The organism is Superficieibacter electus, from assembly GCF_002915575.1.
GTDB classification, from domain to species: Bacteria; Pseudomonadota; Gammaproteobacteria; order Enterobacterales; family Enterobacteriaceae; genus Superficieibacter; species Superficieibacter electus.
In genome coordinates this window covers 1-55,367 of sequence record NZ_PQGD01000029.1, presented here as the reverse complement: position 1 = coordinate 55,367, position 55,367 = coordinate 1, and the positions used below count along the sequence as shown (strand labels likewise).

The window sequence follows — 55,367 nt, the reverse complement described above, 5'->3', positions numbered from 1 at the left end:
TGAAGAAGAAAAGAAAGGGCTTTGGGTGTACATGACTGAAATTTTCAGTGGGAACCCCCATCTATTCAAAGGGAAGCAACTCGATTATCCAACCGTTAACTATACCCTCTACAGTCCTCCACACATTTTTATCACCGATATCACCAGGCTTGCTGAACTTAGTGTGATGGCCCTTAGTGTCAATCTTTTCACCTGGGAGGAAGGAAACGATGAATATTGTGTTAATGCGCCTCATCACGAAGCTTATGTGTCACAACTCTTGTCCCCCTTATGCGAGAAAACGGTGTTGCTTGAAATCGATCTTGGTAGTGGTACTGACGATGAAATAGCCGAATCGATAAAAGCGGCCCTGCCACAATGGAGATCGGTCAAAGGAGTGGAAGTTAATGAAACCGGTATCGTTCGTTTCGGCTATGGAACCATTAAAAAAATCATAAATTATAGGTTGATTGCGATGCTGGACATCTTACTTTGGGCAAAAAGGAAAGAACTAAGAATCTCAGATGATCGCCTCTCCCGGCTTCTTTATACTGATGAAGATGAAGAAACAACTATCCGTTTAGGGTATCACATTAAAGACTCAGATCGTCCACTTGCGATGAAAGCTGCAACGATAGACTTCATTAGGCAGTTCAATTTTTTCATGAACCGAAATCCCCACCTGAAAAACATGAGAGTTTCAGATGTGATGAAACTCTCTGATTCTAACTGATCCCAAATTCCCGAAGTCTACTACTGCAGGGCAGACCATGACCCTGCAGTTAGGAAGCTCGCTCCTTTCTTTTCCCAACTGTTCGTATAGTGACCCCATTACAACGACAAAGGGAAAACAAAATGAACAATAAAAATATACGCCTGCTCCGACTTCCTGAAGTTATGAATAAAACCGGCTATGGTAAAGCCTGGATTTATCGTCTAATCAACGAAGGTTTATTTCCACAACCAATAAAAATTGGTTCGCGTGCAATTGCATTTGTTGAAAGTGAAATTGATGAATGGATCGCATCTGCAATTGAACGTTCACGTAATAATGCAGCCTGATTACGGGGTTAACGATGAATATATTAAATTTAGTATGTAAAAACAAATGGCGATATTCAGCAGTGAGCAGAGGGCCACCTGATATGTCATAAGTAGTATTAGGTCAGGCTTTCGTATTAGGAAGTAATAAAAATAGTTATGGGGGAATATTATTATGATAGTTCGCCGTGACACTATATATTAATAAGAATAGGGGATTTAAAATGAATGATTCTATCAGAGTGCCGGAAGATAAAGATTTTGTATGTGCATTTGTAGCTTCACCGAATAGCTTGTATGAAGCTATTGAGGCCTATTGTGATTATGTAGATCCAGTCGAAGAGATAGCGTTTGAGCACGTGCTTCTTTATGTGTTGTGTTCTATACTCGTCGAGGGTGGTACAGATATTACCATTAATGATGAGTTACGAATGTGTATTGAGCAAATTGTCAATGAAAAAAATAGTGCCATAAATAATAATGTGGATAAAAAGATGTAAGGTCTGTAGTAAATTATCATGGGTACAGACAGCACAAGTCTGTACCCTATCATTTAAATTCAACTGGTTATAATATATGAAAATTATGTTCTTTTGATCGTGGTCATCTGGTTTTGCTATAGTAAATATTATAGGGGTAATAATATCCTGGGCTTTTATTTCCTGCTGTTTGTTTTTTTAGAAAACTGAAAAATACAGGGTTTAAACGATACTGATATTTTAATTCAGTAGGCATAATAACCTTAACATCAATCAATTTATCGATGGTTTTATAAAATGGGCAGGTGTGTTTTGTAACCCTTCTTGCTGTGCAATGGATGTAGCGCGATGAAAACTCAGGTAAACTATGCTCTTATCTGGTGTATACGACGCGATTAATGTAAGCAACCAGAATACATAGTGAATAGTATTATACAGATTATGACTTTCAGCTGATGATTTATTCTTTTGAAGATAAGTGGAGAGTCTTTGTTGCATATAGATATCCTTTGTTTTGTTAAAGTTTTCACTCGCGTGTAGAAAATTACCACGCTGTAATGTTTTTTAAAATGGAATGCCGTCTGCAGGATATCGTCTTCTGGAGTTTTTAACTGGCTTGGTTTTGTTCCCTGCACGATAAAAATTAAACGAATTGGCAAAGTCTTCTGTCTCCAGTCTGGACTTTCTGAATTTATCCATCAGATCCTCATTGAAACGACGAGGAATTCCTTTAACACACAAATTTGAATTCAGGTATACTTGATTATCTATGGTGTCACGAATAAGTATTTTCCTCCCAAATAACTCTTTGAATGCACGTGAAACATTTGATTTATTCAGCCCAAGCTCTTTGGCAGTACGTGACTGTGAAAAATCAGGAATAATATTTCCATAATCAATGGCTGAGAAGAGATAAAGCACAATTCTAAATGCTGTGGGCGTCAAATCCATTCTGGCGAGTGTAGCCATATTACCTTTGAAGATCATTGAAAAATCGTCTCTGAATGACGTTTTTTTATAGCTGTTTGCTTTAATTTTTATTTCTTCCAGATCTTCGGGCATAACCTCTAATGCTTCTGCAATAATGGATTTTTGTTCTTTAGTTAATACAACACTTGTGATTGACATAATGGCTCCTTTTTTATTGTTATCATTACAGATATGGCATATTTAATTTATTTGTCAACGGCTTTGGTAATATTATTTTAATTATATTTTACTTGAATTTTTTATCCGTTATTTTGTGGTGGTAACAGGTTGTAGAATTTAAAACAAGGGGTGCTAAATTTAACCATCACCTGTTATGTGATTGATAATTTTTGGTGCTGAAATCAATAACGGCAGATCTTGTGTAAATATATGATTTTATTATGTAATTTTCGATTTTTATCTGCAAGATAAAAGAGTGATAAAGAAATAAGAAACCACAGTTTTGCATTAGATCGATACTCAAGGCCTTGGTGTACCTGATGAAAACACTTTTATTATTGCTTTTCTTAAATAATATCATTTCTTAAGTGAAGCCTGCCCAACTGTGTGTTGCGCCATTGGGCTTCAGAACATTGCTATAGTGTTTTCTGTCAGTATAAATACGCTTCGCGCAGAAGTTCAGACAAATGGGGTTAGCTGTCAGCACAAATACGCTTCGCGCAAAAAATCAGGAGGCTGAGTTGATCGGGAAAGCGAACACAGATACATGATTTACCCGTTTGCTGACTACGGCTCACGCCGGGACCCTTCGGAAAAATCCTTTCTGCTTCAGCGAGTGAGTGCTGCGGGCACTCAGCGGCGCTGCTAGGGAAACAAAATTACGGTTTTTCAATTGTTCGGTAAAAATAATTAACATTTATCGGTAGTAAGGGCGTAAGCCAGTGCGTAGCACGCTCTCAAAAATATTCCTGTGGTTTCTTATCTGCAATAGGGAAATAACTCAGATAATTGAAATATGAAACAGTAATGCAATCGGTAAGACAAAACATTTCCACAGTAAAAGCTGTTTTTTATTTATGGAAGAAGAAAAACATATATAAATAATAAAATATTCCATTTTACTATTGATTTTAATTTTTAAGATGATAGTACTTAATTATAAAAACAAAAAATGGAGGAAATCATGAGTGCTATTAGTGTTTTATCTCAGGAAGAAAAATTTATACATGTTGTTGATAAATTTATAACCCATCATCACAACAGCGTTAATAACAATACCTTTTATAAAAAACTTTATGTTCTCTTCGCTGGGTATCATCTAAAGTATTTTTATTCACGGGCGCAGTACCGCAACTCTTGTTATCACGTTGATAATATTATGCAGATGTTTACAGGAGTCGTTTCGACCCTGAACACAACGCTGCTCAGGAAGCTTGCAAATAGCGACACGTTGCTGCATTGCCTGAATTCACTCGTGAATTATATTTCAGGCAATCTGTATGAAGCAGAGCATATTTATGCTGATTTGCTGGCACAGTATGAAAAGAAACGCATTACAGGCTCTCTGGCTTATACTCCTCCTGGCTCAGTGATCAGAAAAAGACTGTGACAGCGACAGCGGCGTGGATAGGGCATGGGATACTGGAGATAAATGGAGCTGGCGTATCCGGCAGGACACCAGATGCAATAAAAAAGGCAGGGCCACCCATTCGGTGTCCCGCCTGTCGTGATGGTTTTACGGTAGGTTTACTTATCAACGACCTGCCAGCCATCATCCGTTTTGACAAGGATTACAGCAGCAGTACGCTTTTCGTTATCAACAACAACCGTCACATTACATTTATAGCTTTTATCCGATACTTCTACGCAGTCATGCTTTTTGACAGATTTTAATTCCCGCAGTGCGTCTTTCGGGACATCTTTACCTGCTATGGATTTAACGATGGCATTCGTCTGCTCCACGACCTTATTCATGGCATTATAAAGATCCTGTTCAGAGGGCTCACTGTTACAGCCGCTCAGCAAAAAGACAGCGGTAACGAGTGTGATAACGGCAGAGGTTTTCATAAATTGATTCCTGGCTGTAGGATGAATTACTGAATAAGACCCGTGTTCATTCTGCTGTTATTTTCAGAGAACGACCACTTGCTGACTGTTTCGCCTTTAAATTCGATTTCCAGCGTTCTGGCCTGCGTCTGTGAACCCCCCGTCAATAGCCCAATCACGGGAATAAATGTGGTGGCATCGAATTGATTGTTATCCATCGTGTACATCCATTCTTCATTGCCATCATCCAGCGTGGTCCGGGTATCTGGTTCACCCAGACTGGCCGTTATTTCTGATTTGGTTGTTTTATTTTTGATAATTTTTGACTGCAGACTTTGTGATGTTTCATTTTTAAGATGCTGATTGCCTGATGTTGAACATCCAGCGATAAGGAAAGTAAAAATAAAAAATACAGAAGCAATGAGTCTGTTCATAAGTTCTCTCAATTTAATTTTTATGTTTGCGGTGGTGCGAAATTAATATCACCGTATAAAAACGACTCTGTCTGCATATTTCTTTTTTATAATGCAGAGAAGAATAATGACGCTGGCAAAAAAAGTAATGACTGAGGTAGGAGTGCTGCCGGTCAATGAAAATACTAACCAAGCGAGAGCTAATGCCACGAATTGAAACAGGAATGCCACACTGAGCGGGCTTTCACCATAGGCCACTTTTGCATGGCAGCCTTTGCAAATCCGCACGCCGTGGGGACTTTGTGTAAAGCAGAAGGGGCACTGAACGGTCTGGTTACTCATTGCGACTCCGGGGCCTGATTTAAGATGATGTCTTTTTGAGCATTTTCGTTGAATGATCCTCTTTAGTAAAATTGCTTGTACCGATCGATGGATCTCTTATGATAGGTTATAACTATCATAACTATATTATCGATCTATATAAACGATCAATATTTTATTGACTATCCTTGATTTATGTACTAATTGAATTATGGTATGCGATGAGTGTGATTGCTAACTGTTTGTTCCTTAAGAGAATGAACTGCTCTGAAATGAACAGGGGTCAACAACTCCAGGTGCAGGATCTGGCGGAAAGGATGTCTGGTGGCATTCAGCAGAGACAGCCCCCTACGTTTGAGAAGTACAACAATATGACTGAGTAATAAAAGCCACGACTGAAGACGACGCTGGGGGGGTATCTGACGAGCTGTACTGTGCAGTTTGCTCCTGAGTTGAATGATACCCACGGTTTCCTGCTGTCTTTCCCGACAAATTTTTTCTTCAAGCTGATGGATTTTCTCGAGGATTGTTTCCCGGTTTACAGTCTGTTTTTCAGGTCTGCATGATGGCACTGGCACAGAAGCAGGCTCTGTTGGGTTTTGCTCTTGTTTCAGTAAAGTCAGATGCTCCGGTGTAAAATCAATCAGTGTTTGCAGGGAAGACCAGCCATATTTTTTCCCCAACTGAGAAGCTTTAAAGGCAATGCCCTGGTACTGAAATGAAAAGCCGTTCATTTTTCCTGTCGACGCGATATTGGGTTTACAGGTCACACCTTTCCGTTCCAGCATATCGATAAAAGTCAGTAAATCGGGACGGCCGGTTAACGCATTATCAATCAGGCTCTGCAGAGTGGACTTAGGGCAGGGAGTTGTCGTTCGTTCAGCCATCATCAGCTCATTGCGGGAAGGCTTTCTTTTCTCCTGACGCTGACTACCGGTGGCAGGTGTGGTTTGAGTGAGTTTGTGGACTTTCTCCAGTTCGCTGATAATCCGGGTACTGATGAGATTTTCATTTTTTCCCAGGTACAACTTTCCATCGGCTATATCAATCCTGCTGGCAAGAATATGAATATGCTGCCCGTCAGTATCGTCGTGCACGATATAACAGCGAAGGTGAGTGTCAGTGAACCCCATCCGTGTCATGTAATCGTCAGCAAATGCCGCCCATTGTCTGACTGACAGTGTTTCTCCTTTGGTCAGTCGAAGCGAATTATGCCAGACAGGTTTAGCGACGTCGGGGCGCAGCAGTCGGGTGCCTTCAAATTCACTGATAAGCTCAGCAGCAGTACTTCCGGTCATATTACCACCGATGACATAAGGCGTGATTTTGTGGTGAGAGCCTGACTTCAGGCTATAGAGAACTACACCTGTAAATTGTTTACCCCGCTTTATTTTCTGCATGCCTTTCATTGATTTGGATCCAGAAAGGCTGAAGGAATAAGGTGATCGCGAAGCGTTTTGATTTGTCTGCGCAGGGCAAAGAGTTCTGTTCGGGTCAGTTCGCTGTCAGAGCTTTTGCTGTCGAGATGACTCAGCAGGTGGTTTAAATCCTGTGAAAGGCTGCCAAGTTTAATCCATGCTTCACGATTGATTTCTGGCAGAACCGGCGGGAATTTATTCAGGGAAGCCATCCTGAGCCATTCTCCTTTTTTATACTGACCTCTTTTACTGTCGAGAATAATTAACTCTTCTTCATTTAATCTGACACTGACGCAGTAATGTCGTATTTCATTCTCAGGAAGTTTGTCCGTATGGAATTTACCGCGTTTTGATACTCTGGTTATATCATCATCATTACTCATGTCACTGCTCATAGTTATCCTTTTATTGCATGTTTATTACTACAGATAACCGATGAAGTGAATAAGTCAAGCTGTTACGGGGTAAATAATTTAATTGGCTGGATTAAAAAAGGTATACCATTTGACAAATAGTATACCCACGAGGATATATCGGATTAATGATCATGAAATAAAATCTTTCAGACTAAGAAAAGGGTTGTTTACTCCAGAATTTTAGAGTCTTTTTCGCAAAGGTGCACGGGGGATCTCTGGCTTCATTTCTTTTAACAGATCTTTTTTCTCTCTCCCTGCGATATAAGAAAAAATCTTATCAGAGTCAGAACGCTGTCTGAGTATATCGTCGTCCATTCGGATACCATTTCGAATAAACCATTTCACTCTCTCTATGCCGGTGTAGATACCAATATGTTCATCATGATAACAATTATAAAACTGAACATGACTGATATCGGTATATTTTTTCAGGGAGGTAAAGAAGGACTTCATGTTTTTGACATATAATGCGAAGGAACAGTGTTCAGCGATAAGGATATTACGCCCTTTTTCATGAAGCAAAGCAATTAGAGGCAAAGCCTCAGTTGAAACATGTTTAAATAAAACTGGCGTGCTGTCTATTCTATCAACATGGCGTTTGAGGGCATTAATACTGAAATCATATATCCACCACTCGTCGTCAGTCGGAAGCTCCAGCACCGCTTTGCCATTATAATCTCTGTGGTTTATGTCACACCCTTTATTTACCCAGTAATCAAAAATGTTATGATCGTGGAGGTTGTAAAGAAGCGTTTGTCCTTCGTTATCAGTGCTGTGGATATCAACGCCCGCGTTAATGAGGAGTTCCGCACAATCTATATCGTAGTGCTGCCAGTGAAGACAGGACTGGCCTTTATTATTTTTGTGGTGAACGTTAATACCTGATTTTATCAATAGCCCCAGTGCCCGTGGGCTTTTTCTGCTAAACAGGGCATTATTACCATAACAATCTGTATGGTTCAGCTCTATGCCTGCTTCAATCATGGCTTTTAAAGCCCCGATACTGTCGCAACCGAAAAGGGCGTTTTCACCGCCTTCATTTAGTGTGTTAATGTCAATGCCTGTAGCAATGCAATTCTGGACGTCTTTTTTAGATTTGCTGTCAAATAAATTATCTTCTATATAGTTACTCATGGGGGTTCTCCTTTTTTAAGCGGCCATTTTGTGCCAGGTATTATTGTTGTATTCATATTCTTTTATCTTAACGATCTCGTCATAGATCCGTGAAAAGGAAAACCATGAGATCTCTTTCACTTCTCTTTTTTTGTTTGTGTAAATGATATTGCAGCCACGAAAAGAAAATGACTGATAAAAAGCGTCGTTATTCTCCTCTTTAAGGAAGCGAATAAAGGATTTTATGGTCTCTTTTTTGTCCATGCCATAAGAGAAAAAGGTATGGATAGCAAATATGGTCAAAATGTTTCTTTCCGTCACCATATGTCTGGAAAAATAATTAAGATAAAAAACATGATCTTCAATGCTGTTTTTACAGAATACTGAGAAGTGAGGGTTATACAGACGGTAGAGATCTGTATTCTTTTTTGTTTTAGAGAGGTAACTTGTCAGGGTTGAGTGGTTTTGTTTTTTCATTTTTATTCTCCTTTATTGTTTTTTATGAAATGAATATATATTATCAAATAAATAAAAATCAAATTTATATTTAATAATAAAAAATAAGCAAGCGTTTTCTTTTTATTTAATTAATTTAATTCGATGTTTTATATAGGAAATATGATGTTTATCAAAAAGTGCTATTTTTATTTATCATTAATAAACTTTCTTGTTTGTGGGGGGGCATGATTGTCAGGAGCAGAGACTGAAAAATATCAGGTGTTAATAGGAGTATAAATTGAGGTATATGCTAATTAGAGAGCAGGGCAGCATTTTTCGAAATTTTATATGGCGGGAAGGTTTTTCAGTAACAGTGTTCCATCAATAAAAAATTGCTTCAACTCTATCCATAGTGTGATTGTTAGAGTGAGGAGAAAAATTGGGTCATATCATCTCAGTTATTCTGTGCTCAGGTATAACCGTTAATTCGAATCAAACTATTGTTCATAGGTGTACCAATAAAGTTAAGAAATTCATATCTGAGAAAACATTTACGACCTGCTTTCTCCGCTGCTCTGATCGATAGTTGATTTTCAGGGATAATCATTCCTATCAAAAGGAAGGTATTTTCGGCATGCTGGCAAAGAGTCTACTCTCTTAGTCGCGTGTCCAATATTCGTAGGTAGGATCAGTCTCAGCCCGGAACAGTTTGAAAACCAGAACATCGCTTAGGGTCGCGTACACATTATGTGGGTAGGTTCAGAGCACCTACTGGCTCGAAAGAAAAGTGGCGATCCTCACGTGATTTTCGCTTAATATTCGTAACCAGTAAGCGCATACCCTGAATCACTTCAAAGTCTAATTCTCAGGGTGCGAATGACCCTATCTCGCTCACAGCAGACCTTCAGCTCACTAAGCTTGTCCGCTCAGTGCCTACAGCGGACGTTACTAACGAAACTGTGAGTTAAAAACTGGAGCAGGTCACCTCCATCCCGCGAAGTGGCATTCACAAATGCCCTCATGGACGGTACTTCTAATCTGATGTGAGCATTTTCGTGGATTTTTTCGAGCCACTCCAACGAATGATCACATTCAGTTTCGGGCACTAAAACGCCATAAATCCGCAATTTGATGAGTAGCGACCAGCCAATTGGCTAAAAAACAGCTTTAATTCCCTTTTTCAAGCGGGTTCCTTGTAGCACGTCTGGTGCATCCAATTCATTTCAGTTACCCTGATGCCATACCGGCACGGGCTAGCCCCTCTTAATTGGCGGTGGTTTGTTACCCTTGCTCGCTGTCGGGTCTTTGTAAGTTGTAATTCCTAAATTAGCATAATCTTATTATAAGGCGTCTTACTATGTACACTTTATCTGTTTCAAAAAAGGAAGTTGGAAGAGCTGGGGATAGATTAGTTTCTCAGTTTGGTACAGGTGAAAAATATAAAGAGGAAGATGTACAAATTCTTCATGAGTGGAGGATGTTGCATTTATACCCTTTAAGTAAAATACAGTTTTATATGGAAAGAGAGGCTATTTCCTTAAACAAAAATGCGTTACTATCCTCTAGAATTAAGAGGATGCCTTCCATTGTTACTAAACTTTCTAGATTTCCTGACATGAAGCTAAATAAGATGCAGGATCTTGGTGGGTGCCGGGCTATTTTAAATAATCTAGATCAAGTGTATGATTTAGTTAATAAAATAAAATCATCTAAATTCTCACATGAACTAGTTAGAATGGATGATTACATGATAGACGTGAAAGATTCCGGTTATAGAAGCTTTCACATGGTCTATTCATTCCAAAATAAAAAATTTCCATCTTTAAATGGATTACGCATTGAAATGCAAATAAGAACAGCTATTCAACATAGCTGGGCTACAGCAGTTGAAATGGTTGGTTTGTTTCGAAAGGAATCATTGAAATCTGGTTTTGGTGATGCAAGATGGCTTAGGTTTTTTGAATTGGTATCAGAGCTTTTTTATAAAGTTGAATATGAAAAAGAACCATCTGGGAGTTATATAAAAATATCAGAAGAATTAAGCCATTTATCCGTCGAGTTGAATGTTTTCGATATTTTAGCTGCTTATAATGCCGTAGTTAGCCATATTGAAGGTAGCAAAGAATATGATAAAGGACTTTGCATAATTGTTGTTGACACCGTAAAGCGGAATATAAATATAAAGAGCTTCGAAAATCACAATCATGCAAAGGCGGCAGAAGCTTATGTCGAGTCTGAAAAATACTGCGCGGAAAATAAAGGCTGTGAAGTAGCTATGGTTTCTGTTAGTTCAATTAGTGAATTAAAAAATGCATATCCTGCTTATTTTTTAGATACGAAAACTTTTTTAAATTATCTCAGCAGGTATGTTTTTATAAAATAAATACTATTCTCTGGAGTGGTCTAAACTCTACTAACTTAGTTTTTTTTAGACCACTTCTGACCACAATGGCCTGTAAGGATCTGATGATAGTCAACGTAAAAAAACAAAGCCGGCCGGTGGTGGCTATTCTAAAGTTATTCAATCAAATTCATGGAGGTTTAAGTGAATTATTTGTCCCTGGTCGGTATAGTGGCGACAGCTTGTTGCGAGAATTTGGCTATTGCACTGCATGTCAGAGCTCAGCGAAATTCTTGTTGATTATTAACAACGCACATCTTAACTTAGCCCAAGACGGATATTACAACTTTGCTTGTAAAGAATTCTGTCAAAGTTACATTCAAATTTAGTTGAGTTTTTTATAGAAAAGTACTATCCATCATGCGTTGAGTACGAAATTTTGTTTGACGGAATTAGCCGTTATCAATATGAAGAATGGCTGTATAGAAAGTATGATCCGAAATACAAGCCTTTTATAGATTTGACACCGCGGGGTGATCAGCCACCAACTCCTCAGCTGAGCAATTTCAAACTGTCTGGTCATGACTATTTCACCGGCAATCGGGTAGAGCAAGAAGCCGATCTGGGCGATGGTCTTTTTGTTGACTTTACAATAGGGCTGCAGAGATACAGAGACGAAGAGGGCAATGTAGATTGGTACGAACCTAAATAGGCTGGCGAAAGTCCAGCCTACACTCTTTTCATTAAACAGTTGATGTTCGGGAAAACTTCTTTTTTTGCTTTTTCACACCTTTGTTTTTTACTATTTCCCGCGCCCTTTTCTGAAGGTCTACACCTGATGGATAGAGCGCGTTGAGAATGTGCTCAGTCAACCGGTACGCATCAAAGAGATCACTTTGAGTTAAACCTGATGTTGCGTGACTCCCTTCATTACCCAGCCATTTAACGGCAAATAAAAGCTCATTTAACTTTTCAAATATTTTCTTTCTATGTGCAGCTATGGCAATTCGCTCGTGCAGAGATATGAGGCGCCGCTCGCGCTTGGCCTTACCTTTCGGCTTAACTAGTTTGTATTTTGGAATATTGTATTCAGACAAAAGGTTTTCTATCGCCGCTCTTACCTTGTTTGCTGCTGACCCAGGCGAAAGTAGTGTCAGTGAAAATGCCTCTTGTAAATTTTCACATACTTCGGATGGGCATTCTGTGGGGATATCTATATACTGTAGGGTTGGTATGAATACTTTGGGTGTGTAATAGCTAAAGTATTCCTGTATCTGCTCGCCGCGTTCATTTACGGCAATATCCATCTCAACATGACCTGTGCCAGAGCAGACAACAACTTCCTCGCATTCATGATTTTCGCAAACCAGAACCGATGTAAAAACCTCTTTAATCAATTCTGTTTCAAAGCCGAGAAATTCAATAATGCTATGTGATTCACCGGTCACCCTTGCGTTAAATGTTTCTTTATCGAGTTTCAGACTGCTTCTTCCGCAACCTGGGCACGGGTATATAACGTAGTCATTAAGTTTGAAAGGTTTACCAAATGAAAACTTATCCATTTCTTTCTCGCTGATTCCTCTATGAATGGTCGCGAATGAGTTTACCACATCCAAACTGAGGGTTTGCCCCCTTCAGGTGAGTCAATGGTCGAGTGCGGGACACCATCAGGCGAGTTTGTGCGACAAAACTATCTAAAAAAGGTGTATTCAAGTAAATCTAGTCGGATGTCATCAGATATCGATCGCACATTTTGAATTTCCACTGCTTTAGTAGTCATTTTTTAGCTAATTTGGACTGACTTCCGCTCCTCGCTCATAGCAGACATCGGTGTCTCCAGAACTGCCTGCTCTGTGTCAAAAACGGACGTACTAACTTTACACTGAGTCAATCAACGGGGAGCAGGTCAATCCTGCTGTAAGACCGCTATAAATTCCAGTCTACGCGGTCTGATAAAACCTTGCCCTCCTAATGCGGAAAGCTGCCACAATGGTTTGCCACCCACCTCACCAACCGTTTCCAGCGTGCACCCCATTTTGTCAAGCAAGAGGGTTAATGCTTTTGAGTCGGGTTCCAGTAAACGCTCCACCTGACTGTGCCCCATATAAGACCACTCGCCATTGATTTCTTTAAAATAGAGGAATGGGCTACATTCCTTTTGCACTTTCACAAGACGGTTGAAGTAGTTTCGGTACGCATTATCGCCAGAAATGAACAATAGATTATCCAAAGGGCCATTGACGCCTCTGCGCGCAAAGATGGCTCGAATTAATGTAGAGGAATTGCCACGCGAGGGATTTAAAAACCCGCCCTGCGACAGTCCCTTTTCGCCCGGTTTCAGGGATTTATAACGCTTCTGTATGTCCCTGAATGGATAGTTTTCACCGACGGTAAATGTCATTGCACTTCTCCTGAAAAACAACTACGTAAAAGATAATTAACGACCAAAATGTTGAAAACTTTATTCAGTAGCAGAAAAAATCGCGATTTCGCACTGTCTTTAGTTTGTTGGGAATTGCAAGCATTCCTGTAATCCATACCATTCGCTTTTAGATAATTTCCGGAGCCCCTCCAAGACCAACGTCCGCTCCTCGCTCAGAGCGGACCTTCTGCCCAGTGAGCTAGCCCGCTACGTGCCAAGTGCGGACATTGTTCACATCTACCTGCATAATCTGCGGGGGAGCAGACCTGGGGGAGGGGTTATGATGCGCTTATGTGTGAAGCGCTGGAGATGGTGAATGCACTGAGTCGGATGACGCAATTGGGGATACCGTGCAGCGTTCGAATCACATGACAGGTGTGCCAACAGTAGCCATCCCGCCGACCAACTTCTATGATATATACGTCAGGGCAGGCCAGCGGAAAGAAATCAACCGTCTCAAAATTCTTAAGGATGTAATCGACCGCAATCTGTGTCCCGATCAGGCTGCGGAAATTGAGCGATATGAATCGACTCAGGCTCCTACAGGATGTCATCGATCACAAGCCGCGTCCTGGCAAGGTTTCCTAAATGCTCGGTATCCCGCCGTACCCCTGCAGCCGTCTGCAGAAACGTTATCGCCCGTCCGGGCCGCTTGGTATGAACAATCTCTGGTGTCACTTTTCCTGACATAACTCAGGTCATAGATAGTTAATGATTAATAAAAGTAGTATTATGTATTTAATTTGTAATGATTTTTAATGGCTAATATAATAAATTTAGCAGAAATGTAACTTCCGTATATATGTAAATCATCGTCTTTATTCGAATCGCAAAGATCTACGACGGTCTTTGCACAAATACATAATGGTTTATTGATGGATAACTCAGTAGCACGATGGATTGCAAATATCTCCATATCCAAGCCACCTGATTTACGATGATGATTTTGTATGTTTGTTAACAACTCTTTAGATGCTACTACAGCTGAACCACTAGTAAAAATGGAGAAAATAGGTGGAGTTGGTTCATCAGGTTTAGTCGCACTATAACCTTCTTCAAGTTCTTTAAGAAAATCATCTTGGTCGATCATTATGCTTAAATTTGTCAATGTATTCTGATCGGTGGATACTTGGTAAGGCTCTTGCTTAAAGCCATCATCAGTCCATTTACCAGACTGGTATTCGTATGCCATTTTTGAAACAAGTAATTGGCCCAGTTTAACATTATCTGTAAAACCACCACAAATCCCACTCATTGCTACAATTGATGGCTTATAACGATCAATACAAGCCCCTGCGATGATAGCTGCATTAACAAGTCCCATGGATGGCAGAAGGACGACTGAACCTTTTTTCTCTCCGATATCAATGTCATAGAAATCAATTCCCCGTCTATTACATTTTTTACCATTAATCATGGTAATATAAGGAGTTCGCTCTTCTTTTAATGCACAAAAAATCAAAAAGTCGAGAGTTGTATTTTTATTTAGTTGAATCAGTAAATGCTCAAGTGTCGACTTCCACCCTTTTTTGTTAGAATAAGTAGAAAGAATACAACCATGTGATTCGTAGAAATCTCTGAGCTTTGGGAATTCATCTGGAAATGAACTGATAGCTAATAAAAGAGATTCTTGTTTACTAGATTTCTTGATAGTCTCTAATATCGTTAATCCATTAAATTGCGCTTCACCACCGTCAATATTAGGTAGTTTTAAATCAATTATGAATAATCCAATATCATGATGTAGATTTGTAGTGAAGTCGGTCATGCTCTTGGCTATAATAATATCACTATCAACTATATTTTTTGATAGTAGAAAACTCTTGATATCATCTCTTTTGTTTTTATTATCTTCAATTAGCATTATTTTCATGCATGTTTTCTCAGTATAGATGTTATCTTTTGCAAAGTAGGTTGAGATTTATAAGTATATAAAACGGCACCAATTATATCTTGATTATATTTTTCTTTGACAACACTTATTGATTTTTGCAACTTCACTTTAACGCCGCCAATGTAAAAATCAGGATATTGGGTGATAATTATTATTTTTGTTGTTTTCTTACGCGATTTTAATGCTCTCAAAACTTCTATTCCACCTTGAGCTTGGTCATGTCCTTTTTTCTTATCTCCTGAGTTATCGCTAAAAGTAGATAAGGCCATATCTAAAATAATCAAATCGAAATCATTGTCAATAACAGCCAAAACCGCATCATTCACGCAATCGACTATTTGTGGTTCAATTCCGTAAACTGTTTTAACACATTGTATTAACTCATCTCTTTTATGTACTTCATCCTCAACCAAAAGTATTTTCATGCAATTGCTCCTGAAGTGACTGCATTTTCTTCTGTAGCTATTTCTGCGTGGATCGAAAACCCTAAGGTCAGCTGCGAATTATCATTATCAAAACGAAATCTCATAGTCTGTTTGCCTTCGTTAGCTCTGGTAATGAATTTTATCTTTTTAATTCCAGAATAACCTTCCGTAACCATATCTGTACTATCTTCTTCTGCACTAATTGCTTCTTCAATTCTTAGTTTAGATTCTTCAAAGTTATGTTTTGCTACTTTTGATGTGATATCTACAGATACAGACTCTAATACTGATTCTAAGTCTATTTTTAGCACAGAGACATCAATATGTATTACACTATTCTCCTCTCCATGTGTATGCGCGTTTTGTAATAGTACGGCGAGACAGTCATACAATCGATGAACACTTATACCTGTGTATTTGTTGTCTATTGCTTCACCATTAAACTCTACATTATTATTTCTATTTAGATCAATTAGAATTATTTGACATAAATCTTTAATTGAAGCTGAGATGAATCCAGTATCAGGAACTTGGAACCAATCAGAAACTTTGATAAATACTTCGTTTACCGCTTCGTGTAGCTCAGCTACAATCTGCGTCTCCCCAATGCTGTGATTTTGGAAGTGTTTATCGATAGAATCCTTTGCTTGTTGTAATAGTGTTGTCCTAATAAACCTTGCGGCATTTTCAAGTTGAGGTGTTATTTGCTTCCAGCAAAACGCAATGATGAGCTCATTTAGCAATTCACTTCTACCGGTTGAACGAAGAGTGTTTGTTAAGAGGCGAATATTTTCACTGGTCGCGGAATCATCAGTGTCAATCGATGCGTTAAATAAGGAATTACTAGACTTAAATTGAAGGTGTTCACGCCTGAGTTTATCAACAATAGCTTTATAAGATGCAAGCCAGGATTCAACTATCCTTTGCATCTGTTGATTTGCAAGTACTATTCTATGTTCAGGTTTCCGAAGTACCGCATCTACAGTATCTGTTGTTACACCATCTAGAGTATTATGTCTAATTCGTCTGCCGAGGTAAGACTGAATACCAAATTCGTTATTAAGGCAAAATTGTTCAAAAGCGTCTTTTGCAATTTGAGGTATAAGATAGTCACCACTATTTACTAGCTGTATATATAATATATCTGATTCATTTTCATTATCACTTTGCGCAGTTGATATAATAGCCTCTGAGCGACTGAATAGTGAACGATATTGTTCTGTGGACATCGTAGGGTTACTGTCTAACCAATTTTTCATCGATACGCTATCAACATAAATTCTACTACTATCAAAATATTTTTGAAGCTTCGATACCTTTTCTCTTGTATTTATTGATTCTGCTTCTATTATGTACTCGATTTGATTTAATTTTTTTCCAACCGACATTAAAATCTCACGTCGTATCGAAGAGGCTTCTGAAGCATTAGATACAAGGCCGTACATTTTCTCCAGAGTGACTTCATCTAGTGATACAACTATATAGCTGGCTATTGCAGGGCTGCTTTCAAGTAAATCAGAAATAAATTTTACGATAGAGCCACTAAATTTTTCTTTAACGTATGATATAAAATCTGTTCTAAAGTCAAAGTCAGTATCAGGGTCTGCTGATTTTTTCCTATATAATGCAAGTGTCAGTACAGTCACTAAGCTTTTATTGTCTTCCGATGATGTTAACAGAAGCGTCTGCATTTCATCTTCGGTCAGCAATGTATCTAGCCTCAAAGTATTTTCAAAAATAAACTTTATATTCTCTCCTGTTAATGATAACAGGTTATTTCTATTTCTAAGAATATTTAAAAATAAGTAGGTTCTATAGAATGTATCCTGCTTTATTTCTAATTTCTCATTAGTGCTTATACCATCGTTAGCTAATAATAATCTTTTTTCATCTTCGAATTCTGCAGTTGAGTGGCTGTGTTTGATTTCTATTTCATTTAATAATCTGGCCCCTATAACCTTATCAATTTTGTTTCTATATCTTGCTAGATCTTTACGTTCTAAAAATGCGGAAGAGTTTCTATATAAATCTAATGAATAATCTCCCTCGTCGTTAAGAGAACGGTAATAATCAGTCACTATTTCATTATTTTTAAGTTCGGAGGTGTATAACAATAAATTATGGATTCCAGATATTAGTTTAGAGTTAAGTCTTTTTTCTAATTCAAACTTAGCTTCTTTAAATTCATCATCCAAATTAAAAAGCACGACTAGCGAGTATATAGCATCAATTAGAGCTGATTCAGAGGCTCTTAACAAGAACTCCGCTAAGTCATCGATAGATAATGGTGTAGGTATAAAGTTATTAAGCGATATAGCCTTTCTTATATTCCCATCTACTCTTCCAATTAGTGCGCTTACTCTTCTTCTGGCAACAACAAATAAGGATATTCTTGAATTCAAGTTTTCTAATGCGCTGAAATGAAATCCAGGTCTATCTTTATGTCCGAATTCATCTTCAATTTTTGTGACTATCTTTTGATCATTTGATGTTAGATCACGTGAGCTTATGAGATAAGCTAGTTTGTATGATAAGAAATTAGATGCTCCATATTCTTCGCTATACTTTAATATCAATCTAAGAGCCGTGTCTGTTTCTAATTGCTCTAAATATGATAGCGATTTGATAACTTCCAGATGTCTTAATGAAACATCTTCAAATGAATTTATAAAACCAGATAGGTAGCTTAGCTCTTCTCTCCATGATAATGGTTTAGGTGTAATCATAGTGTAAAGTTCACTACTCGTTGGCTTTTCACTTATTTTTAGTAACCCATCTCTTCCCTTTATTACTGCTCCTATTATCATGCAATCAGAAAGATTATTATCTTTTCTAATTTTCTGGATTTCAAACTTATTAATTCTTGATTTATTCAAATATCCCCTCAATAAATTTCTTTTGTTTTTATTTTTAACTTTAGATAATGTATTTAGCAACTTTAAGCTATTTTCTGACTTTGATTGCCATTTGGTATAGTCCATTTTGTTTCAGTCCTATAAAATTTATAAAAAATTAGCCCATGAAATTTATAACCATCGGAGTTATTGAAATCATAAAGCCAAGGCATGATATGATAGCGAACGATAGCCTGAAACATTTCCCATAACTCCATAGTGAGCGCATGGTTTTATTGAGGTTTTCATTATTGTGGTCAGAGGTGAAAATTTTCATTTCTTCATTATCATAATTATCCTCTGCTTTTCTCAAGGCTTTCTCTGCATTTTTTATAAGAAATGACACCCTTGAGTCAAGTTTATGAAAAATAAAGGTTATAAATATAATAAATATACCCAAGGCAGATGTCAGATAAATTAGATTGCCTCCTTGCTGTAAGCATATTCCACTACCTGCTATCAAAAGACTTATTATCGTAATATAGAAATTAAATACCGTCATTCTTTGTTGAGAGTGTAGTTCAAAATATTTCCAAGCATGCTCTTGCATCATATTAACCTATGTCTCTTCAGATTTACTATCTATCAAGGTTATCTTTTTTCAACGAAAAACCACCTTCGCCAACCTATAAGGATCATGTAAGATATTCATTCTTCTTCTAAAATGCTACCGCCCTCAGGAATCCTTAACCTGACAAATCTTCTTATGCTTCTACATATCCTACATAGTTCAACAACATCTTCAATATTTTTCGCTGCTCTGATTGTGCAATTCATCCTGCTACAGAGGATTCGGAGACAGAGTGTGACCAGTGCTTCTGACACTCAATCTCAATGTCCGTTTTTTCGCTCACAGCGGACCTTCAGCTCAGTTAGCTTGAACGCTCCGTGCCAAAGTCGACCTTTCTATAGTAATCTGTCACAAAACATTGGGCGCAGTTCAATGGATATGTGCTTACTGGGTCTGGCTGTTCTTTTCTAACCGAAGGGCTGAAAAGCAAGGGGAACTCGGAGAAGCAAGCGCAGCGGCTTCGTAGAGTTAGCCCTTGCTTCATTTCGTATAATAATAAAAAATCGTAGTGGACGATGTTATTATATAAATACATACAGCTTCGTTTGCATTTATTTTAAAGCTTCTATTGCAGTTCAGGAGAAGCTTCGAGTCCATTGCTTCGGTAGCTTAAAGGAAGCTAAATGAAAAAGCTGTTTAAATGCTTCGCTTACAATGATTTTAAAAGTTTCTCTTATAGTGCAGGAGAAACACCAAATTCATCGCTTCGGTAGCTCAAAGGAAGCTAAATGAAAAGGTTGTTTAAATGCTTCACTTGCATTGATTTTAAAGGTTTCTCTTGCAGAGCGGGTAGGGCTTCTAATATATATCTTCGATTGTGCAAGTGAAGCCCTGAAATACACTTTTTCAGATCAATATTATAATGAGCTATAACAGTGAATGGTAAGTATGTAGGTGTGAGATTATTATCGGACATAAAATTTTCTTAGTTCTTTTTTTCTAAAATTGATTACCTGTAAGTGAAAGATTAATTTTGTTTAACAGGGTTGTGATGAATTATATTTTCATTTAATTGTAAGTAACGAGGGGAGTGGTGTGGATTTTATTTTTAAAAAATACAATGGTATAGCCAGATTTAGCATTAATTATAAAAATAAATTATTCACAGTCATTGACATTATTTAAAAATGATTTATTAATAATATATGTCATCAATAGTTTTTGCTGATATGAATCCTGTACTATGTACAGTTTGTTATTTGCCCCACGTTTGGGGATATTGGAAAGGCTACTCATTAGTAGCCTTTCGTCCATTCAGGCAGCAAAAATTTTAAGCTGTTGCGCCTGGACATAATCTCCCCACCACTGCATGAGAGCTACTCGTTCGGTAATATATTCCGCCCGATTATATGCAGCGATAATTTCGTCTTTTTTTGAGTGGGCAAGGGCCGCTTCAAGTGCATCTGTCCTGAATTTTCCTGACTCTTCCGCTGCCGTTCTTGCAATAGATCGCATTCCATGGGCAACAAGTTCACCTCCAAAACCCATACGGATAATTGCTGCGTTGGCTGTTTGTTCATGCATATGGTTTAAGGGAGCCTTTATGCTGGTAAATACCCACTCGCGGTGCCCACTGATTGATTCCATAGATTTAAGTATCCGAAGAGATTCTTTGCTTAATGGAACCTTATGAGGTTTTTTCATCTTCATAAATTCAGCCGGGATGTTCCACATGCTGTTATCCATATCTATATCAGACCATCTTGCGCGGACAGCTTCACCGGGGCGAACCCATGTGAGAAGTTGCCATTCAATCAGTAGTCTTGTTTCTAAACGGACAGATGCATTGTTCAGTGCTGCCAGAAAACGAGGGAGTTCAGAGGGGGGCAAGGCAGGCATATTCTGTTTTTTAGGCTTACTGAAACGTTGGCCCAGATTATCTGCGGGGTTAAATTCAATCAGCTCTTCTGTAGCCGCCCAACGGAAGATTTCATTCAACCTGGAAATAAGCCGTCGCAAAGTTTCCAGTACTCCTCGTTGTTCAATTGGATCAAGATGCTGTTTCAAGAGCTTTGGACGGATCTCATTGATTGGCACATTACCCAGACCGGGGAAAATATTTCGTTCAAGGCTTCGCCAGATGTCTTCCGCATGGTCCTGTGAGATGCCAGAGGTCTTTATCTTCTCATCCAGCCATTTTCTCGCTACGGCTTGTAAGGTGTGTTCTGTGGCATTCTTTAATGCATTAGCTTTATCGTTGTTATGGACTTGAGGGTCCGTTCCATTCGCAAGCAAGCAGAGGTATTCATCACGTAAGGCTCTTGCTCTTGCCAAGGTAAGGTGAGGGTATGTCCCAAGGCTCATCTTGGTTCTTTTCTTGCTCACTGGCACTGAATACCTGAAATACCAGTTCTTTTTCCCACCTGTTGAGAGGGGGGAGATTCGTAGAATTAAGCCATCTCCGTCAAACAAGTTGATTTCTTTGCCTGCTGGTTTGGTGTTCTTGATTTCAGTGTCGGTGAGTTTTTTAGCGAGTTTTGCCATTTTGGGACCCTCGATTTTTGGACCCCTTTGCGTTGGGTCCCATTCAGGGTGCCATAATTTGTAGTTCTCAGCAATTCTCACTAGACGTCAATGGACATAAAAAAGCCCGCAGAGCTTGTGCTGTGCGGGCTTAGTAGACTTTACTGAACTTCAGTACATCAATGTTTGGTGGAGCTGGCGGGAGTTGAACCCGTGTCCGAAAACAATATAACTCATTGGATATAAATAGATTTTTTTTCACAATATCGCTCAAGTGCATTTTACGTGCATATTACTGTCTCTGTAACGTCCTGATTCTGTCCAACATTTTGCAATATTTGCCGCCCTACAGAGCTGCTGTAATGGCAGTTTTACCGTCATATTCAGCAAGGTAAGATCCGTAATGGCGGAACAACATTTCTGGCCCCTTATGGCCCATTTGCCCGGCTAGCCAGAACAGGTTTACGCCCATGCTGATATGCCGGGTGGCGAAAGTGTGACGCGTCTGGTACGGATTCCTGTAACGAACACCGGCTTTCTTGAGGGTTGGCACCCAGGCTTTTTTGCGTATTGCGTCGGCGTTCGCCCAGGGCTCACCCGTTTTTGGGTCGCTGAAAATGAACTCGCTTTTCATGAAAGTGAATATCTTCTGGGCTTGCAGTGCAACCAGTGCATCACTGTTCAACTCCACTTTACGCGTACCAGCCTTTGTCTTGGTTCCTTTAAGTACACCAACGACGCTGGCCGCCTGTACGTGAGCTGTGTTTTCTATAAAGTCGATATCAGACCAGCTCAATGCGCACAACTCAGAGCTGCGTAAACCAGTGTTAAATGCGAAGCGGAACAGATTCTCCCACTCCTGATATTTACAGTGCTGATAAATAGCGCTGGTCTCCGATGGCGAGAATGGATCAACCTCGTAATCGTCGGAGTTCGGACAACTATCAATCACATGGTACCGGCTGGCGCTGACCAGCGTAACCGGGTTAATCGTCAACAGTCCATCAGTAACGGCCTCATCGATAGCGCTTCGCAGAAATGAAAGGTTATTCCTGATCGTCTTAAGCTTTGTTTTCCGACTGGCTATCCAGTTTTTTAGCACTGCAGGAGTCAGCTCTGAAACATGAAGTTTATGCAGGGCTGACAGTGCCGAAAGGCATTTTTCATAACCACCAATAGTGGACGGCGACAGATTGCGGTTTTCGCAGATTTTCAGATACTCGTCCAGATAGGACTTAATATTTTTGGTTTTCTTCACAACACCGAACAGCGTCAGCTTTTTGGAGTTGGGAAAGTATTTCGGATAGTCGAATGTGCCGCTGACAATCTGATTTTGTATCTCCCCCAGCAGCCGCTCAGCATACTTCACACCGCGCGCGTTCGTTTCCATTTTGGAAAGAGGCTCCCGGCAGAGAACCCCTTTGTACGTGAATGTAATCACCAGGGTATCACCAGTTTTATGCTGGCGAATGGTTACTCCTCTTGGGAGAGATAATGATCCTTGTTCTTTCTTGCCCACTTTGAAACCTCCGTTAAGTCAATCCAGCGTTCTTTAACGCCATCGACTTTTAATACATGGACACCCTCTTTCCATAACCCTCTTTGTATCCGTTTGTTAACGGCATCAACCGTTTCCCCTGCATCCCGGCAATAGGTCGAAAGTGGTACACAGTCAAGATTCATGGCTGCTCTCCCGCCCAAAAGCCTGGGCATTTTCCAGTTCATTGGCAGCATAAATCAGAGCATTGTGGTGAGCCCTGAAACCGCCATCGAGTTCGCGCGCAGCTCTTTCACGCAAAATGTCGATCGCAGGCTGATAATCTGTTTGCTGACAGCGACGGGCAAGCAGTTCGCGGTAAGCGTTTGATTGAGGATTATTGCCATGGGCCATACTCTCCAGATCTTTGTCTGAGAAAGTATTCGATGATTGTTCAGCGTTCAGCCCGGTGTGTTTAACAATGCTCATAGCTAACCTCAGTGATTCATCAAAACTAATTTCAGTTGTTTGGCCGAAAAATACGGCCACCAGCTGAAAGCTATAAAGTATGCAAAAAACTGTCAGAGAAGCCCCTTTGGCTTGATAGCCTGTAGTTCATTGACCTCTTTTACATAGCGGTTATGCATGGATTCCCATTTGTCGTACCACGTTTGTACTTCTCGCTTATGCTTCAGGATGCGGCGCAGCCTACGGACGCAACGCTGGTGGGCGTGCAAATACTTTTGCGTTGTTTCTCCCTGTTGCCACATTTCAACGCCGTTACGTTCGATCCTTTCTTCCGGATGCCGTTGTTTAAAACCTGACATACCAAATGCCTGAGTAGTCATAAAATAAGCGAGGTAGCGGATCGCCGTATCGCGAGTAAAACATTTTTTAATGCGGCCATGCCGGGTGGCAACGAATAACGGACCAGCAGGGGTCTCATACGTTTTGATCGCCTGGTCAATTGCAGAATTAGTGCGGTTATTTTTCATTTTCTGTCCTTTAATTTGCTATATCGTTCGTGACTCATTACTGCCCAGTTCTGGCCCCCGTCGCGGGACAACAGCCGCCAGCGCAGATTAACCTTGAGGCTCAGATGGCCGGTCTTGTGCATACGGCGGGGATGTATTCTCCCGGCCCGGTATTGGCGGAGAATGTGAACCGCCTGTCCATGAACCCATTCAGGAATTCTTATTGCAGTCATTGCCACCCGATACCTCCTGTATCCGTAACTCCATTTCACGCGCCATCTCAATAAAAGTGTCTAAAGCGCAAATATGTTCCTCTTCGAGTAACCGGCGGTCGCATTTAACTTTCCCGTTCTCGATATAAAGAACAATACGGCCAGTAAAGTTGGGAAGCACATGCAGATCCACGTTCAATACTGGGCGGGGAATCTGTACACCCTGATAGAGCATTGTTTGTTGGTTAGTCATTGCCGGTCTCCGCATTAACTGGTTTCTGTTTTTTAACGAACTCAACCAGCTCAGAAATAAGTTCGTCGATTAACTCCTTCCCGCTTTCTGTGAGGAATCCACCGCTGCTATTTACATCAACAGAGCTGCTGTAAATTCCCTTGATAGCTTTTACGCCTTCGACATTTCCATACTCACTGATAGCGAGCCTTTCGAATTTTCGTAATAATCCATCCAGAAGAATCTCTGTTAACTCGACCGTGTTAATGCTGCCTTTAGGCAAGCGAATAATAAGGCAGGTGCTACCCGTTTTTCTGTGATGGCGGATTAATGCAGCCTTTAATATCCGACGGCGATAGATACTTATCATATTATCCATTCCGTCTCTTCTCTTCAGCATTCATCCATGTGGAAATCTGGCAGGATAATTCATAGCACAGCCCAACCAGTGACTCTTTTTGATCATCATCCATAGACTTAAAGTGCGTATACATTAAATCCAGAAGCTGATACATGTTATCGGCGGTGTTGACCGCCGTTTCGATAGTGCTGTTTTTAGTTAGCATTTAATGCCTCCTGTTCCAGAGACAAGATAAAACTGCTTACAGGTACAGATAAATCATAGGCCAGTTCAAAAATAGCTTTAGCTTCAATTGGTTCCAGCTCTTCACCAGAAAATGCAGCAACCTTAAGCAGAGCAAATAATTTATATCCAGCGAGACTCGCGCTCTGTAATTCAGATTCTTTTTTCATGTTATCTCCCGTATGCTTTACGCAGATAGATTGACGCAATTACTTCCTGACCGTTTGCCGCAAACAACAGCGCTAATTTATATGCTGCATGGTCTTTGATGAATGACATAGACTTTCAATCCTGTTTTCAGGTTGTGTATGGTCCCACCAGCCATGGTGTGTTATTTTTAGTTGGTAAAAATGGTGTTCTATTTTTTAAGTATTACGTTTCTTGATTCTTCTGTGGCTTCACTGATATCTGAGAATGAATCAACAAGAATGAAATAGTCTCCGATTTTTTTGTAAAGTGCATACTGCCATTCATCATCAAATGATGTGACCAGAATGTGCTTAGCATCATCAAAATGGCCGTCGTCACATTTAAATTTTTTGCGGAACTCTTTCATTTTTCCCTGACCTTTTTGCTGAGCTGTTCAATATACTCATATGCGGTTTCATTTGTTTTCTGCATTGAACGGATTAAGCATGCGATTGCATTATCAGCTTCTGGTGGTAATTCGTTGATGCGATAAATAACCTCAAGAAGTGATGTATTCTCACAGATATCAGCCGCAACGCTTTCAAGCATATTAACAGGGGTCATCATTTGAGCTTCTCCAGTGTTAATTCATGAGCCGCGGTTGCATAATTGCAGACAAATGCGAGAAGAATGTCGCTAATTTCACGATATTCGTCATCATCAACCGCCGATAACAAGCTAGCAGTCTCGACGATCGAGGATATATTCTTGAAGGCATCACAAGGGTGGATGGACAACCCATTAAATGTTTTTATCTTCTGAGACATTTTCTATCACCTTGGACTCGATTCGATAGAATGATGATAGATAATGCTATCGTTGTTTGCAATAGATAATGCTATTATAACTGCTATTAAATTTTATGTCTTTGATAATAAAATAAAAAAACTATTGATGATTGTGTTTATAGCATTTGGATGGAAAGGTGCTTCATTTTGGGAGTACTCCACCTATGCTGGAAATAATGGGGGCTTGAGAGCAAAATGGACTTTGATGAGCCGAGATGCTGCGGATTTCGAGAAGATAGGGTCCTGGTGCCGATAGGGAATTGCCCATCTGACGGGCTGGCGGTGACTACTGTATAGCGCCGCAAAAAAAAACCGGCTCACTGGCCGGTTAAGATTTATTCAGTTTTTTGCATGAAGTTTGATTATCATTTGCATTTCATCTACCCATGCTTCCTATACGCCTGCGGCATGCTGCCGATCACCTTTCCAAAAATGAAGATTTTGTTCATCTCTTCCTTCTCAATCGGGTCCCAAGGTAAATAGGTATGGTTATCTGAGATAACTAAGAGTTTATCTTTCATCTTTTGCAAACGCTTTACATGCGATGTGTCGTCGTAGATGAAAGCGTAAATACCGTCGCCGTCAAACTGCTGAACGCTGATATCGACGAAAAGTAAATCGCCAGGCTCAATTGTTCCAGACATACTATCACCGCGTACGTTTATGATGCGTATCTGCTCCTGTTTCCGGCCATTAAACATTTGACGCGCATCTTCAACTGAATATTCCACAGAGCGCAAGACCTCCACGAATTCACTGTTGATTATTCCTGGGCCAGCGCTCACTGTGAGATCGAGCACGTCGACTCTGAAGATGTTAGGAGTTTTTTTGTTAGCAATAGAGGAGGTCGGTTGTTGGTCGTCGCTCCTCATCGGCCCCGTACCTTTTGATAGCCACTCCGAACGAACCCCCAAGGCATTAGCTATTTCAACAATTTTTGTTGTTCCTCTGGCGTTGCCAGATGATATTCGCCATATGGTTGGCTGTGCCATATGTGCTGCTTTAGCTAATTGGCCTTGACTCATACCCATTTCATGCATTGCGTAGTTAAGTCTGTCAGCTAGCGTCTTAAGTGTACTCTCTTGCATATTTATAGCCTCCGCTATCACATTCTAGTCAAGCATGATAAACAAGTCTATTGCTCATTCCAATAGGTATTGCTATTATTTGTTGATAGCAATTAATGGGGTGAGTTAAAAAAATGAAATCAGCAATTGAAAGAGCTATCGATTCTGCTGGCGGAGTAAATGCCTTAGCTCGCGCTATAGGTGTAAAGCAACCGTCTGTTTCTCGCTGGAGGAAGGTTGGTGTTGTTGGGTTAGAGCACGTTCCTGATGTGTCGGCTTTAACTGGAATTCCCGCCCATGAATTGAGGCCTGATAAACCGAAACTATTTCCACATCCTGACTCAGAGGTGTGACATGTCACACCCAATTACTACCAATGATCAGGCTAAGGCATTGGATATCGATTATCTCGATCCATGCGGCCCGACTTTGCCTAGCGCTGGATGGAGCTTCGAGTTTCAGATTTTCAGGAGGGTTTCAGAATGAGCCTGCTTTTTAATTTCCGCCCACTGGTTATTAACCCTGAATTAGCGGTGCGCATCGGTCTTAACGAAGCAATAGTGTTGCAGCAGGTTAACTACTGGATCAACGACAAAGATCAGGGTGTAGATTATGGCGGCCTTCGCTGGGTGTTTAACACTTATGAATCCTGGGCAAAGCAGTTCCCGTTCTGGTCTGAAGACACCGTTAAACGTGCTTTCACCTCGTTGGTTAAGCAGGGCTGCCTGTATGCAAAGCAACTTAACAAATCTCAGCATGATCGTACCAATTTTTACACCATTAACCCTGATTCACCCCTTCTTCAGGAAGAAGAACATCTGCCCTCATCGAACGGTGCAAATTGCCCTGATCGAGAGATGCAGATTGCCCTGATGGATGAGGGCAAAAACGCCCGATCTCCTATGGTTACTACAACAAAGACTACAACAGATATTAAATCTATTGGCACACCGGCTAAAGCCGATGAGCCGTTACCCAATGCAAAGCAGGATTATTCACCTGATTTTGAAACAGCCTGGCAGGTATACCCTAAACGCGCTGGTGGTAATCCCAAAGCATCAGCTTACAAAGCATGGAAAGCACGGCTGAAAGAGGGGGTTAGGCCAGATGACATGCTGGAAGGCGTAAAGCGTTATGCAGCATACGTCCGCGCAACAGGCAATACTGGCACTCAATACGTCAAGCAGGCAGTAACGTTCTTTGGTCCCGATCGCCATTTCGAAGAGTCCTGGCAGACGCCGTCCGCTCCGGGAGGTGGGCGTCCTGGAATGCTGCCGGTATCCGGGTTTAGTGAACAGGACTATGGCAAAACAGACTGCAACTGGTAACTCAGGAGATTTTGAATGTTGAACATCAAACAGCGTGAAGAAAGAGATAATTTGCTGGCTAAGCGTGACGCATTAACCGAAGAACTTGAGTTTGCAGTGGAGCATAAAAAACCATGGCGGTGGAGCAGCTGGGATGCTGGCGAGATCACCACGGTCTCATGTGACATTCACGGAGATTACAAACGCATGGCGCTGATCGGCAAAGCCCTTCGCGGCGCTGAAAATATCGTTTACTCGTCCTGTCCGAAGTGCGTCAGGGATCAGATTGCCCTGACCGAAGCCGCGCTGCGGGAGCTGCGTGTGAGTGACCTGCTGGACAATGCCGGTATTGCGCGCCGCTTCGAAGCCTGTGAATTTGATAACTACCAGGCCGTGAATCAGGATGCTGCTCAAAACCTGTCTGTATGCCAACGTTACGCCGCCAGTTGGCCGGATCGCCTCAACGCCGGAACCGGTCTCGTTATGACGGGTAACTGCGGTACAGGTAAGAACCACCTGGCTGTCTCAATGGCAAAGAATATTATTCGCGCTCACCAGGCCAGGGTGGAAATTACTGACGTTATGCGCCTTACCCGCTCTGTAAAACGCACATGGCGGCACAACGCCGAGAGCACTGAAGAAGAGGTCATTGAATATTTCACAACGCTGGATCTGCTGATCATCGATGAGGTTGGTGTACAGTTCGGCAGCCCGGCAGAAATGACTATCCTTCAGGAGGTAATTAACGCCCGTTATGAAAGTATTCTGCCAACGATCCTCATCAGTAATCTGACCTTTGACCAGCTAAAGGAAACCATAGGGGAGCGTATTGTTGACCGGGTAACGGATGGAGGTCGTAACCGCCTTGCATTTGGCTGGGGTAGCTATCGCAGTATTAGCGGAGTGGTAGCATGAGCCAGGTCTGGAGAAATGACGATCTTGAAGGCGCTGTTATCGGCGCGATTTGCCTGCGGGGTGCAGATCCAGAGGTACTGGATATCCTGTCACGCATGCCTGCGAGCGTTTTTTCGGTTCACCAGTACCGTGAAATTTATCGAGGAATTTGCGGACAGGCACGTAATGGGATTATTGATCCGTTACTACTTTGCGAGACACTTCCGGCACTGAGTGCGGTAATTATGTCCGCATCAAATATTCCCTGGGCAAAATCAGCGCTGGGTTCATACGTATTAATCCTGATCCGTAATGCAGCAATCCGCGACGCTGAGAAAGCTATGACAGAAGCGTTAGCAGCCATGCGTGAGGCTACCAATGGTGCTGCGGCAGTTGCGGCAATGGAGTCAGCAAAGCAGATTATGTCCGTCATTGATATCAATGGCGAAAGCGTGAACCCCGTTCATATTGATGAATTACTGCCTGAAGTCGTTTCACGTGTGGAAGCAAGAATGCAAGGGCTGGAAGAAGGGCGCTCGCTGCTTACCGGCATTGAAGATCTGGATGTAAAAACTGGGGGTATTGATATCACCGATCTGGTGTTTATCGCTGCACGGCCTTCGATGGGCAAAACGGAGCTGGCGCTGGACATTATTGACAAAGTGTCTGAGCAGGGGCATGGCGTACTTTTTTTCAGCATGGAAATGGCCAATATTCAGATCGGCGAGCGTATGGTTTCCGCGGCTGGTGGAATGCCTGTTTCGCGTTTAAAAGCTGTTGACCGATTTGAAAATGAAGACTGGGCACGTCTCACGACAGGTGTAGCTCGCCTTACTGGACGTAATATCTGGATGGTCGATGCCAACGATCTGACGGTAGAGCAAATTTCCCGTACCGCAACCCGCTGGAAAATGGCTCATCCGGAAATCGCGCTGGTGGTAGTAGACTATCTGGCACTTATCAAAATCCAAAGCACAGCGCGGTACGATCTGGCTGTTGGCGACGTTTCCAAAGGACTCAAGCGCCTGGCGAAAGCGAACAAGACACCTGTTATTGCGCTTAGCCAGCTTTCGCGCGGCGTTGAATCACGCCCGAACAAACGCCCAATGAACTCTGACCTTAAAAACTCCGGTGAAATTGAGGCCGACGCTGACTTAATTATGATGCTCTATCGTGACGAGGTCTATAACCCAGAATCTCCGGCAAAAGGTATCGCTGAGATCAACATCACCAAACAGCGAAATGGCGAGCTGGGCACAGTGTATCGCCGGTTCTTCAACGGTCATTTCCTCCCTATCGATCAGGATGAGGCAAAAGCCAGAACTGCGCCACAAGTAAGGGCTCAGGCGCGTCGCTATTCGAAAGGGAGCCAGTCGACATATGCAGATTTTTAATATTATTCCAATGGGTAAGCCGCGCATGACGCGTGCAGATAAATGGAAAAAACGGGATGTGGTTCTGCGCTACCGGGCTTTTTGCGATGAAGTTCGCCTGAACGGGCTGGTGATGCCGGAAACTGGCGGGCACATCACATTTGTCATTCCCATGCCTGCCAGCTGGAGCCAGAAGAAACGCGCAGCGATGAAAGGTCAGGCGCACCAGCAAAAGCCCGATGCAGACAACATGCTCAAGGCACTTATGGATGCTCTGTTTACAGATGATGCACATATCTGGGCTGTGCGGGTAACCAAGCGCTGGGGTGAGACAGGGCAGATTTTAATTTCAACAAATGAGAGGGCGGCCTAATGCGTGATGTTCAGATGGTACTTGAACGCTGGGGAGTATGGGCAGCAAGCGGAAAAGGAAATATCGGCTATCCACGCATTGCGGCGGGCCTTTCTAGCCTGCTTCCTGCCAGCAGGGCCGGGCGTCCGTCATGCTGTGATGATGACGGGATGTTTATCAACGAGGCAATGATCCGCCTCAGAAAGCACGATGAATACCTTTGTGCGCTGCTTGAATGGCATTACATCGAAAATATGACGTTGCGAGCAATGGCCGCCAAACTGGGTATTTCCCATAATCACGTTTCAGTGCGCCTGCAGTCGGCGGAAAGCTTTATTCAGGGATGCTTGTGCACTCTCGATATCAAGCTTGAGATGGACCGGGAATGCCGAAAAGAAAATGTTCTTCCAGTGAGGCTTAAAAGGGTTGTGTAATTACAAAACCGCAATTATTCTGCTATGAGTTGTCACACGGCAATAACGCATAACATCAAAACCTCGCTTCGGCGGGGTTTTTGCATTTCAGGGGAAATGTATGCAGCAACCTTATCTTTTCAACCCAGGAATGAATACTGAAGAGCTTGAGCAATGGCTTTCTCAACAGCGACTGCATGTCGCCTGTTACAACAATCTGCTCAAAGAAAAAGCCGCTCTTGAAGAGCGGCTAAATGAAGTGAATGACTCTATTGAGAAGCTTTCATCTTTAGGTTTTGAAGGTGAATTGAGTTTTCCATGTAGTCCCAGTCCTTCTCCGGCAAATGCTCAAAAGTAACTGAGAAGTTAGGCAGTTCTAAAATTTTTAATGCCGACTGTGCTTCATCAGTGAGATTTTCAATTTTTATTTCATCCTGAATAACAAACAGGGAATCCTCAAAAGATAATTTCCTTATATCTCCTGGAAACCACCTGGTCTTCATAAAAATCAGATGATGCAACGCAGCTGGTCCCTCAAGAGGGTTGAAAATAGTTGCATGCTTGAGTCTGTGCTGATGAAGAATCATTTCAAGAATGTATATCAGTGCCGTTCTATTACGGATCTGGTTATCCTGGGTACTGTCTTTGTAATATGCTGATGGAGACATGTTCCTGTTGTTGCAAACCCGCATTCGAATGACTTGTAGCAGATTGTCGTAATCGGACATTATGGTTCCTTAATGGTGTATGTATTGGCAAATCCACAATACCAGAGCATAAAAACAGCCGCTATCGTATGGCTTTTATTATGGGGCTCGCTTAGGCGGGCCGCTCCGTACCAGTAAGCGGAAATTTGACGCCATCGACATTGACGAAATCCGTTTCTCGGCTGTTAATTAGTGAGTGGTGAATCCCCCTATGCGGAGGGGCTACCAGTAAGGTCATTGATTATTCAACATCGCGGATCTGCTGACTGGGGCAGATCCACCGGGAGGCACCCGGCACCACATACCAATTACATCGACAGTCATATTTGCTTTGCTACTTCTGGCCTGCTTTTACAAGCAGGCTTTTTAGCCATCTTTAACACATCGTGCGGTAGGGTGCCTTTTTTAGCCTCATAAACAGGCGATTACAGCGAAATGGGATAAGATTCTTTTGTGGTGAATCCCCCTAAGCGGAGGGGCGTATCAGCATCTATGGCTGTTTATTGTTCGTTATCAGAACGCAAGTTCAAGTTGCTGGCTAGGACTTACCGGGAGGCACCCGGCACCACGCTCATCTTGGTAATAAAAAACCCTTTTGCCTGCTTTTACGAGCAGGCTTTTTTTTAGCCATCATTGACATATTGTGCGATAGAGTGCCGTTTATATCCTCAAAAACAGGCGATTACAGCGAAACGGTATAAGATTCTTTTGTGGTGAATCCCCCTGAGCGGAGGGGCGTAATCAGCAACCGGTTAACAGTAAGACAACCTAACACGCAAGTTTCAGTCGCTGGCTCGAACTTACCGGGAGGCACCCGGCACCACAAGCCAAAAAAATATCTCACAAGCCTGCAGTGCAGGCTTTTTTTTATCCATTTTCCCCTGAAACACTTCCCCCAAGCGGAGGTGAGAGACATGTCCCATATGAGCAAACTCGTAACCGGTGTCGCGCTCGGCACTTCCGGCGGCACCATCCTGAACGGTGTTCTGACAAAACTGAGCCCTGATGAATGGAGTGCCGTCGGCGTGCTGGCTGGTATCGCGGGCATTGTCATCACCGGGCTTATTAACTGGTACTTCAAACGAAAGGTCGCCAATGCCCAGGTCAGGGCGCTGGAGAAATACGGCCCGACGGTAAAAGTTGGAGATGACTGATATGCCAATGACCAGCAGTCTGCGTAATAAACTCATCGCTGCTGCGGGCGGCGGTGCGATGCTCATCGCCACTATTTTTCTTGGTGGTCATGACGGTGTGGAAGGGCGAAAGTATGTAGCCTACAAAGATGTGGCGGGTGTCTGGAGTGTGTGCGACGGTCACACCGGGCGCGATATCGTCCGGCACAAAACCTATACCGACAGGGAATGTGATGCCCTGCTGTGGAAAGACCTGCAACCGGCAAAGCGCACCGTTGATCAGCTGGTAAAGGTGCCGGTGGGCGAGTATCAGCGCGCCGCGCTCTACAGCTTTGTGTTTAACGTCGGCTCTGATGCGTTTTCTAAATCCACTTTGCTGCGGAAACTCAATAAGGGCGACCATGCCGGTGCGTGCGAAGAGATGCGCCGCTGGGTTTACGCTGGTGGCATGAAATGGAAGGGACTGCAGAACCGGCGCGAGATGGAGCGTTCCATGTGCCTGGCGGAAGGTGAAAATGACCTTTAAAGCGAAACTTATCGGCGCGCTGGTTATCGCTGGCCTGCTGGTGGCGCTTGGCTGGGCGGTCAGTCACTACCGCGATAATGCCATTGCCTATAAAGAGCAGCGCGATAAAGCGAAGGGCGACCTGCTGCTGGCGAACGACACCATTAATGATATGAAGGTGCGCCAGCGCGACGTCGCCGCACTCGATGCGAAATACTACGGAGAACTGGCAGATGCCAAAGCGACTATTGACCAGCTTGAACGTGATGTTGCTGCTGGCCGTAAGCGGCTGCAACTCAACGCCACCTGCGGAGCGAACGGAGCGCCCGGCACCACCAGCGTGGATGATGGCACCGGCCCCCGACTTACTGACGCCGCTGAACGGGATTATTTCACCCTCAGAGAGCGAATTGAAACTGTGACAAAGCAACTGACCGGGTTGCAGCAGTACGTTCGTGAGCAATGTCTGCGATAAAAGAAAGCCCTCATTAAGAGGGCAAGGGGCAGGAGTAATTCATTTTATGCTTTGACTAACGTTGACTGTGACTACTCAGTGACTGAAGCAATACACCTGGCAGTTGGCACAGCTTCGGTTGCCCTGGGCAGTAGCACGGAGAAAGTCTGGTTTAAGAGGCCTATGTGACAAGCGGGAAAAGATGCGATTGGGATTAGTCCTGGTTCAGACGCAAAAAATTTCCCTTCCAAAGTGAAATCCAGGAACTTCAGAAGGGAGACCAAGTGGTCATCGTTACAAAGAACAAGTGAAGCATAAAGTAATCTGAGCAAATAGATACTGTTATTAAAAAATAAGCACGAACTGTATCTTTACTTTGTTAAATGAAACGCCGTTTGTATTAGTTTCTGATGGTTTATAGATACAGTTTTGAATTTTTCAGAGGTGAATAGTGAATGAAGTAGTTAAACGGTGAGACCGTCATTGCAAGCCGCAGTTATGATGCGGCCCCGAGTCTCCGCGTAAGAGCCAGCTTTACTTCTGGTAAGGGTTAATAAGAAAAGAAGTACTGGTTTCACCACGTGACAGCCAATCACGCACTGGTTTGAGCCAACGGGGAGCAGAGACGAACCGGGTTGACGAACTCAAGGGCATGAGCGCGGCCACTGCGAGAGTGTAGCTGGCATCACAAGGCGCATTTATGAGTGCGCCTGATGATGCTTATCAGTTTCCAAAATCAAAGCTGCGTTTTCAATTCCGAAGGGTTGTCGGATGGGGTGGCTTCTTCTGATGGCGTGGCGCTGAAGTCTTTAATGATTGCACATCCCCACCAGTTAATAATCAATGCCGCCACAGCGGTAAACAGCCATGGTATCTGTGAGCCTTCGAAGTATTGCTCGCTAATATAGTTACCGGTGGTAAAGCAGGTGAAGATGGTCGCACCGATAAACCATCCCTGAAAAAGATTGGTTTTCAAAGTCATGATAGTTCCCCATTGGTAAGAGGTGCCAATATCTCTCTATGTACAACGGAAAGCAATCATCTCATAACATCTGCTTATGTATTTGTTTTGAACTCAACTTGCGCATAGCGGGGCTTTTTTATGCACAGCGTACGCGAGCATCGAAAAGATACTTTAATGAGCATTCCGGGAAAAGTGGCTTGAGCAACTGTATAAAATCAGCGATACGTTAACCACATCGCAAAAAAAGATAAACCACATCTTCCGACTTTTTATAAGATAACTAAACTGGAATGATGCAATAATTTCACATATTTCATTACAATCAGAAAGATGCTCCATACAGTCGCGATTGTTGACAAAAGGGACTCGCTTAACTCAATGACCAGATTGCCAGAATTTTCGCTTTCTTTCTTTCGCCCCCGCTACTGGCTGTTATGGCTTGGAATACTCATTCTTCGCTGTCTTGTTCTGCTTCCTTACCCTCTTTTATGCCGGATCGGATGTGGTCTGGGTAGACTGGGTCTGCGAATAATGTCACGCCGCGTAAACATTGCGCGCAGAAACCTGGAGCTTTGCTTTCCCGATCTGGCAAAAGATGAGCAGGAAAAACTGCTCATCAAAAATTTTGAGTCAGTCGGTATGGGGGTCATTGAAACAGGTATGGCTTGGTTCTGGTCCGATGCAAGAATACGTAAATGGTTTACGGTTACGGGCTATGAGCATATGGAAAAAGCCCGGTCGGGTCAGCGTGGAGTGCTTCTCATTGGTATGCACTTCCTGACGCTTGAGCTTGGTGCACGTATTTTCGGTATGCTTAATCCTGGAATTGGTGTTTACAGGCCAAACAACAATGCGTTGTTTGACTGGTTACAGACACGCGGTCGTCTGCGTTCTAATAAAACGATGCTGGACCGCTATGATCTGAAGGGAATGATTCGAGCCCTTAAGCAGGATGAAATCATCTGGTATGCGCCAGACCATGACTATGGTGCGCAGAACAGTGTATTTGTGCCATTTTTCCAGGTCCCTGATGCTGCAACGACAGCAGGTAGCTACATGCTTGTCAGAGGTGCTCGTCCGGCGGTAGTTCCATTTGTTCCGCGACGCCTGCCAGATCAGAAAGGATATGAGCTGATTATTTTAGCGGATATCAGTGAAGAACTGGCTGGCAGGGAAAAGGAGTTTGTCGCCACGAGAATGAATCAGACAATTGAAGAGGCAATCAGGTTAGCACCGGAGCAATATATGTGGTTGCATCGTCGATTTAAGACCCGTCCTCCTGGAAGAGAATCTTTTTACAGTAAAAAATGAGCATGGTTTGGTCAACCCAGGCTAAACGATAGCAGCCCTGCATATGCGGGGCTTTTTTATGCGTATCGCACGCGCACCAACGAGACACTTTCAGCAGTGAGCCTGGGGAAACCGCTTGTCTCGGGCGGCTTTCCCGTGCGACAGGCTCACATTTAAAAGGAACAAAATAATGTCTGACTTAGATCCACGAGTAGAAGCCATTGTTAAAGAGGCGCTTATGCGGAAGGAAGGGATTGCAGCAGAACGCTTCGCTATTCATGGCACAACTGCCGCGAACGGTGAAACCATTGAGCAGCGAACGCTGTCAGCAGTGCTATCCAGTGCATTGCATCAGATCGATGCTGACCAGGCTGGTGACGTTGCCGTTAAACTCGCTCAGGCTGTTAAGTCAGCGTTCCAGACCCTGAATAGCGGCTTTGCTGCTGGTGGCTATATAAGCAGTCAGTGGGGCATCAAGTTGGATTCAACTGGTAGCCTTGCCACCGAGAATGTGGATAAGTCTGAATGTTCGGACTGTGAGTCAGATGTTCACGATCCGGTTTCACTGAAAGACATTAAAGCCAGTCGTGAAGATGACATGCTTACCATCGGAAACTATCCCGGCGCTCACCTCTCGAGCAAGTTGGCTGTCAATGCTGCCGCCGCTGAGACCAGCGAAGCCCTGTCGAAAGAGATGAATGAAGTAATCGGCACAGTGGTACTAAATGTTATCAAAGAACAGAGCAAGCCAGGCGGGTTGCTATATCGACAATGATGGACGTTTGGACGTCCAAACATCTAAATTGTTCGATGGTTGTCAATCAAATGATAATCATTATCTTTTAAGCGGGTCCTCCCGGCGGGGTCGCCTGCCACGGGGCGGCGGGGTCGCGGAAAACGGCTGGTTTTTGCGATCTATGGTCATCATCATCATTCGGCTATCTCCCTGATTTTACTCACAGGCATTTTGCAAAGATGTCGAATCGTATAAAAAGTGTTCACCATCATGGACCAGGAAATCGCCTCACTCAAACTGAACATTAACCAGCTGGCGGCCATCACCGATGTTCACCGTCAGACCGTTGCCGCCCGCCTCAAAAATGTCAGCCCTGCGCCGGGCAGCAACAGTAAGTTAAAACTCTACCTTGTTACTGACGTTCTGACCGAACTCATGATCCCGACGGTATCTGTCAACCTTGATGATATGCCACCTTCTGACCGTCTGGCCCACTGGAAAGCGGAGAATGAGCGCATCAAATTCGAGCAGGACACCGGGCAGCTTATCCCGGCTGATGAGGTGGCCCGCGAATTTTCACTGATGGCGAAAGCCGTCGTTATGGTACTGGAAACCCTGCCCGATATTCTTGAGCGCGACTGTGCATTAACTCCTGCCGCAGTCGCGCGCGTGCAGAGTGTCATTGACGATCTCCGCGATCAGATGGCCCAGAAAGTGCTGGAAGCAGAAACAGAGGAGGATGAGCCAGAGGAGGACTGATGGCAAAGCGGGCATCGGCCCGGGGGATCCGACAGGATGTATCCGGTATTTTACGCGCGCCTCGCCGTATGCTGGTGGCTGATGCAGTCGGCAGCTATATGCGCGTACCGATGGGGGCAGGGAACTCGGTCCCGTGGGATCCGGATCTTGCTCCGTATGTTATCGAACCCATGAACTGCCTGGCGTCACGCGAATATGATGCCGTGGTGTTTGTAGGCCCGGCGCGAACGGGCAAAACCATCGGATTGATTGACGGCTGGATAGTCTACAACGTTGTCTGTGATCCGGCTGATATGCTGCTTATCCAGATGACCGAAGAGAAGGCGAGGGAGCACTCGAAGAAGCGCCTGGATCGTACCTTCCGGTGTAGCCCTGAGGTGAAAACCCGGCTCAGTCCCCGGCGCAACGACAATAACGTGTATGACCGCACCTTTCGCGCCGGTAACTACCTCAAAATTGGCTGGCCCTCCGTCAACATCATGTCGTCGTCGGACTATAAATGTGTCGCCCTGACTGACTACGATCGCTTCCCTGAAGATATCGATGGCGAGGGGGATGCGTTTTCGCTGGCCTCGAAACGTACCACTACCTTTATGTCATCGGGTATGACGCTGGTGGAAAGCTCGCCGGGTCGGGACATCCGCGATACCAAATGGCGGAGCAGTACCGCCCATGAGGCACCGCCGACCACCGGTATTCTGTCGCTGTATAACCGTGGCGATCGTCGCCGGTTGTACTGGCCCTGTCCTCACTGCGGGGAATTCTTCCAGCCTGAGATGGATAACATGACCGGTTATCGCGATATCGCCGATCCGGTGGTGGCGAGTGAATCAGCCTGCCTGCAGTGCCCTGCATGTCAGGGAAAGATCACCGCTGATATGAAGCGTTCCCTTAACATGAAAGGGATATGGCTTCGCGACGGTCAGCATGCTGATAAAGCGGGTAACGTAACGGGTGAAGGGCGGCGCTCGCGTATTGCTTCTTTCTGGATGGAAGGCCCGGCGGCCGCTTATCAGACGTGGTCGCAGCTTATTTATAAACTGCTTACCGCCGAGCAGGACTATCAGTCCACCGGCAGTGAGGAAACGCTGAAAACGGTGGTGAATACCGACTTTGGTCGTCCTTATCTGCCGCGTGCCAGCATGGAGCAGCGCAAAAGCGAACTGCTGGAGCAGCGCGCGGAAGAGATTCCGAAGCGCTCAGTACCTGCCGGCGTTCAGTTTATGGTGGCAACGGTTGACGTCCAGGGCGGACGAAACAGGCGCTTTGTGGTGCAGGTGACAGGCTACGGCCCCCAGGGTGAACGCTGGCTGGTGGACAGGTACAACATCCGCCAGTCGTTGCGCACCACCCCCGACGGTGAAAGCCTGCCCATCGATCCAGCGAGTTATCCCGAAGACTGGGATTTACTGATAAGCGATGTGTTTGATAAAGCCTGGCCGCTCGCCGGGGATGCGACGAAGCGCATGCGTCTGATGGCAATGGCCGTTGACTCCGGCGGGGAAGACGGTGTCACCGACAATGCGTACAAGTTCTGGCGTAAATGCCGCCGCGACGGTTCAGGTAAACGGGTGTTCCTGTTTAAAGGTGACAGCCAGCGCCGCGCAAAACTCATCACCCGCACGTTCCCCGATAACACCGGGCGCAGTACCCGCCGGGCAAAAGCCGCCGGTGATGTTCCGCTTTATCTCCTGCAAACCGACGATTTGAAGGACCGGGTCAATAACGCGTTATGGCGTGATTCGCCCGGCCCCGGCTATGTGCATTTTCCGTCATGGCTGGGGACCTGGTTTTATGACGAACTGACTTACGAGGAGCGTTCTGCCGATGGCAAATGGAGCAAGCCGGGTCGCGGTGCGAACGAGGCATTCGACCTGCTGGTCTATGCCGATGCGCTGGCGATCCTGCACGGTTACGAAAAAATTAAGTGGCCTGAAGCACCTGAATGGGCGAGGCGGGAAACCTGGCTGGAAGACGTCCTCCCCGAAGCGGCGGAGGGCGTTGCACCAGCACCCGCGCCGCAAACTAAGCGCCAGACGCGCAAATCCAGTAAGAAAAGGCTGAGCAAAGTTCAGCCTGGGCACCGGCAACCGGAGGAGGGTGGGTGTGACGCAGTACGAAATAGAAAGCATGTTGCGGCTTTATACCGACGCTGAAACGGCTGTACTGGCGGGTAAATCCATTACCTTTAACGGCCAGCAGATGACGATGGAAAACCTGTCTGAAATACGTAAGGGACGCCAGGAGTGGGAGCGGCGATTGTCACTGGCGCTGAATCCCCGGCGCAGGCAGGGGTACAGACTGGCGAGGTTCAAATGACAATTCTTGATGATGCCATTGGTCTGGTATCACCCGCATGGAAAGCAGCCCGGCTACGTTCCCGCGCTGTTATCCGGGCTTACGAGGCGGTCACGCCAACCCGGACCCATAAAGCCCGTCGGGAAAACCGTTCCGCAAACCAGCTCAGCCAGATGGGGGCCGTGTCGCTCCGGGAGCAGGCGCGACATCTGGATAACAATCACGATCTGGTCATTGGGGTGTTCGATAAGCTGGAAGAGCGCGTGGTGGGGTCCAAAGGCATTATCGTTGAACCCCAGCCCCTGCTGACCAGTGGCCGTATTGCTGAAAAGCTTGCCGCTGACATCCGCAAAAAGTGGGCCGAATGGTCTGTGTCGCCGGAGGTGACGGGACAGTATACCCGCCCGGTCATGGAGCGCCTGATGCTTCGAACGTGGCTGCGTGATGGTGAAGTGTTCGGCCAGCTCGTCAGCGGCAATGCGGCAGGGCTTGAGCCGTCGGCAGGCATTCCCTTCTGGATAGAAGCGCTGGAGCCGGATTTCGTGCCGATGACCAGTGACGAGGCCAGCGGTATGAATCAGGGCGTCTTTCTCAATGACTGGGGCCGACCTAAAAAGTACCAGGTGTATAAAAGTCTCCCCGTCTCTGGTCGCCAGTTCGATACGAAAGAAATCGATGCAGCAAACATGCTTCACCTGAAGTTCACCCGTCGCCTGCACCAGATTCGCGGTACCTCTCTGCTTTCCGGCGTGTTGATCCGCCTGAGCGCCCTTAAAGAGTATGAAGATTCAGAGCTGACGGCTGCCCGTATTGCCGCCGCGCTGGGCATGTACATCAAAAAGGGTGACGGTCAGAGCTATGAGGATGGCGGTACCGGGAGCGAGGCAGACGATCGCGAGCTGAATATTCAGCCGGGCATGCTGTATGACGATCTCTTGCCCGGTGAAGAAATCGGCATGATTAAGTCCGATCGGCCAAACCCTAACCTTGAGACCTTTCGCAACGGCCAGCTGCGTGCGGTCGCCGCAGGCTCGCGCGTCAGTTTTTCCAGCGCGTCGCGAAACTATAACGGCACCTACAGTGCCCAGCGTCAGGAGTTGGTCGAGTCCACTGACGGTTATCTCATTCTTCAGGATGCCTTTATTGCCGCCGTCACGCGTCCCGTATACCGGGCCTGGCTGAAGATGGCAATTGCCTCCGGGCAAATTGTTCTGCCTCGCGGCGTCGATATGGACTCCCTTTATAACGCGGTCTACGCCGGGCCGGTGATGCCCTGGATTGACCCGGTTAAAGAGGCAAACGCCTGGAAAACGCAGATCCGCGGCGGGGCAGCAACGGAGTCTGACTGGGTCCGCGCCAGCGGGCGCAATCCTGATGATGTGAAGCGCCGCCGCAAGGCGGAGATTGACGAGAACCATAAACAGGGGCTGGTGTTTGACACCGACCCGGCCAATGACAAAGGAGGCACCAGTGCCGAGGCAACGAAACCGGGCGAACCGCCGCCCGAAAGCGAGCGCAGGAAAAAATAATTCCTGGTTTCGCATGCAGGCCAGTGCGGACAGCACGGCAGATATTTTTATCTATGACGAAATCGGCTACTGGGGGGTTACGGCAAAACAGTTTGTTGCCAACCTGAAAGCACTCGGTGATGTCTCCCACATTAACCTTCATATCAACTCACCCGGTGGCGACGTCTTTGATGGCATCGCCATTTTTAATGCCCTTAAACATCACGGCGCAGCCATTACCGTCTATATCGACGGGCTGGCGGCATCGATGGCATCGGTGATCGCGATGGTGGGTAATCCCGTCATCATGCCGGAAAACACCATGCTGATGATCCACAAGCCCTGGGGATTTGCCGGAGGTGACGCCACCGACATGCGCGACTATGCGGACTTACTCGATAAAGTCGAGAGCGTCCTTATCCCGGCGTATATGGCGAAAACAGGTAAGGCCCATGAAGAAATTGCCGCCATGCTGGAGGACGAAACCTGGCTTACCGGGGAAGAGTGCGTCGCGCTTGGCTTTGCCGATCAGGTTGTTCCGTCCTTACAGGCTATGGCCTGCATCCATTCTAAACGTATTGAGGAATTCGAAAAAATGCCGAACAGCATTCGTAACGCAGTGACCCCGCCGCGCAACAGCACCCAGCGCGATCCGCAGACCCCGGCTCAACCGGCCACGTCGCCTGCCACACCTGCACCGGCGGCAGCCGATGAAAATGCCATCCGTGCGCAGGTTATCGCTGAGCAGAAAGAGCGCGTTACCGGGATCAATAATCTTTTTGCCATGTTCGGCGGTAAGCACCAGGAACTCCTGACCACCTGCGTGGCCGATCCTGAGTGCTCAGTTGATCAGGCCAAGGATCAGTTACTGACTGCGCTGGGCAAAGAGTCCACCCCATCCAACAAAAACGGCACCGCACACATTCACGCCGGAAACGGTAACTTTGTCGGGGACGGGATCCGTCAGGCGCTGATGGCGCGTGCAGGCTATGAAGATGTCGATCGCGACAACGTTTATAACGGCATGACGCTTCGTGAACATGCCCGTATGTCCCTGACTGAGCGCGGCTTCGGGGTATCCAGCTATAACCCGATGCAGATGGTCGGCTTCGCGCTGACGCACAGTACCTCTGATTTTGGCAATATCCTGCTTGATGTGGCTAATAAGGCACTTTTGCAGGGCTGGCAGGAGGCTGAAGAGACGTTTGAACTCTGGACCAAGAAAGGCAGCCTGAGCGACTTTAAAACGGCGCATCGTGTTGGTATGGGCGGCTTCCCGTCCCTGCGTCAGGTACGTGAAGGCGCGGAATACAAATACGTCACCACCGGTGATAAAGGCGAAACCATTGCGCTGGCAACGTACGGCGAAATCTTCTCTATCACCCGCCAGGCCATCATCAATGATGACCTGAACCAGCTGACGGATGTTCCGCTGAAAATGGGCCGTGCGGCAAAAGGGACCATCGGCGATCTGGTGTATGCCATCCTTACCGAAAACCCGAAAATGTCCGACGGTAAACCGTTGTTCAGCGCCGATCACAAGAACATCGCCGCAGGGGCAATTGATGTCACCAGCCTGGATAAAGGCCGCCAGCTGATGCGCACGCAGAAAGAAGGTGAGCGCGCCCTGAACATTCGCCCGGCTTATATTCTGGTACCGACAGTCCTCGAAACCCTCGCCAGCCAGACCATTCGCTCTGCCAGCGTGAAAGGGGCTGATGTAAACGCGGGGATCATTAACCCGGTGCAGAATTTTGCGGAGATCATTTCCGAGCCACGTCTTGATGACAAGGATGCCGCCGCCTGGTACCTCGCCGCCGCCAAAGGGTCTGACACCATCGAAGTGGCTTACCTGAACGGTGTCGATACGCCTTACATCGACCAGCAGGAAGGCTTTACCACTGATGGCGTGGCGACCAAAGTGCGTATCGATGCCGGCGTGGCCCCGCTGGATTATCGCGGTCTGGTTAAGTCCAGCGGTAAATAATATTTGTATCCCTTTCCCGGCCCGTAAGGGCTTTTTTTATACCTGCAATACGGCTCCGTCCGGGGCCGTGGAGACCCATATGAAAAATTATCTTCAGGACGGCAACACCATCGCCATTATCAATAAAACGGCGGCCACCATCCTCAGCGGCGATCCGGTTGCTGTCGGTGATCTGCTGGCCGTCGCTATTGTTGATATCCCCAAAGATGAAACCGGGGACGGGCGCACCACGGGTGTCGTGATCCTGCCAAAACTCGCCGCTGATGACATTGCCCAGGGTAAAAGCGTTTTCCTTAAAGGGGGCAAAATCCAGCTCGACGCGGCTGGCGCCACCCCGGCAGGAAAAGCATGGGAAGCTGCGGGCGCAAACACCACGACGGTTGCGGTTCGTCTGAATGGCTAACCCGTTTGAAAGAATGGCGGCGCGAATGGACGTGGCGACTGTACGTCTGATGGGCGGCACCGTTACTGTTAATGGTGCCGCTTACAGTGCCATCGAAAGCCAGTTTCTTTCAGAGATGGGTCCGGTAGTGGGCGACGGGCTGTCGCTGGTGGTGTTTGACGAGAGCTACCGCCCGCGCCGGAACGATGAGGTTGTCTGGAAGGGTGTGGAGTACAAAGTGACCCGACACCAGCCTTTTAACGGCAAACCTCAAATCTGGATTGAGTAAGGGGGGCTGTATGTCCATCAAAGGACTGGAGCAGGCTATCGATAACCTGAATGGTATCAGTAAGACCGCCGTGCCGCGCGCGTCCGCGCAGGCAGTTAACCGTGTGGCAGGGCGGGCAGTCAGCCGGAGTGTTCGGGTGGTGGCGAAAGATACCCGCGTGCCACAAAAGCTGGTACGCCAGCGCGCGCGCATCCGTAAAGCCACTTCCCGAAAGCCCCGGGCGCTTATCCGCGTTAACCGCGGCAATCTTCCGGCGATTAAGCTCGGCGTTGCTTCTGTGAAGTTGTCACGGCGCAAACGCGATAAATATGGTGTCAGGAGCGTACTGGCCGTCGGGCGCTTTCGCTTTCCGGGGGCGTTTATCCAGCAACTGAAGAACGGGCGCTGGCACATTCTCAGGCGGACCACAAAATCACGTTACCCGATTGAAGTGGTCAGCATCCCGCTTGCGGTACCGCTAACTGACGCATTCCGGCAGGAGCTGCCCGTAGTTGTGGACAGCGATATGCCGAAAGAGCTTCGGGCATCCCTTAAAAACCAGCTCAGGCTAATCCTTAAACGATGAAAAATTCCCTCATTCGCGCTGCCGTGCTGTCTGCGCTTAAACGTGGCATTACAGATCCGGTCGTCTGGTTCGACGGGCGGCCAGGATTTATTGATCCGGAGGATTTACCTGCCGTGGCCGTGTATCTGACTGATGCCAGATCGTCAGATACCAGCGCCATTGACGAAGATTTGTGGGACGCCGTCCTGCATATCGAGGTCTTTCTTAAATCATCTGAAACCGATTCGGCTCTCGATGACTGGATGGAGGGGAAAGTTTACCCCGTGCTTCAGTCCGTTCCTGAGTTGTCACCCCTCATCGAAACCATGACCGTACTGGGCTATGAATACCAGCGCGACGACGAAGCGATGACGTGGGGATCGGCAGATATCACTTACTCTGTCAGCTATATCATGTGAGGACACTATGGCAGCACCAAACCCCCTGGCACCTGTAAAGGGTGCCGGTACCACGCTCTGGATCTATACCGGCAGCGGCAATGCGTTTACAAATCCGCTGGCGGATATCGACTGGACGCGTCTGGCGAAAGTCAAAGAGCTTCAGCCCGGCGAACTGACGGCAGAATCTTTTGATGACACCTACATCGATGATGAAGATGCTGACTGGGGCGCGACCGGGCAGGGCCAGAAATCCGCAGGGGACAGCACTATCACCCTTGGCTGGATGCCCGGCGACTCCGGTCAGAAAGAACTGGTTAAATGGTTCAATGACGGTACCGTCCGGGCTTACAAAATCAAATACCCCAACGGCACTGTTGATGTCTTTCGCGGGTGGGTGAGCAGCCTGGGTAAGGCTATTACCAGTAAAGAGATGATCACCCGTACCGTCAAAGTGACCAACAACGGTAAGCCGCTACAGGCTGAAGATAACGGCGCGGCAACCATTGCCGTCACCGGCGTTACGCTCGATAAAGCTACTGCGAGCGTGGCCGTCGGGGCTACCGTAACGTTTAACGTCACCGTTCAGCCCGCCAGCGCCTCGGATAAATCGTTCCGTGCAGCCACGTCCGCCCCGTCAAAAGCGACGGCCACCATCAATGGCACTGTCGTTACCGTCACCGGCATCGCGGCGGGGGCTGCGGATATTATCATCATGACTAACGACGGCCAGTTTGTTGCCGTGTGCAAAGTCACCGTTACCGCAGCATAACTTTACGCAGCCCAGGAGGCGGCATGTTTCTCAAGAAAGACACGTTTACCTTTAACGATGAATCCCTGACGCTCAGCGAGCTTTCTGCCCTTCAGCGTATTGAATTTCTAGACTACCTGGCAAAAGAGGAAAAGGCCGCTAAGTCATCGGGTGACGAGATGGATGAGCAGCAGATGACGGCCCGGCTGGTGGGCATGAGCATCCGGGCGGGTGCCTGGCTGGTTGCGCAGTCTCTCTGGCACAGCGATCCTGCCGGACCGGATGCCAGTGAACTGCATCAGCAGGTGCTCAGCACCTGGCCCGCCGACGCCATCGGCCAGGCTGAAATGATGGTGAAGACGTTATCGGGCATGCTGCCCCCGGTCGCGGAAGACAGCGGCGGGGAGACAGAAGAAGAAGAGGGTACTGAAGCGGAGCAGCTGTCTGCGGAAAAGCCTTCTCCAGTGAGCTGAAGTTTGTCCTGAAGCTGGCGCGTGAGTTCGGGCGACCCGACTGGCGCGCCATGCTTGCTGGCATGACCTCCTGCGAACTGGGCGACTGGCACCAGTTCTACGGGGAGCACTATTTTCAGGACGCGCAGCAGGATGCGCACTTCTCCATGCTGCTTTGCACGGTGTCCTCGCTGTTTTTCGGGGATCCGGATCTTACTCCCTCGCAATTCAGCCTGTTTTCCGCGTCTGCTTCGGAAATGCATGAATCTGAACCAGATGACGACATGCTGATGGCTGCGGCCGAAGGATTATCAGGAGGCGTACGTTATGGCCCAGACGCCAGTCGGTGATCTGGTCGTTAACCTTGATGTGGACTCCACGAAGTTTAACGAACAGCTTAATTATGTAAAACGTCAGTTACGGCAGACCAGTGATGCCGCCGGAGATACCACCCGGCAGGTACAGCAATCATTCAGTAAGCAGGAAGCGGCCGCGCGCCGGGCCGGTATATCGATGGGGCAATACAATGCCGCCATGCGAACGTTACCGGCACAGTTTACTGATATCGCCACCCAACTGGCAGGCGGGCAGTCACCGTTCATGATCCTCCTGCAGCAGGGGGGGCAGGTAAAAGATTCCTTCGGTGGACTGGCCCCCATGTTCCAGGCGTTGCGCGATGTGCTTTTTGGCTTCAATAATGACGTGGCGGACTCATCTGAAGACGCCAGCAGCAATCTCGGCGATACCGCAGAAGGGCTGAATGCAGCGGCAGAAGCGGGTGAGAAGCTGCGACACGTGCGCGGTTTTATTACGCCGGTTTCCCTCGGCGTGACAGCGCTGGCCGCTGCAACAGCAATTCTGGCTTATGCCTGGTATAAAGGCTCGCTGGAGCTGGATGAATACAACAAGCAGCTCATCCTGACGGGGGGATACACCGGCAAAACAGCCAGTAATCTTTCCGATCTTGCGCGCCGCGTTGGCGAAAGCACCGGTGAAATTGGCAAGGCTGCTGCTGCGCTGGCTGCGGCAATTGGCACAGGCAATATTCGTGGCAATATGCTCGAGTATGTGGCTACCGCCGCCATTGCCATGGAAAAGGCCACCGGGCAGTCAGTCGAAAAAACGGTGGCAGAATTCAGTAAACTTGCTGATGCCCCGGTTGCGTCCGTGCTGGCGCTTAACAAGCAGTATCACTTTCTGACAGCGGCTGTTTATGAGCAAATTTATGCGCTCCAGAAACAGGGTGATGCCAGTGGTGCGGCGAAGCTTGCGATGGAAAGCTATTCCGATGCGATGTCGTCACGGTCTTCACGTATTGAGGAAAATCTCGGTACCATTGAGCGCCTGTGGAATAACATCAAGGATACGGCATCCGGCGCGTGGGATGCGATGCTTAACATTGGCCGCCAGATCACACCAGCCCAGACACTGGAGGGGCTGAAAAAGCAACTCGCTGAGCAAAAATCCTCTCTCGCTTCCCTGACTGCAGCTTCACCTAATCAGTCTGACACCGGCTATGGTCAGCAGCGCAACCGGCTGGGGGCGATTGAGCAGCAGAAAAAAGTTTCTGCCACTGAAGCGCAAATTTCGGCGCTGGAGAAAGCGATCGCGCTTGAAGGTGATATTGCTGTGGTTCGTGAAAAAACGGCCACAGCTAACCAGGAAGATCTCGATGCCTCTGTCCGCAAGAATACGAATATTGAGCGCTATGAATCCAACGCGGTAAAACGCGCGCGTGAACTGAAAGATCTGGCGAAAGACCGCAGCAAGTACACCGCCGCTGAATACAAAATGGTGAAAGAAGGGATCGAAAAACGTTATGCCGACCCTAAAACTCACGATAAACCAGTTAAAACCAGCGCTGGCGATCGTGATGTCGACAGCGGTTCTGCGCAGACACTGGAGCTTGAAGCCCAGCTGCGAACCCTCCGGCAACACAAGGATATAAACGATAAAATCAGTCCGCAGCGGCGTGCATTGTGGGAGCTGGAATCAAAAATTGCTGTTCTGGAGAAAATTCAGCTCGATCCTCGCGGGCGGGCGCTGACAGCGGATGAGAAATCATTACTCGCCACCAAAGAAAAAGCACGGGCGCAGGCTGAAGTCAATGCCCGCCTGGGCGATCAGGTTCTTGCCCAGCAGCGGCTAAACGCTCTGGCGGATCAGGCGCTGAAGTTTTCGCAGCAGCAGGCCGCTAAACGGTCTGAAATTAGCGCCCAGGCGGAAGGGCTATCCCGCCGCGAGGCGGAACGTGAAGCTAATTTACAGCGTTTACGGGACAGCTATGCCGCTAACCCTCAGGCGTTGCGGAGTGTGCTGGTTGATCAGCAGGCTACATACGATGCTGAAGATGCCCTGCGTTCTGACTGGCTGGCAGGTGCAAAACAGGGATGGGCCGAATATAAAGACTCTGCAACAAATGTGTTTTCCTCAGTTCAGCAGGTTTCACAATCCACGTTCAGTGGTCTGGCGAACCAGCTCACCACCCTGACCACCACCGGCAAAGCCAGCTTCAAGGATTTCACCACCTCCATACTGAAGATGATCGCGTCGGTCACTAACCAGTTGGTTGTGGCATACACCCTTCAGAGTGCGATGGGCTGGATTTCAGGCAGTACTCAAACGCCTGCTACCGGGCAGTCTCTGGCGGTACCGTCATTTCGCCCACCCGGTTACGACGGTGGCGGCTTTACGGGGCATGGCGGCAAGTATGATCCTGCTGGCATTGTTCACCGCGGCGAGTTCGTTTTCCATAAAGAGGCAACCAGTCGGCTTGGCGTCGGCAACCTTTATCGGCTTATGCGTGGTTATGCCAGCGGCGGGTTTGTCGGCGGCAGTGGAAGCCCGGCGGGTGCATCTCCCTTTGGTGTCAGCGTCTACGCACCTGTCAGCGTTACCACTCAGCAGGATGACGCCCAGCCGAAAGGTAACAACGATCAGCTTGGCCGCGCTTATCAGCAGGTTATTGATAAAGCGGTCCGTGACGGTATTAGCCGTGAAAGTCGACCCGGCGGGATCCTCTGGGGTATTACAAAGCCGAGGTAAATAATGGCGATTGAGCATTTCGGCTGGCGCATTCAGGCGGCCAGCCAGCCCACCACCGGCAGTAAGGATGTGGTGAGAAAGGCGCAGTTCGGTGACGGCTATGCGCAGGTGTCCGGCTCCGGTATTAACGATGAAACACTGACCTATGATTTCTCGTTTACCGGACGGCCGGACACCGCGCTTGAGATACATGCTTTTCTGCGACGTCACAAAACGAAAGCATTCTCTTTTACGCCACCATTCGGCGAGCTGGCGCTCTGGCGTGTTGAACCCGACAGCCTGAAAAAATCAGCGAGAGGCAAAACGCTTCTCACCATCACCGCAACTTTTGAACAGGCATTTGCACCATGAGTTTAAACAGTGATTATCAGAAGCTGGAGCCGGGCAATACTGTCCGGCTTTTTGTTGTTGACGGTACCGCGTTTGGCATCAGCGACGTGATGCGTTTTCATTCGCATAATATTGCGCACACGCCGGAAGAAATTCAGGCTGCTGGCGGCGATGAGAAAAAGCTTCCGGCTAAATCTGTCTGGTGGCAGGGGGAGGAATACAAAGCGTGGCCCTGTCAGATTGAGGGAATAGAGGCGTCAACCAGTGGGGCCAGTGCCCAGCCTAAACTGACGGTCGCTAATCTGGACAGCTCAATCACGGCTCTTTGCCTGGCGTATGACGATCTGTTGCAGGCGAAAGTCACCATCCGCGACACCCTCGCCGCCTACCTCGACGCGCGAAACTTCCCTGATGGCAATCCATCAGCCGATCCGACGCAGGAGAAAACGCAGGTCTGGTATATCGATGCGAAGAACAGCGAAACAAATGAAACAGTAGAATTTACGCTGTCCAGCCCGATGGATCTGCAGGGGCTGATGATCCCGACGCGGCAGCTACACTCGCTTTGTACCTGGTGCATTCGTAATAAGTACCGCACCGGCGACGGCTGTGATTATGCCGGGACCCGCTACTTCGACAAAAATAATAAGCCTGTCGACGATCCGTCGCGCGATGAGTGCAACGGCACGCTGACCGCCTGCAAACTTCGCTTCGGGGAAAATAACGAGCTGCCTTTTGGTGGCTTTCCTGGCACGTCATTAATCAGGAGCTGATATGCGCGAGAAAACCCTGGCGGCCATTATGGCGCATGCGGAACTGGAATACCCGCGCGAGTGCTGCGGCGTGGTGGCGCAAAAAAGCCGCGTCGAGCGTTACTTTCCCTGCCGCAATCTGGCCGTTGACCCTGAGGAACACTTTCACCTTTCTGCGGAAGATTATGCTGCTGCCGAAGACTGGGGCGCAGTCACCGCCATCGTGCACAGCCATCCCGACGCCACGACGCAGCCGAGCGAACTGGACAAAGCGCAGTGTGACGCCACGCTTTTACCCTGGCATATCGTGAGCTGGCCGGACGGCGATTTACGGACCATTCAGCCGCGGGGTGAACTGCCCCTGCTGGAGCGCCCTTTCGTGCTCGGTCATTTTGACTGCTGGGGTCTGGTGATGAGCTACTATCGCCAGACCTATGGCATCGAACTGCGCGATTACCGTGTGGATTATCCGTGGTGGGAAGACCAGTACGCGGATAATTTTTATCAGGACTGCTGGTATGAATGCGGCTTCCGGGAGTTCACCGGCAACCCGCAGCCGGGAGATCTGATCATCATGCAGGTGCAGTCGGCTAAATGGAACCACGCGGGGATCATGCTGGAAGGCAACATGATGATGCACCACCTTTACGGCATGCTGAGTAACCGGGTGCCTTACGGTGGATACTGGCAAGAACGCACTATGAAGGTGCTTAGATATAAGACACTGTGCTAACCTTCATAAAAATTAATGAAGGGAAACAGATAATGAAAAAATTCATGTTGGCCTTAGTTGCTATTGGCATTTCTGGATGTTCGACAACGCCTGTATCACCAGATTTGGCAAGGAATGTCGGCGTATCAACTGAATTCATGATGAAACAAGGTAATGTGCCTGTGACAATCATCAGAGATAAAGGATTTGTTGCTGGCGGTTGTGCCGTTACGGCATATATTAATGGAAAAAAGGTAGCTGAACTTGAAACAAGTGAAAAGGCTACAGCTTATGTGGTGCCAGGAGAAATCGTTGTTGGCGCAGTATTCGAAGGATCGGGGCTTTGCCATGGGCCTCAAAGGAAAGAGCGGGAATTCATTGTTAAATCTCAACAACCAAAGAGATTAAGAATATTTATCGATCAAAGCGGTAATGTTGACATCCTCCCCTCAACTTTAAATTAATATACGACCCACTTTTCAGTGGGTTTTTTTATGAGGTTTATATGCAAGAGGTAATGACTCGCATTGAGCTTGGCGGGAGCTTAGGTAAGACTTTTGGTAAAGTGCATCATCGATTAATTAGTACCGTCCACGAAGCCGGAAGAGCTTTAAGTTGTACAATAAACGGATTTGAAAGCTATATGAGTAATAGCCAGAAGCGAGGATTAACGTACGCTATTTTTAAGGGTAAAAAAAATATTGGATTTGATGATTTGGATTACCCCGTTAGTGGCGATGTCATCCGAATAGTACCCCTAATAATTGGAAGTAAGCGTGCTGGTATGCTTCAAACTATTCTTGGTGCTGTGATTGTAGCTGTTGGGGCGGTGCTTAATTTCACACCTTTTGCGGCTGCCTCACCCTATCTATATCAGATTGGTGGAGCAATGGCCTTGGGTGGAGTTATTCAGATGCTCTCTCCACAGCCCGCAGGACTTGCAAGCAAACAGGATCCAGATAACCGCGCCTCCTATGCCTTCGGTAGCGTAACCAACACCACCGCCCAGGGTTATCCCGTTCCACTGGGGTACGGTAAACGGCGCATCGGTGGTGCAGTGCTTTCAGCCGGGATTTACGTCGAAGACCAGCAATAAAATATCTCCACAGTTCAGACCGCCGCCCGGCGGTTTTTTTATGGGTGTAATATGGCAAACCAGATTAAAGGACGCAAAGGCGGCGGCTCTAAACAACGCACGCCCGTAGAACAGCCGGACGACCTGCAGTCGATCGCAAAAGCAAAAATTCTGCTCGCGCTTGGCGAAGGTGAATTTGAAGGTGGGCTGGACGGGAAGAGTATTTTTCTTGATGGCACGCCGCTGATAAACAGTGACGGGTCAGAAAACTTTTCCGGTGTCAGATGGGAATTCCGTCCCGGCACCCAGGCGCAAACCTATATTCAGGGGATGCCGGGTACTGTAAACGAAATTAATGTTGGCTCTGAAATCTCAAGCGATACTGCGTGGACTCATACTTTTAATAATACGCAGTTATCCGCTGTGCGCCTTCGCCTTAAATGGCCGTCTATTTTCAGGCAGCAAAATAACGGCGATTTAGTTGGCAATGTTATTAACTACGCTGTCGATTTGCAGACTGACGGCGGCACATGGCAGACCGTACTTAATACGTCTGTCTCCGGTAAAACCACCTCAGGTTATGAGCGTAGCCATCGGATTGATTTACCGCGTGCCAGCCGGGGCTGGACCGTGCGCATCCGTAAAATCACAGCGGATGCACACAGTGCAAAAATCGGCGACACAATGACGCTGCAGAGCTATACAGAAGTTATTGATGCAAAGCTCCGCTACCCCAATACAGCACTGCTGTATATCGAATTCGATTCCAGTCAGTTTAACGGCAATATTCCGCAGGTTTCCTGTGAACCGAAAATGCGCGTTATGCGTGTGCCGGATAACTATGATCCGTTGACCCGCAATTACAGTGGTACGTGGACCGGTGGTTTTAAGTGGGCCTGGACGGATAATCCGGCGTGGATATTTTACGATCTGGTCGTGACCGAGCGCTTTGGGCTGGGTAATCGTCTGACCGCAGAGAATATCGATAAGTGGGTTCTCTATCAGGTCGCGCAATACTGCGATCAGCTTGTTCCTGATGGTAAGGGCGGCGACGGTACCGAGCCTCGCTATAAATGTGACGTCTATATACAGGATCGAAACGATGCTTATACCGTTATTCGTGATTTCGCTGCAATTTTTCGGGGTATGACGTACTGGGGCGGGGATAAGATCGTTGCGCTGGCGGATATGCCACGCGATATCGATTTCAGCTATACCCGCGCCAATGTCATTGATGGCCTGTTTACATACAGCAGCAGCACAGCTAAAACCCGTTACACGAACGCGCTGGTTTCGTATTCAGATCCTCAGAATGGCTACAGTGATGCAATGGAGCCTGTATTTGAGCAGGCTCTGGTTGCTCGCTATGGTTTCAACCAGCTTGAAATGACCGCGATCGGCTGTACCCGCCAGTCAGAAGCCAACCGAAAAGGGCGCTGGGGCATTATGACCAACAATAAGGATCGCGTTGTAACGTTCTCTGTCGGGCTGGATGGCAATATCCCGCAGCCTGGCTACATTATCGCGGTCGCTGATGAAATGCTGTCCGGTAAAGTGACGGGTGGACGCATCAGCGCTGTGAATGGCCGTGTGATCACCCTTGATCGCAAGGCTGATGCTAAGGCCGGCGATCGCTTAATCCTGAACCTGCCTTCCGGCGCATCTCAGACGCGTACAATTCAGGACATCAGCGGGCGAATTGTCACCGTCACAACGGCTTTCAGCGAAATTCCCCAGGCGGAATGCGTATGGGTGGTCGAGTCCGACGAACTGTACGCGCAACAGTATCGTGTGGTCAGCGTTTCCGATAACAATGACGGCACTTTTACCATTGCTGCCGCGTCGCACGATCCGGACAAATACGCGCGCATTGATACCGGGGCGATCATCGATCCGCGCCCGATAAGTGTTATACCGCCCGGTAACCAGGCGGCACCAGAAAACATCCTGATCGACAGTTATTCCGTAGTGAATCAGGGTGTGAGCGTTGAAACCATGCGAGCCACCTGGGAGCCTGCTGCTAACGCTATCGCCTATGAAGCGCAGTGGCGGCGTAACGAAGGTAACTGGGTTAATGTCCCGCGCAGCGCCACCACCAGTTTTGAAGTGCCTGCCATTTATGCCGGGCGCTACCTGGTGCGTGTTCGTGCCATTAATGCCGCTGAAATATCGAGTGGCTGGGGCTATTCTCCTGAGCAAACGCTGACTGGCAAAGTAGGGAGTCCTTCAGCGCCGGTCGGTCTTTCAACGCAGGGAATTATTTTCGGCGTCGTGCTGAACTGGAATTTTCCGGCCGGTACCGAAGATACACTCAAAACCGAGATCCAGTACAGCGCGGCGGCCAGCGGCGAAAATCCGTTGTTGCTGGCCGATGTGCCGTACCCGCAAAAGACTTACCAGCAGCTCGGCCTTAAATTCGGGGTGACGTTCTGGTACCGCGCGCGGCTGGTGGACAAAACCGGCAACCAGAGCGACTGGACCGGCTGGGTCAGCGGGATGCCGGCCGATAACGTCGCTGACTACATCGACAACATGGACGAGGCGATCCGCGACACCGACACGTACAAAGAGCTGGATAAGTCGATTCAGGACAACGTTAACGCCATTCAGAAAGAAGTTTCTGACCGCTCGGCCGCCATTACCAAAGAGGCCACTGACCGTGCCGCGGCTATTTCGAAGGAAACAACTGCCCGCAGCCAGGCGCTGACCAAAGAAGCCACTGACCGTACCGCCGCGCTCGCGGCGGCGGGCACAACGCGCGCCCAGCACGGTGAGAAGGGGGCGGGGGGGGGGGCAAAAGGGTTGGGGTACGGGCGACGGGCGCGCGCGGC

General features: G+C 46.5%; 66 protein-coding genes and 1 pseudogene (1 of these 67 running past the window's edge). 37 read left to right on the top strand and 30 right to left on the bottom strand.

Translation table 11 applies throughout. The features are described from left to right. From CHU32_RS24870 to CHU32_RS24860, 3 genes are all read left to right on the top strand, one after another. On the top strand, positions 1-712 hold the 3' portion of the coding sequence (locus tag CHU32_RS24870; protein ID WP_032625845.1) for a DUF6387 family protein. It extends 143 nt beyond the left edge of the window; the window shows 712 of its 855 coding nt (coding positions 144-855); its start codon lies beyond the left edge, outside the window; its stop codon occupies positions 710-712. A gap of 122 nt (positions 713-834) precedes the next feature. Beyond that, on the top strand, positions 835-1,041 hold the full coding sequence (locus CHU32_RS24865; protein WP_032625843.1) for a helix-turn-helix transcriptional regulator: 207 nt from the start codon (positions 835-837) through the stop codon (positions 1,039-1,041). Between the two features lie 203 nt (positions 1,042-1,244). Continuing rightward, positions 1,245-1,520: a hypothetical protein gene (locus CHU32_RS24860; protein ID WP_032625841.1), complete on the top strand. Its 276-nt coding sequence runs from the start codon at positions 1,245-1,247 to the stop codon at positions 1,518-1,520. Between the two features lie 543 nt (positions 1,521-2,063). Here the strand turns inward: CHU32_RS24860 and CHU32_RS24850 are convergent. Further along, positions 2,064-2,627: a helix-turn-helix domain-containing protein gene (locus CHU32_RS24850; RefSeq protein ID WP_032625838.1), complete on the bottom strand. Its 564-nt coding sequence runs from the start codon at positions 2,625-2,627 to the stop codon at positions 2,064-2,066. A 985-nt stretch (positions 2,628-3,612) separates the two neighbouring features. Between CHU32_RS24850 and CHU32_RS24840 the strand changes: the two genes are divergently transcribed. Next, positions 3,613-4,038, top strand: coding sequence for a hypothetical protein (locus CHU32_RS24840; protein ID WP_032625833.1), 426 nt, complete (start codon positions 3,613-3,615; stop codon positions 4,036-4,038). Positions 4,039-4,175: 137 nt separating this feature from the next. Here CHU32_RS24840 and CHU32_RS24835 read toward each other — a convergent pair whose 3' ends face one another. The 7 genes from CHU32_RS24835 to CHU32_RS24805 form a co-directional block, all read right to left on the bottom strand. Then, positions 4,176-4,496, bottom strand: a complete 321-nt coding sequence (locus CHU32_RS24835) for a hypothetical protein (RefSeq protein ID WP_032625832.1) — start codon at positions 4,494-4,496, stop codon at positions 4,176-4,178. A gap of 26 nt (positions 4,497-4,522) precedes the next feature. Beyond that, the gene (locus CHU32_RS24830; RefSeq protein ID WP_032625831.1) at positions 4,523-4,909 is read right to left on the bottom strand and encodes a hypothetical protein; all 387 of its coding nucleotides are present in this window, start codon (positions 4,907-4,909) and stop codon (positions 4,523-4,525) included. 48 nt (positions 4,910-4,957) lie between these two features. Next, a complete protein-coding gene (locus tag CHU32_RS24825; RefSeq protein ID WP_032625830.1) occupies positions 4,958-5,230 on the bottom strand; it encodes a hypothetical protein in 273 nt (90 codons plus the stop codon). A 188-nt stretch (positions 5,231-5,418) separates the two neighbouring features. Further along, positions 5,419-6,618 (bottom strand): relaxase/mobilization nuclease domain-containing protein, encoded by a 1,200-nt coding sequence (locus tag CHU32_RS24820; protein WP_032625829.1) that lies wholly within the window; start codon positions 6,616-6,618, stop codon positions 5,419-5,421. Then, positions 6,615-7,022, bottom strand: coding sequence for a hypothetical protein (locus CHU32_RS24815; RefSeq protein ID WP_032625827.1), 408 nt, complete (start codon positions 7,020-7,022; stop codon positions 6,615-6,617). The genes CHU32_RS24820 and CHU32_RS24815 overlap by 4 nt, the downstream gene beginning before the upstream one ends. Positions 7,023-7,223: 201 nt before the next feature. Further along, positions 7,224-8,177, bottom strand: coding sequence for an ankyrin repeat domain-containing protein (locus tag CHU32_RS24810; protein ID WP_032625824.1), 954 nt, complete (start codon positions 8,175-8,177; stop codon positions 7,224-7,226). 15 nt (positions 8,178-8,192) lie between these two features. Next, complete coding sequence (locus tag CHU32_RS24805) at positions 8,193-8,633, bottom strand: hypothetical protein (RefSeq protein WP_032625822.1); 441 nt, start codon at positions 8,631-8,633, stop codon at positions 8,193-8,195. Between the two features lie 1,318 nt (positions 8,634-9,951). Between CHU32_RS24805 and CHU32_RS24800 the strand changes: the two genes are divergently transcribed. After that, the gene (locus CHU32_RS24800; protein WP_032625820.1) at positions 9,952-10,977 is read left to right on the top strand and encodes a RelA/SpoT domain-containing protein; all 1,026 of its coding nucleotides are present in this window, start codon (positions 9,952-9,954) and stop codon (positions 10,975-10,977) included. Positions 10,978-11,374: 397 nt separating this feature from the next. Next, positions 11,375-11,647 (top strand): hypothetical protein, encoded by a 273-nt coding sequence (locus CHU32_RS24790; RefSeq protein ID WP_071993634.1) that lies wholly within the window; start codon positions 11,375-11,377, stop codon positions 11,645-11,647. Positions 11,648-11,678: 31 nt separating this feature from the next. Here CHU32_RS24790 and CHU32_RS24785 read toward each other — a convergent pair whose 3' ends face one another. The 20 genes from CHU32_RS24785 to CHU32_RS24685 form a co-directional block, all read right to left on the bottom strand. Then, positions 11,679-12,497, bottom strand: a complete 819-nt coding sequence (locus tag CHU32_RS24785) for a DUF4145 domain-containing protein (protein ID WP_032625818.1) — start codon at positions 12,495-12,497, stop codon at positions 11,679-11,681. Positions 12,498-12,841: 344 nt separating this feature from the next. Beyond that, positions 12,842-13,336, bottom strand: a complete 495-nt coding sequence (locus CHU32_RS24780; RefSeq protein WP_032625814.1) for a hypothetical protein — start codon at positions 13,334-13,336, stop codon at positions 12,842-12,844. A 751-nt stretch (positions 13,337-14,087) separates the two neighbouring features. Next, entirely contained in the window at positions 14,088-15,230 is a 1,143-nt protein-coding gene (locus tag CHU32_RS24775; protein WP_032625812.1) for a 5'-methylthioadenosine/S-adenosylhomocysteine nucleosidase family protein, read from the bottom strand. Then, complete coding sequence (locus CHU32_RS24770) at positions 15,227-15,676, bottom strand: response regulator (RefSeq protein ID WP_032625809.1); 450 nt, start codon at positions 15,674-15,676, stop codon at positions 15,227-15,229. The genes CHU32_RS24775 and CHU32_RS24770 overlap by 4 nt, the downstream gene beginning before the upstream one ends. After that, positions 15,673-18,657, bottom strand: a complete 2,985-nt coding sequence (locus tag CHU32_RS24765; RefSeq protein ID WP_032625805.1) for a hypothetical protein — start codon at positions 18,655-18,657, stop codon at positions 15,673-15,675. The genes CHU32_RS24770 and CHU32_RS24765 overlap by 4 nt, the downstream gene beginning before the upstream one ends. Positions 18,658-18,688: 31 nt before the next feature. Then, complete coding sequence (locus CHU32_RS29030) at positions 18,689-19,120, bottom strand: RipA family octameric membrane protein (protein ID WP_439709998.1); 432 nt, start codon at positions 19,118-19,120, stop codon at positions 18,689-18,691. A 1,275-nt stretch (positions 19,121-20,395) separates the two neighbouring features. After that, complete coding sequence (locus CHU32_RS24755) at positions 20,396-21,625, bottom strand: phage integrase central domain-containing protein (RefSeq protein WP_032625800.1); 1,230 nt, start codon at positions 21,623-21,625, stop codon at positions 20,396-20,398. Between the two features lie 325 nt (positions 21,626-21,950). After that, positions 21,951-23,123, bottom strand: coding sequence for a site-specific integrase (locus CHU32_RS24750; protein ID WP_103678195.1), 1,173 nt, complete (start codon positions 23,121-23,123; stop codon positions 21,951-21,953). Further along, entirely contained in the window at positions 23,078-23,287 is a 210-nt protein-coding gene (locus CHU32_RS24745; RefSeq protein WP_103678194.1) for an excisionase, read from the bottom strand. Before CHU32_RS24745 ends, CHU32_RS24750 begins: the two co-directional genes overlap by 46 nt. Continuing rightward, a complete protein-coding gene (locus tag CHU32_RS24740; RefSeq protein ID WP_103678193.1) occupies positions 23,277-23,570 on the bottom strand; it encodes a hypothetical protein in 294 nt (97 codons plus the stop codon). Before CHU32_RS24740 ends, CHU32_RS24745 begins: the two co-directional genes overlap by 11 nt. Positions 23,571-23,662: 92 nt before the next feature. After that, positions 23,663-24,076 (bottom strand): hypothetical protein, encoded by a 414-nt coding sequence (locus CHU32_RS24735; RefSeq protein ID WP_103678192.1) that lies wholly within the window; start codon positions 24,074-24,076, stop codon positions 23,663-23,665. After that, entirely contained in the window at positions 24,073-24,288 is a 216-nt protein-coding gene (locus tag CHU32_RS28985) for a ParE family toxin-like protein (RefSeq protein ID WP_425444911.1), read from the bottom strand. Before CHU32_RS28985 ends, CHU32_RS24735 begins: the two co-directional genes overlap by 4 nt. Next, positions 24,266-24,520: a hypothetical protein gene (locus CHU32_RS24725; protein ID WP_103678190.1), complete on the bottom strand. Its 255-nt coding sequence runs from the start codon at positions 24,518-24,520 to the stop codon at positions 24,266-24,268. The genes CHU32_RS28985 and CHU32_RS24725 overlap by 23 nt, the downstream gene beginning before the upstream one ends. After that, entirely contained in the window at positions 24,513-24,878 is a 366-nt protein-coding gene (locus CHU32_RS24720) for a hypothetical protein (RefSeq protein ID WP_103678189.1), read from the bottom strand. The genes CHU32_RS24725 and CHU32_RS24720 overlap by 8 nt, the downstream gene beginning before the upstream one ends. Further along, positions 24,871-25,065: a hypothetical protein gene (locus CHU32_RS24715; RefSeq protein WP_103678188.1), complete on the bottom strand. Its 195-nt coding sequence runs from the start codon at positions 25,063-25,065 to the stop codon at positions 24,871-24,873. The genes CHU32_RS24720 and CHU32_RS24715 overlap by 8 nt, the downstream gene beginning before the upstream one ends. Continuing rightward, on the bottom strand, positions 25,055-25,252 hold the full coding sequence (locus CHU32_RS24710) for a hypothetical protein (protein ID WP_103678187.1): 198 nt from the start codon (positions 25,250-25,252) through the stop codon (positions 25,055-25,057). Before CHU32_RS24710 ends, CHU32_RS24715 begins: the two co-directional genes overlap by 11 nt. A gap of 188 nt (positions 25,253-25,440) precedes the next feature. After that, positions 25,441-25,638 (bottom strand): hypothetical protein, encoded by a 198-nt coding sequence (locus CHU32_RS24705; RefSeq protein WP_103678186.1) that lies wholly within the window; start codon positions 25,636-25,638, stop codon positions 25,441-25,443. Beyond that, positions 25,635-25,838 carry a hypothetical protein gene (locus tag CHU32_RS24700; protein WP_103678185.1) on the bottom strand — a complete coding sequence of 68 codons (204 nt, stop codon included), beginning with the start codon at positions 25,836-25,838 and terminating at the stop codon, positions 25,635-25,637. The genes CHU32_RS24705 and CHU32_RS24700 overlap by 4 nt, the downstream gene beginning before the upstream one ends. Beyond that, positions 25,835-26,038 carry a hypothetical protein gene (locus CHU32_RS24695; protein ID WP_103678184.1) on the bottom strand — a complete coding sequence of 68 codons (204 nt, stop codon included), beginning with the start codon at positions 26,036-26,038 and terminating at the stop codon, positions 25,835-25,837. The genes CHU32_RS24700 and CHU32_RS24695 overlap by 4 nt, the downstream gene beginning before the upstream one ends. A gap of 401 nt (positions 26,039-26,439) precedes the next feature. Further along, positions 26,440-27,147, bottom strand: coding sequence for an XRE family transcriptional regulator (locus CHU32_RS24685; RefSeq protein ID WP_103678182.1), 708 nt, complete (start codon positions 27,145-27,147; stop codon positions 26,440-26,442). 113 nt (positions 27,148-27,260) lie between these two features. Between CHU32_RS24685 and CHU32_RS24680 the strand changes: the two genes are divergently transcribed. From CHU32_RS24680 to CHU32_RS24650, 7 genes are all read left to right on the top strand, one after another. Then, the gene (locus CHU32_RS24680; protein ID WP_103678181.1) at positions 27,261-27,479 is read left to right on the top strand and encodes a transcriptional regulator; all 219 of its coding nucleotides are present in this window, start codon (positions 27,261-27,263) and stop codon (positions 27,477-27,479) included. 129 nt (positions 27,480-27,608) lie between these two features. Continuing rightward, positions 27,609-28,454: a helix-turn-helix domain-containing protein gene (locus tag CHU32_RS28685; protein WP_245880270.1), complete on the top strand. Its 846-nt coding sequence runs from the start codon at positions 27,609-27,611 to the stop codon at positions 28,452-28,454. 15 nt (positions 28,455-28,469) lie between these two features. Further along, a complete protein-coding gene (locus CHU32_RS24670; protein WP_103678180.1) occupies positions 28,470-29,348 on the top strand; it encodes an ATP-binding protein in 879 nt (292 codons plus the stop codon). Beyond that, positions 29,345-30,721: a replicative DNA helicase gene (locus CHU32_RS24665; RefSeq protein ID WP_103678179.1), complete on the top strand. Its 1,377-nt coding sequence runs from the start codon at positions 29,345-29,347 to the stop codon at positions 30,719-30,721. Before CHU32_RS24670 ends, CHU32_RS24665 begins: the two co-directional genes overlap by 4 nt. After that, on the top strand, positions 30,708-31,073 hold the full coding sequence (locus tag CHU32_RS24660) for a RusA family crossover junction endodeoxyribonuclease (protein ID WP_103678178.1): 366 nt from the start codon (positions 30,708-30,710) through the stop codon (positions 31,071-31,073). Before CHU32_RS24665 ends, CHU32_RS24660 begins: the two co-directional genes overlap by 14 nt. Beyond that, a complete protein-coding gene (locus CHU32_RS24655) occupies positions 31,073-31,486 on the top strand; it encodes an antiterminator Q family protein (RefSeq protein ID WP_103678177.1) in 414 nt (137 codons plus the stop codon). The genes CHU32_RS24660 and CHU32_RS24655 overlap by 1 nt, the downstream gene beginning before the upstream one ends. Positions 31,487-31,586: 100 nt before the next feature. Next, complete coding sequence (locus CHU32_RS24650) at positions 31,587-31,823, top strand: hypothetical protein (protein WP_103678176.1); 237 nt, start codon at positions 31,587-31,589, stop codon at positions 31,821-31,823. Here CHU32_RS24650 and CHU32_RS28980 read toward each other — a convergent pair. Further along, positions 31,735-32,133 (bottom strand): ECs1072 family phage-associated protein, encoded by a 399-nt coding sequence (locus CHU32_RS28980; protein ID WP_369522146.1) that lies wholly within the window; start codon positions 32,131-32,133, stop codon positions 31,735-31,737. The two genes, CHU32_RS24650 and CHU32_RS28980, sit on opposite strands and share 89 nt — an antisense overlap. A 962-nt stretch (positions 32,134-33,095) precedes the next feature. Here CHU32_RS28980 and CHU32_RS24640 point away from each other — a divergent pair. The 3 genes from CHU32_RS24640 to CHU32_RS24630 are packed head-to-tail and all read left to right on the top strand — an operon-like array spanning position 33,096 to position 34,285. Continuing rightward, the gene (locus tag CHU32_RS24640) at positions 33,096-33,326 is read left to right on the top strand and encodes a class II holin family protein (protein WP_103678201.1); all 231 of its coding nucleotides are present in this window, start codon (positions 33,096-33,098) and stop codon (positions 33,324-33,326) included. 7 nt (positions 33,327-33,333) lie between these two features. Next, positions 33,334-33,831, top strand: coding sequence for a lysozyme (locus tag CHU32_RS24635; RefSeq protein ID WP_176691704.1), 498 nt, complete (start codon positions 33,334-33,336; stop codon positions 33,829-33,831). Then, positions 33,821-34,285 carry a lysis protein gene (locus CHU32_RS24630; protein WP_103678174.1) on the top strand — a complete coding sequence of 155 codons (465 nt, stop codon included), beginning with the start codon at positions 33,821-33,823 and terminating at the stop codon, positions 34,283-34,285. The genes CHU32_RS24635 and CHU32_RS24630 overlap by 11 nt, the downstream gene beginning before the upstream one ends. Positions 34,286-35,000: 715 nt before the next feature. Here CHU32_RS24630 and CHU32_RS24625 read toward each other — a convergent pair. Beyond that, entirely contained in the window at positions 35,001-35,246 is a 246-nt protein-coding gene (locus tag CHU32_RS24625; protein WP_103678173.1) for a hypothetical protein, read from the bottom strand. A gap of 360 nt (positions 35,247-35,606) precedes the next feature. On the opposite strand from CHU32_RS24625, the gene lpxL reads away from it, so the two are divergent. The 21 genes and pseudogenes from lpxL to CHU32_RS24520 form a co-directional block, all read left to right on the top strand. Beyond that, positions 35,607-36,539, top strand: coding sequence for an LpxL/LpxP family Kdo(2)-lipid IV(A) lauroyl/palmitoleoyl acyltransferase (lpxL, locus tag CHU32_RS24620; RefSeq protein ID WP_103678172.1), 933 nt, complete (start codon positions 35,607-35,609; stop codon positions 36,537-36,539). A gap of 169 nt (positions 36,540-36,708) precedes the next feature. Then, positions 36,709-37,293, top strand: coding sequence for a hypothetical protein (locus tag CHU32_RS24615; protein ID WP_103678171.1), 585 nt, complete (start codon positions 36,709-36,711; stop codon positions 37,291-37,293). A 231-nt stretch (positions 37,294-37,524) separates the two neighbouring features. Further along, positions 37,525-38,013, top strand: a complete 489-nt coding sequence (locus CHU32_RS24610; protein ID WP_103678199.1) for a DUF1441 family protein — start codon at positions 37,525-37,527, stop codon at positions 38,011-38,013. Continuing rightward, positions 38,013-40,169, top strand: a complete 2,157-nt coding sequence (locus CHU32_RS24605; RefSeq protein WP_103678170.1) for a phage terminase large subunit family protein — start codon at positions 38,013-38,015, stop codon at positions 40,167-40,169. Before CHU32_RS24610 ends, CHU32_RS24605 begins: the two co-directional genes overlap by 1 nt. After that, positions 40,120-40,332, top strand: a complete 213-nt coding sequence (locus CHU32_RS24600; RefSeq protein ID WP_103678169.1) for a hypothetical protein — start codon at positions 40,120-40,122, stop codon at positions 40,330-40,332. Before CHU32_RS24605 ends, CHU32_RS24600 begins: the two co-directional genes overlap by 50 nt. Continuing rightward, positions 40,260-41,840, top strand: coding sequence for a phage portal protein (locus CHU32_RS24595; RefSeq protein WP_305144196.1), 1,581 nt, complete (start codon positions 40,260-40,262; stop codon positions 41,838-41,840). The genes CHU32_RS24600 and CHU32_RS24595 overlap by 73 nt, the downstream gene beginning before the upstream one ends. 13 nt (positions 41,841-41,853) lie before the next feature. Beyond that, the gene (locus tag CHU32_RS24590) at positions 41,854-43,806 is read left to right on the top strand and encodes a ClpP-like prohead protease/major capsid protein fusion protein (protein ID WP_245880272.1); all 1,953 of its coding nucleotides are present in this window, start codon (positions 41,854-41,856) and stop codon (positions 43,804-43,806) included. A gap of 79 nt (positions 43,807-43,885) precedes the next feature. Then, positions 43,886-44,209, top strand: a complete 324-nt coding sequence (locus tag CHU32_RS24585) for a DUF2190 family protein (RefSeq protein ID WP_103678166.1) — start codon at positions 43,886-43,888, stop codon at positions 44,207-44,209. Continuing rightward, positions 44,202-44,477, top strand: a complete 276-nt coding sequence (locus tag CHU32_RS24580; protein ID WP_103678165.1) for an ATP-binding protein — start codon at positions 44,202-44,204, stop codon at positions 44,475-44,477. Before CHU32_RS24585 ends, CHU32_RS24580 begins: the two co-directional genes overlap by 8 nt. A gap of 10 nt (positions 44,478-44,487) precedes the next feature. Then, on the top strand, positions 44,488-45,042 hold the full coding sequence (locus CHU32_RS24575) for a phage tail protein (RefSeq protein WP_103678164.1): 555 nt from the start codon (positions 44,488-44,490) through the stop codon (positions 45,040-45,042). Then, a complete protein-coding gene (gpU, locus tag CHU32_RS24570; protein WP_103678163.1) occupies positions 45,039-45,440 on the top strand; it encodes a phage tail terminator protein in 402 nt (133 codons plus the stop codon). The genes CHU32_RS24575 and gpU overlap by 4 nt, the downstream gene beginning before the upstream one ends. Positions 45,441-45,447: 7 nt before the next feature. Then, entirely contained in the window at positions 45,448-46,191 is a 744-nt protein-coding gene (locus CHU32_RS24565; RefSeq protein WP_103678162.1) for a phage tail protein, read from the top strand. A gap of 23 nt (positions 46,192-46,214) precedes the next feature. Beyond that, positions 46,215-46,643, top strand: a complete 429-nt coding sequence (gene gpG, locus CHU32_RS24560; RefSeq protein WP_103678161.1) for a phage tail assembly chaperone G — start codon at positions 46,215-46,217, stop codon at positions 46,641-46,643. Further along, positions 46,640-46,966, top strand: a pseudogene (locus tag CHU32_RS24555) (phage tail assembly protein T); the annotation flags it as partial. The gene gpG and the pseudogene CHU32_RS24555, both read left to right, overlap by 4 nt. Next, a complete protein-coding gene (locus CHU32_RS24550; RefSeq protein ID WP_103678159.1) occupies positions 46,950-49,667 on the top strand; it encodes a phage tail tape measure protein in 2,718 nt (905 codons plus the stop codon). The pseudogene CHU32_RS24555 and the gene CHU32_RS24550, both read left to right, overlap by 17 nt. Positions 49,668-49,670: 3 nt before the next feature. Beyond that, positions 49,671-50,018, top strand: coding sequence for a phage tail protein (locus tag CHU32_RS24545; protein ID WP_103678158.1), 348 nt, complete (start codon positions 49,671-49,673; stop codon positions 50,016-50,018). After that, complete coding sequence (locus tag CHU32_RS24540; RefSeq protein ID WP_103678157.1) at positions 50,015-50,770, top strand: phage minor tail protein L; 756 nt, start codon at positions 50,015-50,017, stop codon at positions 50,768-50,770. Before CHU32_RS24545 ends, CHU32_RS24540 begins: the two co-directional genes overlap by 4 nt. A gap of 1 nt (position 50,771) precedes the next feature. Then, positions 50,772-51,482, top strand: coding sequence for a C40 family peptidase (locus tag CHU32_RS24535; protein WP_103678156.1), 711 nt, complete (start codon positions 50,772-50,774; stop codon positions 51,480-51,482). 32 nt (positions 51,483-51,514) lie between these two features. Further along, entirely contained in the window at positions 51,515-51,925 is a 411-nt protein-coding gene (locus CHU32_RS28475) for a hypothetical protein (RefSeq protein WP_245880268.1), read from the top strand. 41 nt (positions 51,926-51,966) lie between these two features. After that, positions 51,967-52,557, top strand: coding sequence for a tail assembly protein (locus CHU32_RS24525; RefSeq protein WP_103678154.1), 591 nt, complete (start codon positions 51,967-51,969; stop codon positions 52,555-52,557). 51 nt (positions 52,558-52,608) lie between these two features. Then, a partial coding sequence (locus tag CHU32_RS24520; protein ID WP_245880267.1) for a TipJ family phage tail tip protein occupies positions 52,609-55,367 on the top strand: 2,759 nt, incomplete at its 3' end.

What these genes read in the sequence shown, in the direction of transcription:
- CHU32_RS24865 (WP_032625843.1), top strand. Translation starts at nt 835, where the DNA reads ATGAACAATAAAAATATACGCCTGCTCCGACTTCCTGAAGTTATGAAT.
- CHU32_RS24860 (WP_032625841.1), top strand. Translation starts at nt 1,245, where the DNA reads ATGAATGATTCTATCAGAGTGCCGGAAGATAAAGATTTTGTATGTGCA.
- CHU32_RS24850 (WP_032625838.1), bottom strand. Translation starts at nt 2,627, where the DNA reads ATGTCAATCACAAGTGTTGTATTAACTAAAGAACAAAAATCCATTATT.
- CHU32_RS24840 (WP_032625833.1), top strand. Translation starts at nt 3,613, where the DNA reads ATGAGTGCTATTAGTGTTTTATCTCAGGAAGAAAAATTTATACATGTT.
- CHU32_RS24835 (WP_032625832.1), bottom strand. Translation starts at nt 4,496, where the DNA reads ATGAAAACCTCTGCCGTTATCACACTCGTTACCGCTGTCTTTTTGCTG.
- CHU32_RS24830 (WP_032625831.1), bottom strand. Translation starts at nt 4,909, where the DNA reads ATGAACAGACTCATTGCTTCTGTATTTTTTATTTTTACTTTCCTTATC.
- CHU32_RS24825 (WP_032625830.1), bottom strand. Translation starts at nt 5,230, where the DNA reads ATGAGTAACCAGACCGTTCAGTGCCCCTTCTGCTTTACACAAAGTCCC.
- CHU32_RS24820 (WP_032625829.1), bottom strand. Translation starts at nt 6,618, where the DNA reads ATGAAAGGCATGCAGAAAATAAAGCGGGGTAAACAATTTACAGGTGTA.
- CHU32_RS24815 (WP_032625827.1), bottom strand. Translation starts at nt 7,022, where the DNA reads ATGAGCAGTGACATGAGTAATGATGATGATATAACCAGAGTATCAAAA.
- CHU32_RS24810 (WP_032625824.1), bottom strand. Translation starts at nt 8,177, where the DNA reads ATGAGTAACTATATAGAAGATAATTTATTTGACAGCAAATCTAAAAAA.
- CHU32_RS24805 (WP_032625822.1), bottom strand. Translation starts at nt 8,633, where the DNA reads ATGAAAAAACAAAACCACTCAACCCTGACAAGTTACCTCTCTAAAACA.
- CHU32_RS24800 (WP_032625820.1), top strand. Translation starts at nt 9,952, where the DNA reads ATGTACACTTTATCTGTTTCAAAAAAGGAAGTTGGAAGAGCTGGGGAT.
- CHU32_RS24785 (WP_032625818.1), bottom strand. Translation starts at nt 12,497, where the DNA reads ATGGATAAGTTTTCATTTGGTAAACCTTTCAAACTTAATGACTACGTT.
- CHU32_RS24780 (WP_032625814.1), bottom strand. Translation starts at nt 13,336, where the DNA reads ATGACATTTACCGTCGGTGAAAACTATCCATTCAGGGACATACAGAAG.
- CHU32_RS24775 (WP_032625812.1), bottom strand. Translation starts at nt 15,230, where the DNA reads ATGAAAATAATGCTAATTGAAGATAATAAAAACAAAAGAGATGATATC.
- CHU32_RS24770 (WP_032625809.1), bottom strand. Translation starts at nt 15,676, where the DNA reads ATGAAAATACTTTTGGTTGAGGATGAAGTACATAAAAGAGATGAGTTA.
- CHU32_RS24765 (WP_032625805.1), bottom strand. Translation starts at nt 18,657, where the DNA reads ATGGACTATACCAAATGGCAATCAAAGTCAGAAAATAGCTTAAAGTTG.
- CHU32_RS29030 (WP_439709998.1), bottom strand. Translation starts at nt 19,120, where the DNA reads ATGCAAGAGCATGCTTGGAAATATTTTGAACTACACTCTCAACAAAGA.
- CHU32_RS24755 (WP_032625800.1), bottom strand. Translation starts at nt 21,625, where the DNA reads ATGGCAAAACTCGCTAAAAAACTCACCGACACTGAAATCAAGAACACC.
- CHU32_RS24745 (WP_103678194.1), bottom strand. Translation starts at nt 23,287, where the DNA reads ATGAATCTTGACTGTGTACCACTTTCGACCTATTGCCGGGATGCAGGG.
- CHU32_RS24740 (WP_103678193.1), bottom strand. Translation starts at nt 23,570, where the DNA reads ATGAGCATTGTTAAACACACCGGGCTGAACGCTGAACAATCATCGAAT.
- CHU32_RS24735 (WP_103678192.1), bottom strand. Translation starts at nt 24,076, where the DNA reads ATGAAAAATAACCGCACTAATTCTGCAATTGACCAGGCGATCAAAACG.
- CHU32_RS28985 (WP_425444911.1), bottom strand. Translation starts at nt 24,288, where the DNA reads ATGACTGCAATAAGAATTCCTGAATGGGTTCATGGACAGGCGGTTCAC.
- CHU32_RS24725 (WP_103678190.1), bottom strand. Translation starts at nt 24,520, where the DNA reads ATGACTAACCAACAAACAATGCTCTATCAGGGTGTACAGATTCCCCGC.
- CHU32_RS24720 (WP_103678189.1), bottom strand. Translation starts at nt 24,878, where the DNA reads ATGGATAATATGATAAGTATCTATCGCCGTCGGATATTAAAGGCTGCA.
- CHU32_RS24715 (WP_103678188.1), bottom strand. Translation starts at nt 25,065, where the DNA reads ATGCTAACTAAAAACAGCACTATCGAAACGGCGGTCAACACCGCCGAT.
- CHU32_RS24710 (WP_103678187.1), bottom strand. Translation starts at nt 25,252, where the DNA reads ATGAAAAAAGAATCTGAATTACAGAGCGCGAGTCTCGCTGGATATAAA.
- CHU32_RS24705 (WP_103678186.1), bottom strand. Translation starts at nt 25,638, where the DNA reads ATGAAAGAGTTCCGCAAAAAATTTAAATGTGACGACGGCCATTTTGAT.
- CHU32_RS24700 (WP_103678185.1), bottom strand. Translation starts at nt 25,838, where the DNA reads ATGATGACCCCTGTTAATATGCTTGAAAGCGTTGCGGCTGATATCTGT.
- CHU32_RS24695 (WP_103678184.1), bottom strand. Translation starts at nt 26,038, where the DNA reads ATGTCTCAGAAGATAAAAACATTTAATGGGTTGTCCATCCACCCTTGT.
- CHU32_RS24685 (WP_103678182.1), bottom strand. Translation starts at nt 27,147, where the DNA reads ATGCAAGAGAGTACACTTAAGACGCTAGCTGACAGACTTAACTACGCA.
- CHU32_RS24680 (WP_103678181.1), top strand. Translation starts at nt 27,261, where the DNA reads ATGAAATCAGCAATTGAAAGAGCTATCGATTCTGCTGGCGGAGTAAAT.
- CHU32_RS28685 (WP_245880270.1), top strand. Translation starts at nt 27,609, where the DNA reads ATGAGCCTGCTTTTTAATTTCCGCCCACTGGTTATTAACCCTGAATTA.
- CHU32_RS24670 (WP_103678180.1), top strand. Translation starts at nt 28,470, where the DNA reads ATGTTGAACATCAAACAGCGTGAAGAAAGAGATAATTTGCTGGCTAAG.
- CHU32_RS24665 (WP_103678179.1), top strand. Translation starts at nt 29,345, where the DNA reads ATGAGCCAGGTCTGGAGAAATGACGATCTTGAAGGCGCTGTTATCGGC.
- CHU32_RS24660 (WP_103678178.1), top strand. Translation starts at nt 30,708, where the DNA reads ATGCAGATTTTTAATATTATTCCAATGGGTAAGCCGCGCATGACGCGT.
- CHU32_RS24655 (WP_103678177.1), top strand. Translation starts at nt 31,073, where the DNA reads ATGCGTGATGTTCAGATGGTACTTGAACGCTGGGGAGTATGGGCAGCA.
- CHU32_RS24650 (WP_103678176.1), top strand. Translation starts at nt 31,587, where the DNA reads ATGCAGCAACCTTATCTTTTCAACCCAGGAATGAATACTGAAGAGCTT.
- CHU32_RS28980 (WP_369522146.1), bottom strand. Translation starts at nt 32,133, where the DNA reads ATGTCTCCATCAGCATATTACAAAGACAGTACCCAGGATAACCAGATC.
- CHU32_RS24640 (WP_103678201.1), top strand. Translation starts at nt 33,096, where the DNA reads ATGAGCAAACTCGTAACCGGTGTCGCGCTCGGCACTTCCGGCGGCACC.
- CHU32_RS24635 (WP_176691704.1), top strand. Translation starts at nt 33,334, where the DNA reads ATGACCAGCAGTCTGCGTAATAAACTCATCGCTGCTGCGGGCGGCGGT.
- CHU32_RS24630 (WP_103678174.1), top strand. Translation starts at nt 33,821, where the DNA reads ATGACCTTTAAAGCGAAACTTATCGGCGCGCTGGTTATCGCTGGCCTG.
- CHU32_RS24625 (WP_103678173.1), bottom strand. Translation starts at nt 35,246, where the DNA reads ATGACTTTGAAAACCAATCTTTTTCAGGGATGGTTTATCGGTGCGACC.
- lpxL (WP_103678172.1), top strand. Translation starts at nt 35,607, where the DNA reads ATGACCAGATTGCCAGAATTTTCGCTTTCTTTCTTTCGCCCCCGCTAC.
- CHU32_RS24615 (WP_103678171.1), top strand. Translation starts at nt 36,709, where the DNA reads ATGTCTGACTTAGATCCACGAGTAGAAGCCATTGTTAAAGAGGCGCTT.
- CHU32_RS24610 (WP_103678199.1), top strand. Translation starts at nt 37,525, where the DNA reads ATGGACCAGGAAATCGCCTCACTCAAACTGAACATTAACCAGCTGGCG.
- CHU32_RS24605 (WP_103678170.1), top strand. Translation starts at nt 38,013, where the DNA reads ATGGCAAAGCGGGCATCGGCCCGGGGGATCCGACAGGATGTATCCGGT.
- CHU32_RS24590 (WP_245880272.1), top strand. Translation starts at nt 41,854, where the DNA reads ATGCAGGCCAGTGCGGACAGCACGGCAGATATTTTTATCTATGACGAA.
- CHU32_RS24585 (WP_103678166.1), top strand. Translation starts at nt 43,886, where the DNA reads ATGAAAAATTATCTTCAGGACGGCAACACCATCGCCATTATCAATAAA.
- CHU32_RS24580 (WP_103678165.1), top strand. Translation starts at nt 44,202, where the DNA reads ATGGCTAACCCGTTTGAAAGAATGGCGGCGCGAATGGACGTGGCGACT.
- CHU32_RS24575 (WP_103678164.1), top strand. Translation starts at nt 44,488, where the DNA reads ATGTCCATCAAAGGACTGGAGCAGGCTATCGATAACCTGAATGGTATC.
- gpU (WP_103678163.1), top strand. Translation starts at nt 45,039, where the DNA reads ATGAAAAATTCCCTCATTCGCGCTGCCGTGCTGTCTGCGCTTAAACGT.
- CHU32_RS24565 (WP_103678162.1), top strand. Translation starts at nt 45,448, where the DNA reads ATGGCAGCACCAAACCCCCTGGCACCTGTAAAGGGTGCCGGTACCACG.
- gpG (WP_103678161.1), top strand. Translation starts at nt 46,215, where the DNA reads ATGTTTCTCAAGAAAGACACGTTTACCTTTAACGATGAATCCCTGACG.
- CHU32_RS24550 (WP_103678159.1), top strand. Translation starts at nt 46,950, where the DNA reads ATGGCCCAGACGCCAGTCGGTGATCTGGTCGTTAACCTTGATGTGGAC.
- CHU32_RS24545 (WP_103678158.1), top strand. Translation starts at nt 49,671, where the DNA reads ATGGCGATTGAGCATTTCGGCTGGCGCATTCAGGCGGCCAGCCAGCCC.
- CHU32_RS24540 (WP_103678157.1), top strand. Translation starts at nt 50,015, where the DNA reads ATGAGTTTAAACAGTGATTATCAGAAGCTGGAGCCGGGCAATACTGTC.
- CHU32_RS24535 (WP_103678156.1), top strand. Translation starts at nt 50,772, where the DNA reads ATGCGCGAGAAAACCCTGGCGGCCATTATGGCGCATGCGGAACTGGAA.
- CHU32_RS28475 (WP_245880268.1), top strand. Translation starts at nt 51,515, where the DNA reads ATGAAAAAATTCATGTTGGCCTTAGTTGCTATTGGCATTTCTGGATGT.
- CHU32_RS24525 (WP_103678154.1), top strand. Translation starts at nt 51,967, where the DNA reads ATGCAAGAGGTAATGACTCGCATTGAGCTTGGCGGGAGCTTAGGTAAG.